We start from the raw sequence: 57,671 nt of genomic DNA, 5'->3' as shown, positions 1-57,671 counted from the left end.
TTCGGACGAACTGGGAATGGAACGCCCGCAGATTCACCTGCTTCGTGATGGTCTGGCGATTCCGCTCGACAGTAGCGTCAGCGGGACCGAATGGACGGTTCAGCTGTCCGGCAGCAAAGAAAACGCAACCAAGATTTTCGACAAGATCCGCAGCGAACTGACGAGCACGCCGGTTTGGCCCTCGTCCAGCAACATCGGGTCGCAGGTCGCCGGCGACATGCAGCAGATGGCGGTCTTCGCCCTGGTGCTGAGCCTAGTTGGCGTGGTCGCCTACATCTGGTTCCGTTTCCAGAACTTAGCGTTTGGTTTGGCGGCGGTTGTGGCCTTGGTTCACGACGTGCTGATCACACTGGGCGCCTTGGCCCTGACGGCCTGGCTGCAGTACGTCTTCGGCTTCCTGCAGATCGACGAAATGAAGATCAGTCTGCCGGTGGTCGCCGCGTTCCTGACGCTGATTGGTTACTCGCTCAACGATACGATCGTCGTCTTCGACCGCATCCGCGAAGTCCGCGGCAAGAGCCACGACCTGACGATCGACATGGTGAACGTTTCGATCAACCAGACGCTGGGACGTACGATCCTGACCTCGTTGACCACCTTTATCGTGGTCGTGATCCTCTTCTTCCTCGGCGGCGAGGGGGTTCACAGTTTCTCGTTTGCGTTGGTGGTCGGCATCTTCGTCGGTACCTACAGCTCGATCTTCGTCGCTTCGCCGGTGTTGGTCTGGTTGATGGATCGCGAAAAGAAGCGTGGCGCCGCCGCCTAGTTCGCGTAAGCGGTAAAGTTTGACAACTCAAAGGGAGATGCCTGGCGCATCTCCCTTTTTTTGTGCGACCTGTGTGGTGGACGCCGCCGTATCAGAGCTTGGCGGAACGCGTCCTTCTGGTTCCGCGGCAAGGCTTCTGCAAGACGAGCGATCGTCACTAGCGGAAGAGTCGCTCGCCGCAAAGTTGACGCAGCCGCTAGGCGACGAACGCCACTCCTGAGAATCTTTGGTTTCCGATTCAGAAAACGTCTTAGCGGTGCTAGCAAGACGCCGATAATTGATTGTTAGACGGAAACATCAGGACTTGTAGCGACGGATTGCGCTCATGACTTCATGTAGGCCCCGAATCAGGGAGTCATCATGCAGGGCAATTCGAAACTGCTTACGATGGCGGCGATCGGTGTGATCGGCGTCGGCGCCGCAATGCCGTATTGGTCGCGTAGCGAACTTTCTTCCCCCTCCTCTGCTGCTGTGCCGCGCGTCGACGCGTTCATTGGCCAAGAGCAGCAGCCAGCGGCTGCGCCTGAATTCGTCCTGCCTGAGATCCGCAAGGCGGTTTCGCTCGATCCTGGTTCCGGCGGCGGGCTCGACATTGCCGTGGCCGCAACGCCAAACCTGGCCGATGAGTACCCGACGGCGATCACGCCGTCGTCCACGCCGCAGCAGCTGGTCGATCTGAGCCCGAGCGGCTATCAGCGGGTCTCCGTCGCTCGCCATGAGCCTCGAGAGAATTCGGTAGAGTCGTTCGCCATTCCGGTCGAAATGCCCGCAGGCGACGTCTACCGAGTTCCAGAGCCGCGTCAGATTGCCGCGCCCCGGTCGCAGGTGGCCCCCGAGGTCGAGGCGCCATCCGTCTCGCCGCCGCAACAGCCAGGATCGCGTTGGCAGCCGCAGACCACCTCAATCGTGGCGAACAAGCCGGTCTTGCCCGCCTCGTCGCCGCAATCGACTCCGGCTCCGGCGCCGCGATCGTTTGTTCCGCAGCCCCAGTCGCGGCCACAGGCTCCGGCTCAGCCCCGTCGCCGACATCGATTGGTTGATGGCGATACGCTTCCGCAGTTGGCCGAGCGTTATCTGGGGAGCGCCGACATGGCGTGGGCGATCTTCGAGGCGAACCGCAACGTGCTGAGCGATCCGCAACTGCTGCCGCTGAAGGTGGAGATCACCATTCCCGGCTCCCACGAGATTGGCGCCGGCCCGCAGGTTCAGCCCAGCGGTCAGCCGGGCAGCGTCAGCGCCGCTTCGTCGACGATGCGGCCGCTTGTGCCGCTGGGGACTCAGCCGCAGCCGCAACTGCGGATGGTGCCGCTGAATCACCGCTAACTGCCTGTTGAAAAATGCCATCGTGGCATTTTCCAACCTCGCCAGGCTCAGAGCGTAGCTCTTCGCGGCTCGCAAAATAACGACATACGTCGCTATTTTGGGATCGCATCCATGCGATCACGCAGTCCGTCGAGAAAATCAACGGACTGCTAACGAAAAAAAGGCCCGCTTTGCGAAAAAGCGGGCCTTTTTGCTGGTTTGATACCGGCGTCGACTATTTGCTCAGCGGGCTCGAGCGATCGGTCCAGGGGAACTCGTCACCCCGAGCGATCACGCGATTGTCGATCAGGTACTTGATATCGCGAAGGACGTTGTAGGCCGGGTTCATTAGCAGCGCCGTTCCTTTGGCGTTGCCATCTTTGCCCGCCAGAAACAGGTCGCGGCCTTCGGCGGTCGGGTTCAGGCGACCGCGGGCCAGCTGCTTTTCGATCTGCTTGGCGTCGCTATAACCTCGCGAGTCTTTGGACGCGACCAACATGATCGAGACCTTGGTCTGCAGCGACGGATGGTTGAAGGCCTGCGTAGCGCTAAAGCCTTTGAAGCTGGTATCGGGCGAAACCAGGACGAGCGCTTTGACGTCTTGCCCCTGCTTCAGGCCGGCCAAAATCGGCCAGCTCCAGTCTTTGGCGGCCCAGTTGGCGGCCAGAACGCTGCTGAAATCGTCGGCGGCGACGATCGTCAGCAACTCGATGTTCAGCTTGCCTTCGTTGTTTTGCTCCATCAGGAAGCGCTTGATCGCTTCCATGTCTTCGTTCATGAACAACGCCATTTGCTGGCGTTTCATGTCGTCTGGTTTGATCGTCTTGCTGACGCGATCGTTCAGCTGGACGGTCCACTCGCTGGCGCCATGCCCGCGCAGATCAGGCACGATCACCGCGTAGCCTTCCTGTTTCTGCAAGACGCCTGCCAGGCCGGCGACATCTTCCTTTTTGCCTTCCCAGCCATGCAGCATGATGACCGGAACCGCTTTTTTCTCCTTGGGGCTGGGAAAGTAGATCGCCCGCAGCGGCACGCCGTCTTTGGTCATCAGCGAGACGTTTTCTGGCGGCGGGATCTTGCCCTTCGCGCCAGCCGGGGCTTGCGCGTGGGAGAGGACGGCGAAACTAAGAACGAGCGCCATTGCGGCGAAAGATTGGGTACGCAACATAAGCCTGGCGATTGCTGAGGGGGGTGATTGATTTTAAGTAGATGGGACGTAGGTACTTAACTCAATCCTAAGGCCCCATCCGGCGAGGGTCAATCTTTCCGCCCAATTACTTGTTGGTAACGAACGTTTCGTCCAGCGCCAGGTAATCGTGAGCGTTGTGGTTGTAGAAATCGTGGGCGATCCAGACCGCGATTGACTGCATAAACTTGCGGCGGAACTTGTCTTCGGTCAAGCTGGCGGTCGAAAACGTGCCGTTAGCCGGAAAATCGAGCGTCTGGTCGGTCGCTTCGTAAGTCGGCTTTCCTTTTTCGTTCATGTCGTACACGGTGACCGAAAAATCGGCTTTACCCTTATACATGGACGGATGTTCCTGAATCTCGAGATGCGCCAGGTCGATCGCGACGACCATGTCGGCGTTCAGGCCCTTGCCAACCTTGCGGGCGTCCAGGCGGTCCCAGTTTGACGTGTCTTGCCAGTCGTCGATCTTCTGCTGGGCGATGATCTTGATGTCCGGCACGTTGGCGCCAAGCAGCTTTTCGACCATCACCGCCAGGTTGCGCGAGGTGTCGGTCTCGGACCGGAACGAAGGGCTGGCGATGCAAACCACCACGACCTTCTGTTCTTCCAGTCCTTTGTAGCGAGCCTGAACTTCATTCGGCGGATAAAGGAGCGTCGCGACCAAGTTCAGACAGCCGGTCGTCGGGACCAGCGTCAATAGGATCAGCAAAGCGAATGAGCGGCGGAAGTGGTTGTTTCGATCCATCGAAATGCTTTCGCACAATATCTACGAGTCAAGCGTCATCCTGACGCCGTTTGTTGGTTACTCTCGTCGCATCAAACCACGCGAAATAGCCACTCGATGGCCATGACTGCGGCGATGCTGCACACGACGACCAAAGCGGCGATCTCGTTGGGATAACCCAGCGGCGGTCGGCCTCGGGCAGCCGTGATTAGTAGCCAAGGAGCGCTAACTAGCGCCGTAAGCCCCAACAGAAAACCGGCGGCGTTCGAGCGAATCGAACCGACGACGTTTCCTTTCGTCAAGTAAGCCCACGAGGTGGTCATTCCGCACGCCGGGCAGCGAACGCCAAACCAAACTCGCGACGAACATGGGGGCAAACCAAGTTGTTGGTGCGTTCCCAGGCCCTGTTTGTTTGGTGTCAGCGTCGCGGCCGTTACCAGCAATCCGGCGACTGTCAGCCCGACCAGTCCTAGCAGCGATCTGCTGAACCAGCCAAGCGTACCGGTTGGGGGCGACGGAGCGCTCATAAAGCTATCACGGGGCGGAGGTTACAGAACTCTGGCGGACGCGACAAGAGCAATCGGGTCAGCCGGACGCATTTTTCGGGTATTCGGCCGCCAGCGCCTTCGCTTCGTCTTCGCGAATCTGAATTCGCCGAATACTGGTCGCTTTGCCGGTCTCTGGATTGACGTCGACGATGCTGCCATTCAGGCGAACGTCATCGCGGGCGACGTCAAATTGGGTAGGACGGAAGGTAGTGGTCGTCTCGGTGACCCGCTCGATATTGCGACCGATGATGCTTTCGTGGGGACCGGTCATGCCAAGATCGCACTGGAAGGCGGTCCCTCCTTTGTAAATCTGCTCGTCGGCGGTCGCCACGTGGGTATGGGTGCCCAAGACGGAAGAGACGCGGCCGTCGAGATAGCGTCCCATCACCTGTTTGTCGCTGGTCGCTTCGGCGTGGAAGTCGACGCAGCGAATCTTGACGCTAGCAGGAATCGTCGCCAGCACGCGGTCGATCGCTTCCCAGGGGCAGTCGACCGGCCGCATGAAGACCCGCCCCATGATGCTGATCACGGCGACCCGAATGCCGCCGGCCGCTTCGACAATGACGAACTCTTTGCCGGGCGCCGACTTGGGGTAGTTCGCCGGTTTGACGATGTTGTTCTGCTGCTGCAGCGTCTGGAACAGCTCTTTGCGGCGGTAGATGTGATCTCCCATGGTGATCGCATCGACGCCGCAGTCGATCAGTTCGCGATAGGCGGCCGGGGTCAGGCCCGAGCCGCCGCAGGCGTTTTCAGCATTGGCGATGATCAGGCTCAGCCCTTCGCGCCGACGCAGGCCATACAGGGCCGTGCGTACGATGTCGCGTCCTGGTTTGCCGACGATGTCGCCAATGTGCAAAATCCGCACTGCTTCTCCTTCGCTAGGGTTATCGTGCGAACTCGGTAAACCGAGACTCGCGGACGACGGTCACTTTGATTTCGCCGGGGTAGGTCAGTTGAGCCTCGAACGCCTTGGCGATGTCGCGGGAAATCTTCGCCGCTTTTTCGTCATCGGTGTCGCGGCTGCTGGCGATCACCCGAAGTTCGCGGCCGGCTTGAATTGCAAACGCCTGTTCGACGCCGCTAAAGCCGCGGGCGATCGCTTCCAACTCTTCCATCCGCTTGATGTAGCGCTCGAGCGTTTCGCGGCGAGCCCCAGGACGGGACGCGCTGGCCGCATCGGCCGTGGCGACCAACATCGTGTAGGGATACTCGGTGATGATCTCGTCGTGGTGACCGAAAGCGGCGTGCACCACTTCCGGCGATTCGCCGTGACGCTTCAGCAAGTCGGCGCCGATTTTGGGGTGTCCCCCTTCCAGTTCATGGTCGGCCGCTTTACCGATGTCATGCAGCAAACCGGCCCGGCGGGCGATGCGCGCGTCGAGCCCGATCATCTCGGCCAGCATGCCGGCGATGAAGCCGACTTCGATCGAGTGCCGCAACACGTTTTGGCTGTAACTGGTGCGGAAGTGGAGCCGGCCCAGCATGTGAATCAACCGCGGGTGCAGGCCGTGCACATCCGCTTCGCTGGCCGCCTCTTCTCCCTTTTTGTTGATGACGCTTTCGATCTCGGCCTGCGTCTCTTTGACGACCTCTTCGATCCGCGTCGGGTGGATGCGGCCATCGGCGATCAGCTTGTTCAGCGCGATCCGGCCGATCTCGCGACGGACTGGGTCAAAGCCGCTGACGATCACCACGCCCGGCGTGTCGTCGATGATCACGTCGACGCCGGTCTCTTTTTCAAACGAACGGATGTTGCGACCTTCGCGGCCGATGATCCGGCCTTTGATGTCGTCGGTCGGAATGTCGATTGTGCTGGTGGTCGACTCGGCGGTGTGGGCGGCGGCAAACCGCTGGATCGCGGTCAGCAGCATGTCCTGCGCTTGTTGCTTACAGGTTTCCTCGATGCGGCGCTGGTGCTTCAAGATCAACGCGCCGGTTTCGCCTTGTAGCTCTTGGTCAAGCAGGCGGAGCAGTTCGGTCTTCGCCTCGTCCTTGTTCAAGCCGCTCATCTTGTGCAGGCGTTCCTGCTGTTCGCGGGTGATCGCCTTCAGCTCTTCGGTCTTGCGAGTGGCGTCGTCGATTTTTTCGGTCAGGCGGCGCTCTTTGTTTTCGACCATGTGCTCTTGCTTGCGGAGGTGGGTCGCTTGCTGTTCGAGCGACTCTTCGCGGCGGTCGAGCGATTTTTCGCGATCGCGGATTTCGTCACGACTGCGATTGAGGTCTTTTTCGGCTTCGGTCTTGTAGTTGATCGCCTCTTCTTTGGCTTCGATCTTGGCTTCTTTGAGCAGGTTCTCGGCGTCGAATTTAGCACGCTGGCGGATCTGTTCCGCTTCGGTATCGGCATCCTTTTTTCGCAGCCAGTCAATCATCTTGACCAGCACGATCGCCGCTGCAAAACCGACGACGGCAAAGACTGCGTTAACTAAGGGGTCTGGCACGTACGGTATCTCCCTCTATGGAAATGGGAGCGACTTCGACGCTCGCTTAGGCGCGTAATGCGCCGCTGCGGCGTCGTCCGACACGCGCGATCAGAAGGAAATTGAGAATCGAGCGGCGCAGCATCCACAAGCTTGCGATCGCTGCGCGATGGCGTCGACCGAGCTAATGCCCGGTGCGCTGGCGATCGGGTTGGGGGCCAGATGCCGACTGTGGCGGGCTGCCACGCTCGATATGGTGAGAACCGCATCGAGTGATAAATTCAGTCGGCAATGTTTCGGCGTCAACTTCTAGCCAACCTAGCAGCGGCAACGCCACCACCAGTTTGGGACGCGAATTTTGATCGAACGAACGACCGCTTCTTTTTGATGCGCGAGCAGGCCCCAGCACGTGACAGCGGCTAGGACAGATTCGCACCATCAGATGCAAAAAGAGCAGAAGCAGTGGTTGCATCGGTTCGTCTCGCTGTTCGCAGGGACTAGATTTCCGGAACCAGAATCCAAGTGCTCGAGGGCAATTTCCGCCTGTCGCGGGGCGGACTATCGGCAAGCGGGGCAGACCGAAAAAGTCGCTGGGTGCGATGGGTAATTGTCATCGTAAAAGGCGCGTCGCAACTGAACGCTGCGAAACTATTTAAGGTATGTTAACAGACAGTTGACTCCCTGGGAAGATTTGCCTGCCCCCCTTTCTCGCCCCACGATCGGAAATCTGGTTTTAATGCGTCCGTTGGAAGCCGCTCTGATCAATAGCTGGTCGCCGGTAGATTGGGCGGACTGCACCGTCTTGGTTGCCGTGAGCGGCGGCGCAGATAGCGTCGCCCTGCTGCGGGCTCTCGTTGCGATCCGCAAATCAGGAACAGGCCGCCTGATCGTCGCTCATATCGACCACAACTTGCGCGACGACTCGGCCGACGACGCCCACTTTGTCCAGCAGTTGGCCGATCAACTGCAGGTTCCGGCGGTACTGGGCAAAGTCGAGATCGACCTCACCGACGAACCAGACGGGGTAGAAGCGGCCGCCCGAGCGGCTCGGTACGATTTTTTACAGGCAATCGCCCAGCAGCAGGGCGCCCGGTATGTGGTGACCGCCCACACCGCCGACGACCAGGTCGAAACCCTCTTGCAGCGGATCTTGCGCGGAACCAGCGTCGCCGGGCTGAGCGGAATTCCCCGGGCTCGCGAGTTTGCCCCAGGGATCAGTCTGCTGCGGCCGATGCTGGCGATCCGCCGCAGCGAGGTCGAAGCGTATCTGGCCGAGCTGGGCCAGGCGTTCCGTCACGACGCGACCAACGATCAGTCCGACTTCTTTCGGAACCGCCTGCGGAACGAACTGCTGCCGCTGTTGCGAGAAAACTACCTACCGCAAGTCGATCAGTCGCTGTTGCGACTGGCGGCCGGCGCTGAAGAGTGCCGGCAGTTTGTTACTGCGCAGGCCGAACAGCTGCTCGACGCCGCATGCGAGCAAGAGTCGGCAAGCCAGGTGACGCTCGACGCGAGGCGGTTAGCGGCGGCCGATCCGTTTCTGGCGACCGAGGCCTGCATCTTGCTGTGGCGGCGCCGCGGCTGGTCGCGACAAGAGATGGGGCGTGAAAAGTGGAAGGCGCTGCTCGCTTTGGTCGGGGCCGACTCCCCTGCCCCAATCGAACTGCCTGGCCAGATTCGGGCCGAAAAAAAAGGGGAGCAGCTGATGCTGACTCCCCCTTCGTAGGTTTCGGTTGTGGACGTTAACGGCTAAGCGTCGGCTGGTCCCTCGACCCCACCGGTGAACTTCTCGTCCTCCGCTCCGTGGCCGACCAGCACTTCCGCCTTGTACCCGCCTTGGCTGGCGAAGTAGACGATCAGCAGCAGGTAGCACGCGAGCATGATGCAGGGGAAGACGGCGACCGCGAATAGCGCGTCTTTCTTCGCCGTTTCGCTGGCCGAAGTGACGATTTCTTGCTCCGCTTCCGGTAGCTTCTTGACCGCATCGGCATTCACCGCATTGTAGGTGCCGAAGACCCACTTCTTTTCTTCTTCGACTTGCTCAAGGATCACCGGGTGATCTTCAAGTGCAGCGACCTGGGCCGAGTCTTGGAAGAAGCCGAGGAACACGGCGCCAACCACGCCGACCCCAAGCATACCGACGCCGCCGGTGGCGTTCAGCGTCAGGGCGCCGCCGCGAGGCGATTGCTCGGCGACCACACCCAGCATCGTCGGCCAGAAGAACGTCTTGCCAAGACCGTAAATGGTCGCGGCGATGAAGATCAGGGCGATGCTTTCAACCTTCGACAGGAAGACCAGGCCAACGATCGCAATCACCGAACTGGCGGCCAACAGGCCAAGCGGCGACAGTTTGTGAACGATCGGACCGGCGAAGAATCGCAAGATCATCATGATCAACGAGGTGTAAACGATGATCCAACCGGCGGCCAGATTGTTCTGGGTCATCACCGGTTCCATCAACGAGGTGATCCAGCTATCGGTACCCAGTTCGGTCGTCGCCAGCGGAACCATGATCAACAGCATGAACAGGAACAGCGGACGGCCGATGGCGAATTTGGTAATCGCTCCCATCCCGATCGTGCCGAGTGCGATACAGATCCAGATGGCGTAGATCATCCAGCCGCTGGCATCGACGCCCGCCTTGCCAAGCAGTTCGGTCGCAACGCGGCCCAGTTCGTTGAACATCAGGAAGCCGACGATAAAGGCGCCACCCATGCCGAATTCGGCCAGCATTTCGCCGTACGAGACGCCCGCGGCGACCCGTTCGTTCACTGGGAAGCGGCAAGGGAGCATCATCAAGCCGTAGATGATCGTCGGAATCAGGATCAGCGCGACCTTGTACTGCCAGGCCATCGATTCGCCGCCTGAGAAAATGTTCGAGATCATGCCGCCCGGCCCCATGCCGATGGTGATGATCCCGCCCAAGACGAGACCGCCCGGCCAACCGGCGTGCAGCGCGTTGAGCCACTTCGTTTTTTCGTTGGGGAAGAGCGTCGCCACGACCGGGTTCACGACCGCTTCGACCGTACCGTTGCCGAGCGCGACGATGAACGTACCGAAGTAGAGACTCCAATACGGGTCGAAGTACATCGGCAGGACGATCGTCATGATTACCGACAGCACGTGACAGGTGAACGCGAAGTACATCGCGGTCTTGTAGCCAATGCGGTCGATCACCAAGCTGAACAAGATGATGCTGATCGCGAACGGCCAGAGACCGACGCCGAAGATTTCCCCCTTTTGGGTTTCGGTCAGATTGAAGACCGTGCCCCATTCGTCAATGATGATCGCCCGGATGATAAACCCAAACGCCGTCGTAATCAGAGAGATGAAACAGGCCCAGAAGAGAAACTTCTTTTCTCCTTCGGTTGGCGCCGACTTTTCGTTCATAGCGGGGAGGCTCCTCTTCGCTTTCAGTGCATAATGGGGAGGATGTGGGAAAGAAGACCGACAAACCGACGTTTTTCTCGAAGGGGCAAGACGTGGCTAGCGTCGGGCAAACTGCGACCGTTGGTCGGGCGAGTGTCTAGCAAAAAAACGAGTATAGCGATTGCTAGCGGGAAGTAAACTATTACTGGGCAAAGATTTCGGGCGGATTTTTTTCCAGGTTCGCAAAATCAAAAACGAATTCGCAAATTCTCTGGTTTTGCTAGTTTAATGCTCGCGATATTCCCCTTGAGAGCTGCCATTTCCCGCTTTTCGCCGTAAGCCTCCTTTTCCACCGAGCCAGTCGTTTGATGTCCAAGCTTTTTGCGAGTCGCTGGTTTTGGGGAATTCTGCTGGTCGCGTTCACTTTGCGGATCGGCGCCGCCGTCTGGTGGCAGAGTCGACTGCCTGAAGGCGATCGGTTTTTCTTTGGCGATAGCGTTTCGTATGAGATGCTGGCGCAGCAAGTCGCCCATGGCGGCGACTATCGCTATGGCGACTCTTGGGTTTTTCGTACGCCGGGCTATCCGGTGCTGCTCGCTCCCTTCTATTGGCTGAGCGACCAGCCCCATCCGCTGGTGCTGCGGACGTTTGGCGCTTTGTTGGGAACGGCGACTGCGGCGCTGTGCGGCATGCTGGCGACCCGGTTTTTCTCGGTCCAAGCTGGCCTGGTCGCGACGTTGTTGGCGGCTCTGTATCCAGGCGGACTAGCGATGAGCGCCTTTGTGCTAAGCGAGGTCGCCTTCTGCCCTTGGATGTTGCTGCAGCTTTGGTGTTGGGATCTCGCCTATCAAACGCCAGCGCGCCGAAGTCGCTTGTTATGGTCATTTGCGGCCGGCGTGGTGATGGCTGCGGCGGTCCTGACTCGGCCGAGTTGGATGTTGTTTCCGTTTTTTGCTGTGCCGATTTGTCTGCTCGTTCTGCCGGCGCGGCTGCGGCAGATTGAGGTGATGCTGGTGCTAGGGCTCAGCTTCATGGCGGCGATGTCGCCCTGGTGGATTCGCAACTATCAGGTCGCCGGCCGGTTTGTGCCGACATCGTTGCAGGTCGGCGCTAGTTTGTACGACGGCATTCGGCCTGGCGCTGATGGGGGCAGCGACATGGCGTTTGTCGAGCCTTTTACCCAAGAGCAACATGACGCCGATGCCGCGGCAGAGCAGCTGCTGCCTGGCACGTTCGAAACCCGGCTCGACGATCGCATGAAAGCGGCGTCGGTCGCTTGGGCGAAAGAGCATCGGGGCGAAGTGGTGCGACTGGCGGGGAAGAAACTGGTCCGCTATTGGAACTTTTGGCCCAACGAGTCGAGTTTTCAGAGCGTGAAGTTTCGCCTCGTGATCGCGGTCGGCTACTTACCTATCTTACTGTTGGGGCTGACGGGGCTGGTGATTTTTCGCCGGCAGACGCTCGGCATCTGGTTGTGTGGTTTACCTATCTTCTACTTTTCGGCGCTCCACATGATCTTCGTCAGTTCGATCCGCTATCGTCAGCCGCCGATGATCCCACTAACCGTGCTGGCAGCTGGCGCCGCCGTTTGGCTCTATTGCCAGTGGCGGGGCGGCAAGCCGTCGGCGAACGAAACGGCGGCGGCTTCGTAAGTACTCTTGCATACGGGCGCCACTGCTGGACAAGCCAGCAGTGGCACACGCATGCTGCCAGGACCCCCCTAGGTTACCGTGTCTCGCAGAGCCGTACCGCGCTTGGTTCTTCCAGACTTCGCTTTACCCTGTGGGGGATTTTTGCCATGATAGCTCGCCTGCAGCGGCGATCAGGGAAAGATCGCCTGCCACACGACTTGCGGCAAATCTGTCGCCTGGGAAAGGATTCCGTACGCCGTTGAAACGGTTGGTGCATACAAGCTGGCTCTTTTGCAAATGGACGATCCTGTCGGCCTTGATGGCCGCCGCAGCGATCGGCTTGTATCTCTATCACAACCTGAACGACGAAATTCGGATCCGCGTCGAGCGTCGCTTCGCCGAACATTATCAGCACCTCGACATCTCGGTCGACTCCGCCCAATTCCATGATGGGCAAGGGATCGAGATCCGCGGGCTCCGTTTCGCCCAGAAAAACGTCGCCGGCAACAGCGGCGAGTTGCTCGATGTGGACGAGATGTTCGTTCACTGCACGACTGATCCTCGTGATCTGGTCGCCGGCAAACTGAATGTCTCAAAAATCGTCGTCAAACGGGTTCGCATCTCGGCGGCGCTTGGCGCCGACGGAAAAGTCAACCTGGCGTCGCTCTTTCCGCTGCCCAAATTTGGCGATAGTGATCCGATCATCGAAGTGCATGATGGCCTGTTCGAGATGTACGATACGGTCAGCGGCGCTCGGCTGCGTCTCGATCCGATCGACCTGACCCTGAAACCGATGCGCGATCCACAGATCGCCTCCGACGGCAAGAAGCGTCTGACGGTCGAAGGGACGATCCGCAGCGAACATTTTGAAGAAGCGAAGATCTCCGGCGTGTTAGAGCCTGACTCGCAGTTTGGCATGCTGCAAGGCAGCGTCGGGCGATTGCGGATTACGCCGGAGCTATTTCGCGATCTGCCGCAATGCGTTCAAGACAAAGCCGCTCGATTGGCGCCGCTTGAGGCCCGCGTTGATTTGAAGTTTCACGTGGCGACCCCCAGCGCCAAGACGCCATGCCGGTTTGAAGTCAGCGGCGAGGTCAGCGAAGGTCGCTGGAACGATCGGTCCCTCCCCTTCCCCGTCTCGGAGATCGCCGGCTCATTCGTCGCCAATGCCGCCGGTATCGATGTCGAGCGGATGTCGGCCAATGTCGGTGACGGTTCGATCGTCGCTTCGCTGATTCGCCAAGGGTGGCAAGACAACTCGCCGGTCCACTTCGAGGCGAATCTGTGCAACTACATCCTGCACGAGGGAATCGTCAGAGCTATACCCGAGAGTCTCCGCGAACACTGGGACCACTATCAGCCCGGCGGCGCGGTCGACGCCCAGGTGATCGCCGATTTTGACGGCGTCGCCTGGAAGCCGGAACTGCATGTTACCTGCTTGGACTCGCGGTTCGTCTATCACCGCTTTCCCTATCCGGTGCATGCCGCCCAGGGACGGATCGACTACAAGAACGGCGTTCTCGACTTGAACCTGGCGGCCAAAGCCGGCAAAGCGCCGATCAAGATCGTCGCCAGCTTGCGTGACCTGGGGCCCGAGGCGAAAGGGTTTGCCCGGTTTACGTCGGTCGAACCGATGATGTGCGACGAGACGCTGCTTGAGGCGCTGGCCCACGCCAGTCCCAAGGCGAGCGAATTCGCCGACAAACTGCAACCGCGGGGAACGACGCACTTTGACTTTCTGATCAAGTGCCACAAGGGAGATGAAGACCAGGAGAAACGACTGACGCTCGACATCGTCGACGCGCAGGTCATCTACGACGAGTTTCCGTACCCGATTGAAAAGATCCATGGCCGCGTCGTCTGGACCGACGGCAAGACGACGATCGAGCGGCTGGAAGGGATGAATGACTCAGGCTATTACGTCTGCGGCGGCTCGTGGACCAAGACCGCCGACCCACGCGGTAAGTTGCTGCTCAACTTCACCTGTACCGACATTCCGCTGGAAGACGAACTGCGGGCGGCGCTTCCCTCGACGTCGATGCGGATCTGGGACGAACTGCGACCGCGCGGCACGATCGACCACATGGACCTGACGCTCGCTTTTCCGGATGAGAACGGCAATCTGGATGTCGACATTCGCGCCCAGAAATGGCCCCGCGACGAATTGCTGCAAAGCGAACGCAAGTACAGCACCTCCGCCCGTACGATTTCGATCGAGCCGCGGAGCTTTCCGTGGCTGATGGACGAAGTGGTCGGCTCGGTTCAATACCGCCGCGGCATCGTCCAGTTTTTGGGCCTGACGGCGCGGCATGGCAACGTGCAGATCGCGACCGGCGGCGATGGGCAAGAACTGCCTGACGGTCGCTGGCAGCTTCGTTTTCAGGATGTCCAGGTCGATCGACTTTACCCCGAGCGTGATTTGCTGACCGCGCTGCCGGCGTCGTTGTCGGCATCGGTGCGCAGGTTGAAGCCATCGACGCCCGTAAACATGCGGGGCGCGTTTACGTTGATCGGCGGCGCCAATGAGAACGCACCGCCCGACGCCTATTGGGATTTGGACTTCTTCCTGGCCGGATGCGATGTGACCGCCGGGGTGCAACTGAACCGAGTCTACGGGGCGGTACGGCTGACCGGCGAAGCGACCTCCCAAGATGCGTTCACCTTTGGCGAGTTGTCAATCGATTCGCTGCTATACAACGACATTCCGTTGACCAAGATCACCGGGCCGCTCTTCATCAGTTCGCAGCATGCGGTGGTTGGCTCGCAAGTGCCGCGGCGCGAAGGCAAGACGACGCGCAGCATCGTGGCGACCACCTTTGGTGGACAGATGGCGATCGACAGCAGCGTGCTGTTGCGTGAGAACCAGCCGTTTTCCTTTTCGGCGAAGTTGACCGACGGCAGGCTCGAGCAGGCGCTGCTTGATCTGGGCCAGGCGAATCCCGGGAAGAACACCGGCCGCGTGTTTGCCGAGATGCGACTGACCGGCAACTCGCTGGGAACGCACACCTATCAAGGAAATGGGCGGGCCCAACTACGCGACGCCAACCTGTATCAACTGCCGCTGGCGGTATCGCTGCTAAAGGTGCTGGCCGCCCGGACTCCCGACAACACCGCGTTCCATACCAGCGACGTCGATTTTCAGATCAATGGCGAATACGTCTATTTAAACCGGATGACGGTCAGCGGCGATGCGATCTCGCTGACCGGCGCCGGCGAAGCGAACATGGACGGCCGGATTTCGATGCGGTTTTATAGCGAACTGGGGAACAATCGTTACCAGATCCCGGTCATTCGGCCCCTGCTGGGCGAGGCGGGCCGCAACCTGATGGTGATTCACGTCAACGGCACGCTCGATCATCCCGAGACGCAGCAAGAGATTTTCCCGGTCGTCAACGAGACGCTGGAACAGTTATTTCCCGAGCAACCGCTGGGCTTTGGCGGCGGCGCGTCCGGCAGCGGCTCGGCCGCCCGGCAAGGGCAAACCTATGGCGGCGGGATCCCTCGCTAGCGGCGAAATAGGGCGCCTGTTTGATTCGATTTCGACCAACGACGCTGCGAAGGCGGCATACGGTTTGTCGATAGAAAGAACAATCGGACAACCAAGCGATCGTTAAAATTGGACTTTCGCTTCCCATAACCTAGGCTTCAAGTGGCGATTCTCTCTCCGATTCGCCAATCGGAATAAACGCATTTTCAGGGACGGATTTGTCCCTCACTCCTTCTGTCTAAGGAGATTGCGATGAGTATCGGACCTACTGGCGCTTCGATCGTAAGTTCATTGGCCGCATCTCCGCTGGCGCAAAATGCGTCGAGCGAAGTCGATCGGAACCGGCAAGAGTCGGCCAATCAGGCTCGCCGCGCCGACGCCGACATGAAGGCCGAAAAAGCGTCGGGAGTCGGCGACCCCGAAGAAAGCCAGGAAGCGGGCGATCGCGACGCCGACGGCCGCCGTCTGTGGGAAGTCCAGGACGAGGCGAACGAACAACTGGCCGAAACCGAGCATCACGACGAAGAGCCGCAGCAGCCCAAAAATCACAAAGGGCTCGACCCAACCGGACAGACCGGCGGGATCTTGGACCTCAGCGGTTAGTCGGCTGACGCCGATCGGCTCCTGCAACAACTTGTGGTTGCGGGAGCCTATCATTTTCTAAACCGGTCGCTTAGTCGCGATGCGGCGCGCGGGCCAAAATATGATTGGCCAACCGCGAGAACGGCAGGCTCTGCATCATGACGGTGCCGTGACCGCTCATCTTGGCCAGGAAGAGCCCTTCTCCGCCGAACAGCATCGACGTCATGTTGCCGGCGCGTTGGATGTCGTAGTCGACGCCTTCGGTAAACGCGACCAAGCTGCCTGCTTCAACGAGCAGCGTTTCCCCTTCCAACTTGCGGGTGATGATCGTACCGCAGGCATGCAGAAACGCGCGGCCGTCTCCTTGCAGGTGCTGCAAGATAAAACCTTCACCGCCAAAGAAGCCGGCGCCCAGGCGCTTTTGGAAAGCGACGTCGAGCCGGGTCCCCATCGCAGCGCAGAGGAACGCATCTTTCTGGCAGGTGATCGTGCCGCCCACCTCCGACAACTCGATCGGAACGATCTTGCCCGGATAGGGCGCGCCAAACGAGACGCTCCGCTTGCTCGACGATTCGTTGGTGAAGTGGCCCAGGAAGATTGTATTGCCGCTGACCATCCGCTTGCCGGCACTGAACAGCTTGCCCATCAGGCCTTGATCGGGATCGCTGCCGTCTCCCATGCGGGTCGAAAAGCTGATGCCGTCGTCCATGTAGATCATGGCGCCCGCTTCGGCGACGACCGTTTCGCAGGGATCGAGTTCTATCTCGACCAGTTGCATGTCATGGCCGATGACTTGATAGTCGACTTCGTGAGAGGTTTGCATCGTCGTCCTCGTCGGGTTGGGTGGGGAACGGACTGGTAAATTCGCCCAGTCGCTTGATGGGATTTACCTTGCAAACCGGGGGGCGTCGAACAGGTTCTCGGGGGATTTCGCCTCTTAGCAGTCCGTTGATTTTCTCGACGGACCGCGTGATCGCACGGATGCGATCCCAAAATAACGACGTAAGTCGTTATTTTGCGAGCCGCGAAGAGCTATGCTCTGAGCCTGGCGAGGTTGAAAAATGCCACGATGGCATTTTTCAACAGGCAGCTAGGTGCGATTTTACGGAGTGTAGCGGATACATGCTCGGCTAGCGTTGGGGCGTCCGGTGGCCTCTCTGCCGCGGATCGATGCTTCCTGCCGACTTCGTCGGCCCAGAAAGTGGAGCTTTCTGGGCTAACCCGATTTCGGGCGCGGGTGAACCCACCGTACCCTGTTTGGCGTCTAACCGATAAAATAGGCCCCGAGTGTCCCTGGAATCCCCCTGCTGGAAAGAGCGCATGCGTTTCACCAAGATGCACGGCATCGGTAACGACTACGTCTACGTCAACTGCTTTGCCGAAGAGCTGCCGGCCCCGCCTGAGAAGATCGCGCCGCTGGTCTCGGATCGCCATTTTGGCATTGGCGGCGACGGGCTGATCTTGATCACGCCGTCGGAAGTGGCTGATGCCCGGATGCGGATGTTTAACGCGGACGGCAGCGAGTCGGAGATGTGCGGCAATGGGCTACGGTGCGTCGCCAAGTACGTCTACGATCATGGGATCGCCAAGAAGGAGACGCTGAAGCTGGAAACTGGCGCCGGCGTGCTGACCGTCCAGATTACCGCCTCAGGGGACCTGGCTCAGCAAGTTCAGGTCAACATGGGCGAGCCGATCTTAGAAGGGAAGAAGATTCCGACCACCTTCGACGCCAATCCGGTCGTCAATCAAACGATCGAAGTTGGGGGCAAGACGTTTGATGTGACCTGCGTCTCGATGGGCAATCCGCACTGCGTCATCTTTGTCGAGGAAGCGACCGACGAACTGGTCCTCAAGTTCGGCCCCCAGATCGAACGATCTTCTTACTTCCCCGCCCGGGTGAATGTGGAGTTTGTCGAGGTGATCTCGCCGACCGAAGTTCGCCAGCGGACCTGGGAACGAGGTTCCGGCGAAACGCTAGCATGCGGTACCGGCGCCTCGGCGGTGTGCGTCGCCGGCGTGTTGACTGGGCGAACCGAGCGGAAGATTTTGAATCATCTGCTCGGGGGCGACCTGCAATTGGAGTGGAACGAGTCCGACAATTGCGTGTATAAGACCGGAGGCGCGACGGAAGTCTTTACCGGCGAGTGGACGATGCCGGCGTCGTAAGCCAAAACGGAATCACGATTGAGGTCCGCGAGATAGGAAGCTCGCATGACGCTACAACATGGATGGCTAACCCGGCTGGGCGGTTTCGCGCTGCACGAAACGATCCGGCATTGGCTCGATACGCTTGATCTGCGCGTCGCTTATCATGATGCGCGGCTCGATCCGGCGCATCCCGAGAACGACCAGGCCGGCATCTATATCTTCTGGCACGAATACATCAGCTTCCCCCTTTATTTGCGTCCCTACTGCAACATCGCAATGCTGCTCAGCAAGCATCGCGACGCCGAGTGGCTGGCCAATACCGCGCAAATGATGGGCTTTGATACGGTCCGCGGCTCTTCGCAGCGCGGCGGCGCTACGGCGCTGATGGAACTGCTCGAAAAGTCGAAGAGCATGCACCTGGCGATCACGCCGGATGGCCCCCGTGGACCGCGCCGGCGTCTGGCGCCGGGGGCGATCTACCTGGCGTCGCGATTGGGCCTGCCGCTGATTCCGATGGGATTCGGCTTTGATCGCCCCCTCCGAGCCAACACCTGGGACATGTTCGCGATTCCGCGGCTCTTTTCCCGCGGCCGCGGCCTGATGGGAGCGGCGCTGACGATACCGCCCAAGTTGAGCAAAGAAGAAATCGAGCATCACCGCCAGCGGGTTGAGAGGTACCTAAACCAGATCACCACCGCCGCCGAACAATGGGCCGCCTCCGGCCAGCGCCTGGAAGTAGAAATCGCCGCCCGGCCCCGCAGCGCTCCAGTGGTCGGACATCGCGATTCGGCGAAGCGCGATCCGTTTTGGATCTCGGCGGAACGGTCGTTGGGTTTGAGTGAGGGAACGCTCATTTGCAAGTCGATGCCAGTCCTCGAAACGCAGAAGAAGGCGGCGTGATTAGGTAGCGTCGCCGAAAAAATAGCCGCGAAGCGAGATCGCGTCGCGGCTGGCGTTTTCGATCGAAGTTCAATTGGCGTTAGACTTCTAGCTCCGCCAATTCGGCATCGACGAGAAACTCCCAGGGCTCTTCCTGATCACCCAACTCATGGAACCAATCGCTGCGATTGGCATCCGCGGGCAGACGTGATCGGAGCGATTCGGTCGGCAACTGCCAAGCTGGCTCGAACGACTCGTCTAGCGACTCAAACGCCGCGTCGATTTCGTCTTTGAGGATCGGCGCGGGCGAAATGCCCGTCGAAGAAGCGGCAAGCAGGAGGTTGGACGCCGCTGCGGTTGACGAGCCGCCGCCTCCCGAAGACGCCATCATCATCGAACTGGTTAAGTTAAAGTAAGCGTTCGTGTAGTAATAGCTGACCTCATAGCCCAGATCTTCCATGACGGCGATCGTTACGGCGCTAATGGGAACGATGGAACCGGTGTTCAGCGTCGGCGTCATGATTTCCGTGGTGAAGACCGACTCGCGAAAGTGGCTGCCGACGGAATCAAGGGGAACGTTCCCCGTGCCTCCCAAGGCTTGGTAGGCGGCGACGGCGTTAGCGCCGGTAAAGCGAATGTCGCTGGGGTTGCTGTCGTCAAGCAGTCCCAGGTTGTCGAAGACCGTGGGCACAAATCCAAGGGCATGCCCCAGTTCGTGAAAAATGGTCGCCGACAATTGCGCCGTTCCGCTGGCAAAATAGGTGTCGTAGTAATCGAAGATCATAAACGACTCGTAGGGAAGGTGACCTGTCGTTCGTATCGAGTCAACGTTTGCGGCCGCCAGGACTCCGCCGGGGCCATCACCGTTTCCGACGTAGACGGTCAACTCCAGGTCGTCGATGCTTCCTTCTGCAGGGATGTCGCCAACGATGATTCCTTCCCAAACGCTTGCCATCTGTTCGACGTAGTCGGTCAGTTCCTTGCCGTAGGTGGTTTCAAACAAGGAGACCGAAGCGTCATAGACGATATCGATGTCAAAACCATCGACCACGTTGATCGTAATCGCCGCCGTGTCGGTCGCCCCAACAACATCGGTCACCTGTACCGTCAAGCTGTACGAACTGGTGGCCGTGTGATCCAGCGTTCCGGCGACGGTGATTTCGCCGGTGTACTCGTCGATGGCGAACGCTCCGCCGGTGTTTCCGCTCGTAATGGCGAATGTAAGCACTTCGGCGTCGGGGTCTGAGAATGCCGGCGTTCCCACCACGGATGTGGCGAGCAGATTCTCGCTGATGGTGTAGGTGTCGGCGCTGATTTCTGGCGCAGAGTTCAAGTCTTCCGGCGTGGTCGTCGCGTAGCTTGAAAACGCTTCCGACGTGTTGCCATTTGGGTCGGTCGCCGTCAGCACATAGGTGGCGGACGGCAAACCATCGATAAGGCCGATTGTAAAGTCAAATTCCGCGTAGCCGTATTGGTCGGTCGTAATCTGTTGGTAACCGTTGGAAACGGCGCCGACGGCGATCAGGTCCAGGTCAAACGTCGTATTGGGCGTCGATTGGAGGTAGCCTTCCACATAGAGATGCCGGGAATCGCTGGGGCCAGCAATGACCTGCTGATGCGTTACATGTGGCCGATTTTGCATTTTGTTGGCGCCAGCATCTTGATCGAGGGAATCGTCGTACGAGAGCCCGTCATCGCCAAGATCAATTAACTGTAGCGGCGAGGAAACAAACCAAGCTTGCGAGTAAAAACTGTTTCTGTGAAACGAATTCTCGTAGGAATCAGATCCCGTCACGGTGATTGCAACTGCACCAACGGCATAAACATTCGAATCCTCGATCGTATTACCCTGAGCGCCGTTGGTTAGCAGGATGCCGTCCGTGTCGCCATAGACCGTGATTTCGTTCAGCAGGTTTCCGTCGCCACCGTCGATGAGCACCTGCTGAGTGCCATTGTCTTGAATCAAGGAAAGATCGACGAGGTTATCCGAGCCGTTAATTGCGATGCCCGCGTTACCGAAGTTCTCGATCTGCATTTTCTCAATCGCAGAGTTTGAGCCGCTAATCGTCAGGCCACTGCTGCTGCCGGCGCTCGAGCCATCCAGAATGATGTCGTATTCATAGATGTATTCGTAGAGTGTGACCCAAACCTTCGTGCTGATCCCTTCGATGGTCAGGTCACTCCCCATCGCCGGCAGTTGCGAGCTAGGCGATATCGTAAAAGCTCCGGAGGAATAGCCCGGGTCAGAGGTCGGAATATTGAAGATGATCGTATCGGCTCCGGCGTTGGCGTTGGCCTGCTGGATTGCCGCCCGCAGCGTCACTTCGTTCGCTCCGGCTGAGTTGAGTTGGCCCGTGTAGGCGGTTCCGTCCAAGAGGTTGGAATCGCCCAGATCGCCTGTCGAGTTGACCGTGATTGTCGCCAAAACGCGGCGGTCCTCCAGCATTTCGAAGACGCCGTTGATCGGCGTCTGGCCGATGCGATTGCCTGAACGAAGTCGCGGGGAAGTGGCTCTTTTTCGCATGATCCATATCGTCCTTGGGAGAGAGTTGCTGAAACCGGTCGGGGTGAGCGGCGTGCACTATGTGGGTGGGATTATACGGGGTGGGCCATTGTAGTCAAATGCGGGGGTGTTGATCGGTTGTCGCGAGAAAGCGGCGCTCAAGATGCTCGCTGGAAGCTGCGGTAGGGAAGCGACTTACGAGTGGTCGCTGGGGCTAGAAATAGCTCAATTACAAAAAAGCCCGCGATCGCACAGTTTGCGATCGCGGGCTTCTCGACTCTGGAATCGAATGGAGCTATTTCGACTTCAACTCAAAGTCGATCACGTTCGTTTGATCCGTAACGTTTGCCGTTAGCTCCGTCCGGCGGTTGTAACGGGCTGGCAGTAGTTCGAGATCGGATTCGCTCATTCGGCTAAACTCGCCCCGTTTGCTAGTCAGCGGTTTCTCTTTGGTGATGAAAACCTTGTTCTCGCCCATTTTTGCGCCGGGACGGCGAGCGGCGTAGTATAGGCGGTAGACGCCGTCCTGGTCGGTGAAACCAGCGCCGGAGCTTCCCGCTTCGAAAGGGACGAACGAAACTTGAGCGTTTGCCAGCGGCTGGCCATCCAAAGTCACCGTTCCCGTGACCGGCTTGTACTCAGGATCGATCGAATCTCCGCTGCAGCCGAAGCTGAAAGCCAGTAGGCCTACGATCAGCCAGTATCCGATCGGATGCGATGTTGTCGCTTGCATGAAAGGAGCTCCCGTGATTGACTACGGCAACTCAACGGCTTGGCCGTCGGCGCGATGCAGGAGATAGTCGAAGGTGCACTGGCCTTCCGTCGCGGGCCAGGTTTGCACGGTATGTTCGATCGTCTCCGGTACGAAACGGACCGAGCCGTCTCCCAGGGCGAAGTTGGCTCCGCCGGGATGTTGGCTGCTGAAGGAGCGACGCGAGTAGTCGTAGCTGCCGCCGGGAGCTTCGTTGATGCGAGCGCGAGCGCTCGATAGTGATCCGGTATGAACCTGGTTGGCGGTGGCGTCGGCGGCTTGCTCGTACAACGATCGCGCCCCGGCCCAGGTCGCTGCGCCGGCAATCACCTGCGAACCGTCGTTGGCCCGCAGCGCCCACGCCCGCTCGCCAAAAAAGAAGGTGTTGGAAAGTCCGTCAACAACATCGGCGAAGCGAAGCGGCTTGCGCGGCGTGTAGGAATATTCGCCCACCGGAACCATCGTCCCGGTTCCATAAGTGCGATCCCACCGCGGCAAGTTGCGGTGTCCCGAGTTGCCGACATACGAACTGGATGCGGCGGGAACGTCCGATCCGCCGGTCGACGCCAGCAAGGCGCGAATGTTGGCGCCATCCTCGTCGCAGCCTTCGTTGAGGATTGGCATCGTCGAACTGGGACAGCGATAGCCGTCGATCGGCGTTTGAATCACGGCGAGTTTCGTCGCGTCGCCGATGGCCGAGCGGAGATGATTGGTCGGGTCTTGCAGGTTGTTCAGATCGAGCTGATCGTACATCGCCGATTGCTCAATGAAGGGAAGCAGAAACGCTCCCCATCCCCAGTGCGCCGCCAGGTCGGGCGTGCCAGTACCGTCGCCGCGCTGCGTACCAGGGACGATATGCCCGTAGGTACTCTCAAAGTTGTGGGTCGCCAACATGACTTGCTTCAAGTTGTTGGTGCATTGCATCCGGCGAGCTGCCTCGCGGGCTTGTTGCACGGCTGGCAATAACAAGGCGATCAAAACGCCGATGATCGCAATGACGACCAGTAGTTCGACTAGCGTGAAACCTTTGCGAGGCATGACGAGGCTTCCCTTAGACGTTTGCGGGGCGGAAAATAGCGAAAGCTTGACTATAGGGGGGCTGATGCCCTCTAAGAATGTTACCAAATAATCGGATATTTGCGATGACTTTTGCGTCAAAAGGTGGCGAAGCGGGCCGTCACCTGACATGTCGCCGGCTGAACAGTTGGACAAAATCTGCTAACTTGGCGTCTGAATTCTGAACCATTTCCCTCTCGACTCCCCTTTACGCCGCATGGATGTAGACCTTCCCCCTTGGGAAGCCGCCGCTTCTGGAGAACAGCCGCCTGTCTTGAGCGTGGCGCAGTTGACGGCGCTGATTAAAGGGACGCTCGAAACCGCGTTTCCGTCAGTCTGGGTCAGCGGCGAGATCTCGAATCTGGCTCAGCCCCGCTCCGGTCACGTTTATCTGACGCTAAAGGATGATGCGGCGCAGATTCGGGCAGTGATGTGGAAGACGACTGCCGCCAAGTTGCCGTTTGATCTGGAAGATGGGCAGCAGGTGATTTGCCGAGGCGATCTCGACGTCTACGCTCCCCGCGGCAGTTATCAGTTGGTGATCCGCCAGATCGAGCCGCAAGGAGTCGGCGCCCTGCAACTGGCCCTGCAAAAGCTGCAGCAGAAATTGGCGGCGGAAGGGGTGTTTGAGCCGGACCTGAAGCGCCCCCTGCCCCGCTTTCCGCGGCGGATTGTGGTGGTGACCAGTCCGACTGGCGCCGCGATTCGCGACTTTCTGGAAGTGATGCGCCGCCGTTGGCGTGGCGCCGATGTGCTGGTGATCCCGACCCGCGTGCAAGGCGCCGGAGCGGCGGCCGAAATCGCCGCCGCCATCAAGAAAGCGGCCAAACTACAACCGCGACCCGATGTGCTGGTCGCCACCCGCGGCGGCGGCAGCATCGAAGATCTTTGGTGCTTCAACGAAGAGCCGGTCGTCCGGGCGATCGCCGAGTGTCAGATTCCGGTCATCTCGGCCGTTGGGCACGAGATTGACGTCACCCTCAGCGATCTGGCGGCCGACGTTCGAGCGCTCACCCCCAGCGAGGCGGCCGAGTTGTGCGTGCCGTCGCAGGCCGAGGTGAACGAGGCGCTCGACGGCTACAAGGTCCGCCTGACGCAAGCCTTGCGGCAACGGGCGCAGCTGGCGCGGCGGCGGCTGGACGCCCTGTCCGAGCGGCGGGCCTTCGTCAAACCGTTTGCGCTGATTCAGGATGCTCAGCGGGCGCTTGACGGTTGGGACGAGCGGCTGTTGGCGGCAATGCGGCGGCAACTGCAAGTCAGCCAGCAGCGGGTGCGAGAAGCGACGGCGCGGCTCGAGTCGTTATCGCCGCTGGCGGTTCTGGCTCGGGGATATAGCGTGACCCGCAGCGTCAGCGGAGCGGTGCTTCGCGCGGCCGAAGAGGCTGCCGCCGGCGAGCAGATCGAAACCATTTTGCCCTCCGGGCGGCTAATCAGCCGGGTCGAAGAGGTGCAGACCGAATCCACGAAGAAACCTGCGAAGAAGAAGGCATAATCATGGCCAAGAAAAAAGCTGCCGGCGAAGCGACCGACGCCCCGGCGTTTGAGGAAGAGCTGGCGACGCTCGAAACGCTGGTCCGCCGGCTCGAGTCGGGCGAAGCGGGGCTGGAAGAGTCGCTGAAGCTGTACGAGGACGGCGTCGGCAAGCTGAAGTCGTGCTACAGCCTCTTGCAGCGAGCCGAGCGCAAGATTGAGGTTCTTTCCGGTTTTAACGCCGCTGGCGAGTCGGTGACCGAGAATTTTGATGAGGGCGAGACGACGTTGGCCGAAAAGGCGGAGTCGCGGACCAAGCGTCGCGGCGGCAAGTCTCGCACCGATGAGGGGGACGAGATAGACGACAAGCGTCGACTTTTTTAAGATAGCGTTATCGCTTGGAACTGAATGGTTTGGGGCGAAACGACGTCCGCCCTGCGACTTTCCCTTACCGTCTACATCCGCCTGACATGATGTCCGCTCCGCTTGCTTCGCTGCATGATTTCTCGGCCACCTTGCGAGACGAGGTCGACCAGGCGCTGGACGCTTACAGTCGCTTTGGCCACGGCTGTCCGGAACGGCTGGAGCAGGCGATCCGTCATAGTCTGATGGCCCCCGGCAAGCGACTTCGTCCGCTGCTAACGTTAATGGCGGCCGAGGCTTGCGGTTCTGAGAGAAGTCAGGCGATGCCGGCCGCATGTGCGGTCGAGATGATCCACTGCTACTCGCTGATCCACGATGATCTGCCGGCGATGGATGATGACGACCTCCGTCGCGGCCTGCCGACCTGTCACAAGGCGTTTGACGAAGCGACCGCGATTTTGGCAGGCGACGCCCTGCTGGCCCGGGCGCTGGAAATCGTGGCTGACGGCTACGAAAACCCCACCATTGCGGCTCGCAGCTGCCGGGAATTGGCGAAAGCGGCCGGCGCCACGGCTCTGGTGGGTGGTCAAGCCGACGATTTAAACGAACAATTTGGAGCTGGCGACGTTGATATGTTGAAGGCGATCCACCGCCGCAAGACGGGAGCGATGATTTGCGTCTCGCTACGTCTGGGGGCGATCGCCGCCGGCGCCGACGACCAGCAAGTCGCCGCATTGGACGCCTACGGAGAGCAAATCGGCCTGGCGTTTCAGATTGTGGACGACCTGCTTGATCATGCTGGCGACGAAGCCTCCATGGGAAAACGGGTCGGCAAAGACGCCGATCGCGGCAAATTAACCTATCCAGGCCTGATTGGCGTCGAAGAAAGTCGCCAGCAGGCCGAAACGCTGATTGCCGGGGCGAAACAGTCGCTGTCGCAATTTGGCGAGCGTGCCAGTCATTTGGAAGCGTTGGCGCAATACATCTTGGAAAGGAACCACTAAGAGCGATGCACAAGATCCTTTCGCAAATCGAATCGCCCGCCGATCTCAATGGACTCTCCAGCGACCAGTTGGAGCAGCTCGCCGATGAGATTCGCGACGTACTGTGCAGCTTGGTGGCGACCCGCACGGCCCACTTTGCGTCGAACCTGGGCGTGGTCGAGCTGTCGATCGCGCTCCACCGGACGTTCGACTTCAGTCGTGATCGCCTGATCTGGGACACCGGCCACCAAATCTATCCGCACAAACTGTTGACCGGCCGCTACGACGAGTTCGGCACGATCCGTACCGCCGGCGGCTTGATGGGGTATCCCAATCCGGCCGAAAGCGAATACGACCTGTTCGTCACCGGGCACGCCGGCTCGAGCGTCTCGACGATGCTGGGCATGCGCAGTGGCGACGACCTGCAGGCCGAAAAAGATCGCCACGCGGTCGCGGTGATCGGCGACGGGGCGTTTCCCTCGGGCATCGTCTACGAAGCGCTCAACAACGCCGGCGGGATGAACGCCAACTTGCTGGTGATTTTGAACGACAACAAAATGTCGATCTGCCCGCGGGTCGGCGGCGTGGCCGATTACTTCGATCGGCTGCGGATGAACCCGTTCTACACCGGCGTGAAGAGCGAAGTCCTCAAGATCCTGAATCATGTGCCGCTGTTGGGCGATCCGACCGAACGATTACTGGCCCAGTGCAAGGAGGCGGTCAAAGCCGGACTGCATGGCGGGATGCTGTTCGAGGAGCTTGGCTTCAGCTACATCGGCCCGATCGACGGCCACAACATCGCCCTGCTCCGCAAATACCTGGAGATGGTCAAGACCTTGCCCGGCCCGGTGCTGCTGCACGTGGTGACCGAAAAGGGACATGGTTATCAGCCCGCTGCGGCCGATCCGGTCTTCTTCCACACCCCGCCGGCCTTCATCGACGACAACGGCACGGTGGTGCCCAAAAAGTCAGGCGGCGCGAAAGCGTTTACCAACTACGCCCGGGATGCGATCGCCGCCGAAATGCGGAAGTCGGACAAGGTGACCGTCCTGACCGCCGCGATGTGCCAAGGGACCAAGATGGAGCCGGTACGGGACGAGTTCCCGCATCGCTTCTTTGACGTCGGCATCTGCGAGTCGCACGCAGTGGCGTTCGCCGCCGGCCAGGCCAAGACCGGGCTTCGTCCGATCGTCAACATCTACAGCACCTTCCTGCAGCGCAGCTTCGACCAGATCTTCCAAGAGGTCGCCCTGCAAGACTTGCCGGTTGTCTTCACGATGGATCGCGCCGGGCTGACCGCGGCCGATGGCCCGACCCATCACGGGGCGTACGACATCGGCTACATGCGACTGTTCCCCAATATGATCGTCATGGCGCCCGGCGACGCCGAAGAAGTGGGCGAGATGCTCGCTTTCTCGCTGGAGCAAGATCACCCGGCCGCGATTCGCTATCCGAAGACGAACGCGGAAACGGTCGAGCGCCAGCGAACCCCGATCCAACTCGGCAAAGCCGAAACCCTGGCCACCGGCGGCGATGGCACGATCGTTTGCTATGGCGCTCAATTGGCCGACGCCCAGCGTGCGGTTGAGCAATTGAAGAGCGAAGGATTGCATGTCGGGCTGATCAACGCCCGGTTCTGCAAACCGATCGACCGCGAGACGATCGTCGGCGCCGTCAAAAATTCGCCGTTCGTCGTGACGGTCGAAGAAGGCGCTCTGATGACCGGCTTTGGCAGTGCGGTGCTGGAAGCGTGTGCCGAAGAAGGCGTCGACGCCAGCCGCGTCAAACGCCTGGGTATCCCCGACACGTTTATCGACCATGGCGATCGCGAGGAACGCCTGGCCGAGATCAGCTTGACGACCGAGGGAATCGCCCAGACTTGCCGCGATATGGCCGCCAAGACGAGCGCCATCCATGGTGGCGATGACTCGATGACGGCTGGGCTGTAGGCGAGCATGGGCAAGCCAGGCTCGAATCGGCCTAGCAAATGGCGACTGCCAAGCAGAGAATCAGCGAGAATTTCATCGCCGTCGTTCCTTGAAAAGGCAATTTTGAAGATGGGTGACTCCAGGCTGGTGAAATCGATCGTTTCGTTCCGGCCCAATCCGCGCTCGTCCTGTTGATACTTCGGTGGTGCGGGACGCGTCAATCTTGGTTCCCTCATGCCGCCGAGGCCCCGTTGCGGGCCCGCACAATTGGTTTTTGCGGAAGAGACGCTCACCGCCGCCGCCAGAGAAACCCACGACTTGGCCGAAACCGCTTGTTTCTAGTTTTCTGGCAGCGGAAGATAGCTGTATGCCAAATCTGAAACCCCCGACGCCGCGACAGCCGAATTGGCTTCCCAACGCCCGGAAGCCGCAGGTCATGCTGGTCGGCGCCGGCGATCGTGAACACGTGCGCGAAGAGGCGGTTCGGCTGCAGAAGTTCATTCCGCAGTATGCCGACTTGGTCCATGTTGACCTCGACTGGAAGTCGGACCTCTCGCAAGTCGACACCGACTTTGCGATCGTGCTAGGGGGCGACGGCTCGCTGTTGGCGGCGGCGCGCAGCATGGGAACGCGACAAGTTCCCGTTGTTGGCGTCAATATGGGCAAGCTTGGGTTCTTGGCGGAGTTTTCTCAGGAAGATCTGTTCGCCGAATTGGCCAACATTTGTCACGGCCAATGCTCGGTGATCGAGCATATGATGTTCCGCTGCCAGGTTTTCGAGGGAGAAGACCTGATTTGCCATCAACTGGGCTTGAACGAGGCGGCGATTCTGGGTGGACCGCCGTTTCAGATCCAGACCATCGATCTTTACGTTGACTCAGAATTAGCTACCACCTATAACTGCGACGGTTTGATCGTCAGCACTCCGGTGGGATCAACGGCCCATAACCTGTCCGCTGGCGGACCGATCTTGCGAGCCGACTTGCACGCCTTCGTCGTCTCGCCGATCAGTCCCCATACGCTCACCGTTCGCCCGGTGGTCGATACGGCGGAAAGGACCTACGAGATCCGCGTGACCGGCGCCGAAGCGAACCTGTCAGTCGTCGTCGACGGCCGCGTCTTGGCGCGTCTCACCCCGGAACTGCGAGTGGTGGTCGATCGGGCGGAACAGCGTTTCAAACGAATCGCCGTCGCCAGCCATAGCTACTATCGAACTCTCCGCGAAAAACTGGGATGGGGAGGGAGAATCGATCACGGCCGTTAGCCGGTCGTTCCCGCACAGCAGATTCAACGCAAGGATGCACAGAATGACGCGAAATGTATTTTTCGGTCTGGTTCTTACGGCGACCACGTTCGCCTCGGCCACCTTCGCCGCCGATACATACGAGTTGAAGTACAAGCTTGCCGAAGGGGACGTCCTTCGCAGCAAGGTGACCCATCTGGTCAACGTCACGACCAAGATCCAGGGGAACTCGCAAACCGCTCAGTCGCGGACCGTCTCGACCAAGAACTGGAAGGTCGAAAAGATCGACGACGAAGGGAACATCACCCTGGTCCACTCGATCGAAGACCTGCAGCTGTGGAACAAGGTGACCGATCGTCCCGAGCAGGTTTACGATAGCACCTCGCCGGAACCCCCTTCCCCGATCTTCCAGCGGGCCGCCCAATCGGTCGGCGTGCCGTTGTCGCGGTTCACGATTAGCAAGAATGGTTTTCTGGTCGAGCGCGAAGAGCTGCAGGAAAGCGCCCACGCTCCCTTCAACCAGGTAACCGTCGTCTTGCCGGCCGAACCGGTCGAGATCGGCGCCAAGTGGGACTCGCCGACCGACGTGCAGATCCGCACCTCGAAGCAACAGCTGAAGAAAGTGAAAACTCGCCAGCTGTTCACGCTGGAGTCGGTCGTCAACGGCGTCGCCACCATCGACATGAAGACGCAGATCCTGACCCCGATCGAAAACCCGGAAATCAAGGTCGAACTGATCCAGCAGTTGGCCAACGGCAAAGTCAAGTTCGACATCGACGCCGGCCGTGTGATGCGACAAGACCTCGACATGGACGAAACGGTCATCGGCTTCCAAGGCGAAGCGAGCATGATGAAGTTTCGCGGTCGCATGCAGGAAGAACTGCTGACCGAACCGCTGCAGGCCGCCGTCGCGCCGACCCCGCCCAAGCCGGAATTCGAAAGGACGGCCGAAGCGCCGACCCCGGCCAAGCGTCCGGAAGAAGCGACCGAAGTCGAGTAGGCGCATGTCGCAGCAAGAATCAGAGAGGGACGCCTTGGCGTCCCTTTTTTATGCGCTAGTCGGGATCGGCGTCGTTGACTTCACCACGATCGTGCCGGCGATGAAGTCATGCAGGCAACGCTTTTCGGAGTGAAGATCATCAGCACATTGACCAGGCCGACGATGGGACCGACGAGCGGGATCTGAGTCACAAACGTGATTGGCAAGACCCGCATTCGCATGATATGCCCCAGCGATTTGATCCGATGATCGTTGTAGTCAACGATTTTGATGCCGCAGGCCATCTTGCCGACGGTCTGACCATGCTTAGCAAGCAGGTAATTGTTGACCGCCATAAAGATTCCGAATCCGACTAGCAGCCCGACGACGTTCCCCAGTAGTTCTAATGCCACGGGGCTCATTTCCGAGCCGGCCGAAGCCAATATGGCGATCAGTACGAGCCCAACCGGAATGCTAACCAGCCCAACGACTAGTGAATCGATGAGCGACGCGCCCAGGCGCAGCCAACGCGAGGGGAGGTCTTCGATCGACGAGACGGGGCCCGTTACCTGAGCGACCGTCACCGGCTCGGTCGTTTGCGGAGACGCGAACGGATTCTCGGATTCAGGAAAGTCGTTCAAGGCAGATCGGATCATCCAACAGGTAAGCAGGACAATAGATTGGGAGGTTGCAAGTATAGCTACGCGCCAACCCGCTGGCAAAGAATCGCACGATTGCCGCTGGGGGTCGGCGTCAGGATGAGCGTCGCCGACGTGTCGCCAGAAAGTCGGAGCTTTTTCAAAAACGCTTCAGGGCGAATGTCGAGCCCGCGAACCTTGATCTCGACCCGACCGATCCCCTGCTCTTTCAAGCGTTTGGAAAGCGACTTGCGATCAATCGGCAGTTGATCGTGTACCTGGAACGCAGCGACCAGCGGCGAGTCGACCGGCGCGTCTCCCGTTAGATAAACGCTGCGCGGTAAGATGCGGCCCAAGTGGTGTTCGACGGCGAAAGCGTCGACCAGATCGGCCGCCAACAGCGCCGGGTTCGGTTCCAGCAGGTACTCACCCATTTCGCCCGCAACTTGCAGGTCTGCATCATCGGCGGCGACAAAGGTGCTGGCCGCTCCCTCTTTATCGACATGGGTCGCACGACGCGCCCGCGGCATCGTCGCCAAGTCACCGATCCAAGCGACCAATTGGCGGCACTCGCGACGGCTGCTGATCCACTCCAGCTCTCCCTGCTGTCGCCACTCGACCGGAACTTGCGTTGCCGGGGCCAGTTTGATCGCGGCGTTGTTGTTCTGTGCGAGCAATTCGTCCAGTTGATCCGCCGATGGCGAGAACGAGTCAAGCTGCGTCGTCCGGCGCTTCTCCGCACGACGATCAGGATCACAGTGCCAAGCGTCAAACGAGCCGACATCCGCCGACGCCGCATCGATCGATTGGCTGGTGACTTTGTTGCCATAGGCGGCGCAGTTCGCCGCGGCCAGGATCGCCAGTTGCGGCGAAAGATCAACGCCAACGGCGGTTCGACCGTCGGCAATCGCCAAAAGATCGCCCCCGACGCCGCAGCAGAGATCGACCACCTTGGTTGTCGCGCCGAACCGCGTCGCTTTATAGGCGGCGATCGCCTCGTCGGTCGCTTGCTCAAGGCCCACACGGGTAAAAAACATCTGCTCGGCCCGCGAAAACTTCGCTTTGCCCCGCTGCCGCAGTTCGAGTTGCTCGGAGATCAGCGACGCCCGCGGCGGTCCAATCTCGCGGTTGAGCTGCGCGAGCTGGGCGACCGAGAGTTGCGGACTTGACTGCTGCGCAAAGATTTCGGCCGCTTCTTCGCTAACAAGCCAGTGGAGATCAGAGAGGTCGGCAGATTCGGCGGACATAACGCGATGGCGGGCTAACGAACAAAACGGGCGTGGCGAACATTCTAACCTGCGAAACTTCTCCGGGAATGACGGTCGCGCCTAGCCGCCGTATTCGGGTGAGGATCTCCGCTAGCAGTGGTCGATACCGATCAGGGAAGACCTCTAGTGGAGGAAAGAAGACAATGATCCGCCGCAATTTGACATACGCCGCGATTATGGCCGCGAGCATCGGCGGCCCCTACACCTTCTTCAATCCCGAAGCGCGCCAACAGGCCGAATCGATCTGGAGCCAGGCGAGCGCCCTGATCCCCTCTGGCGAAAAATCGGACGCCACCGAGAAGCCGACCGCCTCGATCGAATCGCCGCAAGTTCAGCCCGAGCTGCCGCCCGAAGAGCAGCCGAATATGTTTGTCCCGCCGACGCTGTCCGATGCCGGAGCGAACATGCCGATCGCTGGTCCGCCGGTCCAGGACTTTCTGGAGGTCTTCAACTTCAACGCCGACTTCCGCTGGGTGGCGATGCGGTGGCCGCGGGTATCGACGACGCTGGCCGACTTGAACTTGGAAGGCCTACGAGCGCCGCTGGTTACGGGATCGCAGTATGACGACCTGGCTGGTTCGATCACGTACTACTTTGATCGCGATGGTCACGTGCAGCGGATCACGTTTCATGGCACGACCGGCGACGAACGCCGTTTGGTCCAAATGCTAACGACCCACTTCGGCTTCAAGCACGAGCCGACCCTCGACGCCGGGCTCTACCTGGTGAAATGGAACGGCGATCCGACCAGCGTGTTGAGGCTACGCAACTCGCCGGTTCTGAATGCGGCGCAGCCCCACACCCGGTTAAATGTGGCGCTGGAGATCAATCGCCCGTCGCGCTACTACGGACTGAGCCCGCAAATGGCCGAAACGGTCGAAGAGGCGAAGTCGGCCCAGCGTTGGGGGAAGTAGCGGCGACTAATTCTGGCCGCCGTTCTCGGCTCGCAACTGATTGACCAGCGTCTGCAAGCGAGTCACTTCCGCTTCGAGTTCGGCGACGCGACTGCGAAGCTGAGCGTTCTCGTTTTGCTCTTCGATCGACGGAACCGGATTGGCGCCTAGTTCGGATAGGGCCCGATTCAGCATTCGCATCGCTGGGCGATCGGCGAAGCGGCCGTCCGACGGCAAAGCGTTCGGCGTATCGTTGACCAGCGACGGCGGTTGGCCATCGAGACGGACGTTCGATTGCAATAAACGATTGCCGACATAGTAGCCGATCGGCACGTCCCGATTTTGCGGCATCGTCGCCAAGATGTTGAGCAAGTCTTGCGGATCGTTGACGCGGCGGTTGTTGAGCGCGACGATCACCGAACCGACCGGAATGCCGGCGAACGCGGCGGCGCTACCCGGCGTCACGCTTTCGACCACCGCGCCCCGGCGAACTGACGTGCCGGTCGTTTCCCGATATTGATCGGTGACTGGAACGACCCGCACTCCCAACTTGCCGCGCGGAATCGCCGGCGGATTGTTGGGTGGATTGACCAGAACCGACGGCGGCGAATCTTCCAGGCCGAGCGGATCAAGCGGGTTACTGCTGTTGCCGGTCGCCGGCGGATTGTTGTTCATGTTGGTTGGCGGCGGCAGCGCTTCGTTCGCTGGGGGCGCAGCGGGGCGATTGCCGAGCGTGACCAGAATCGACTCCGGCTCTCCTTTGCGCTCGACGGTCATCTTGATGCGCGAACCGGGAACCTGGTTCCGCATCAGCCGCGCGAACTGATCGAGGTTCGACACGGCGACCGTTTCGAGCGAGACGACGCGATCGCCTGCTTCGAGACCTGCTTTCTCGGCCGGGCCGCCTGGATTGACCTTCAGCACGACCACCCCCGCATCCGGCGTCTCTTTGTCCAGGTTATCGAGCGTCGCGCCCAGATAGCCCGGGTTGGCCGGGGCTGGTGTCGGCGCGGGATCTCCCGGCGGGCGAATTAGATTTTGCAGTTGCTCGAAGGCCGATTGAGCATGTCCTACGGCGGGCGCAGCCAGCAGAACTGCCAGAGTCAAGGTTATGTATCGCATGGGGGCTCCCACCGCTAAAGTTGGTCAATTGGAGTCATCTTCGCTGTTTGCCTCCCTCCATTGTTAACCGGAACCCCCAGTCGCGGCAAAGCATTTCCTCGCATCTTCCGGCAAAACCGATAATGACTCACCTGCGCGATTTGAGGTATCCTGGCCCCATGCAAAACATCTCCACCGAAATGCTGACCGTCGAACGAGCCGATCCCTCCTGCTACGGCGCCGCCGTCTGGATGGTCTTTGGCGGCAAGGTGCGTCGCGCGATGGCGGGACGTTTGGCCGCGATTCTGCAGGCTGAACGCCAAGGCCGCGTCAGCTTTGAGGGGCTGTTTGTCGCCCGCCGCGGCGAACGCATTGTCGGCGCCGCTTGGGGAACCGAGCAGCCGGGGCGATTTGGGACGATGTGGCCCGCCCGGGTGATCCCCAGCGAATCGCCGGCCGTGGCCCGGTTGTTGATGCAGTCGGCGGCGAAATTTGTCGCCGGGCTCGACATTTCGATCGCCCAAAGCCTGATCGCGCTCGACGCGAGCGGCGATCAGCGACTGCTGGAGGCGTCAGGTTTTCAGGCGATCACCAATCTCGAATATCTGTTTGTGCAATCGGCGCAAATGCGGGACGACTTTGTGCAGCCCAAATTGAAGGGGGTTCCCTTTCATCAGACTACGGATGCCGCGGCCGAATTGATCGCCACCTATCCTGGGACGCTCGATTGTCCCGAGTTTGAAGGTTTGCGTCCGATTGACGATGTGATCGCCGGATATTGCGACACCGGCGCGTTTGAGTTGTCACTTTGGCAACGGCTGGAACTGGACGGCGAACCAGCGGGGGTGATGATCTTGGCCCCCACTCCTGACTACCAAGCGATGGAGATCGTCTACTTGGGGCTGCGACCGGAAATGCGCAATCGCGGATTGGGCAAGGCGGCGGTCCAAATGGCAATGGCCGAGGCGAAGCGGCGCGGAATCGAACGGCTACTGTTGGCGGTCGATCAGCGCAACGAGCCGGCGATTCGCAGCTATTCGGCCTGCGGTTTTCTCGGGTATGAGTCGCGTAAGTTGATGGTTTTACGTGCGGAAAACCCCGCCTCGAAACGAAGCGAAACCGAAGCGACGCCGTAAGTCGCGTTTCTCTCAGACGTTGCGGCCAGGGCAAAAGTGGGGATCCATTTTCTGCGGTCGGCCGCGGCGTGATCTTTAACAAGTTTTCCACGCAGCCGCCAAAAAAAGATCTGGAGTTCCGGCGGCGCCAGGATCGTCAAAACTGCGGAAATAAACGACCGCACGAATCGCCCGTTCGACGTTCCCAACATTTTTAGCGAGAAGCGGTCGTCCTGTGGTTTGACACCGGTGCTAGCAACTTTAAAATCGTGCTCCAGTCAATGTTAAGAGTTTCCGCCAAACGGCGTGGAATGCCCGTCGGGCAAGCTGCTTGAGTTTGCCATATTCGCCTGCTGAAAGAGTCAGCCTGTGGTCAAGGAAGACATCGATCTCGATACCCTATCCGCTTTGCGCATCTCGCTAGTCGAGCGCATCGGACAGGAACGGTTCGACCTCTGGTTCAATTCGAGCGCTCAGCTCCGATTGGATCGCAACCAACTGGTCATTGAAGCGGCCAGCCAGTTTACGATTGATTTTCTACGTCGTAATTTTCGCGATCAAATTGATGCCGCCGTCGCCGAAACGCTGACCGGCTCCACCGTCATTCAATATCGCATCGCCGCGGACACGTCTGGTCCCGTCGCGAGCAAGAAAAATGTCGCTTCCAGCCGACCGACCACGCGGGAAAGCAAAGCCGAAGCTCGGCAGGATCTGGCCCGTCGCCGTAAGTTCTCTTCGCTCGAAGATCTGATCGTCGGCGAGTGCAACAAGTTTGCGTCGACCGCCGCGTCGATGATCATGAACCGCCCTGGCGAGATCAATCCGCTGTTCATCTGTGGACCGCAAGGCTCAGGCAAGACGCACCTGCTCGAGGGCATCTACGGCGAAGCCCGCCGTACGCGGAAGTTTGAGCGGGTCGTCTATCTCTCGGCCGAACAGTTTACGACCTACTTCCTGGACGCTCTCAACGGCGCCGGCGTCGCCAATTTCCGCCGCAAATACCGTGACGCCGATCTGCTGATCATTGACGACGTGCAGTTCTTTGCTGGCAAACGAGCCACGCGGACCGAACTGCTGCACACGCTCGATTCGATCACCCGCCGTGGTGGACAGGTCGTCTTGGCTGCCGACAAGCGTCCGACCGAACTGTCGGCTCTTGGCCCTGAATTGATCGCTCGCTTCTCGGGCGGCTTGGTCTGCGAAGTGCATGAAATCGATCGGGATACTCGCCGGCAAATGGCCGAAAGGCTGTGTGCCGCCCGCGACATGAACGCATCGCGGGGCTTGCTCGATTGGCTGGCCGATCATCTGCCGGGGGACGCCCGGTTGATGTCTGGGGCGCTCAATCGACTGTGGGCGACCGCGATGTCGATGGGACGAGAAGCCGACGTCGCGATGGCCGAAAACGCCTTGTCGGACATGGTGCGGGCCTGCACGCCGATCGTTCGTTTGGCCGATATTGAAGAAGCGGTTTGCAAGTCGTTTGGCGTCGACGCTAAAATGCTGCGTAGCCCCAGTAAGTCTCGTAAGGCGAGTCATCCTCGGATGTTGGCGATGTGGTTGGCCCGCAAATACACCAAGGCCGCCCTGTCTGACATCTGTCAGTTCTTCAATCGGAAGAGTCACAGCACGGTGATTTCGGCCGAGAAGAAGGTGAACGAGTGGGTCAAGCTGTCGAAAAGCTTGCAGCTTTCCGACACCGCGATTCATGTCAGCGATGCGATCCGCCGCTGCGAGACGGAGTTAAAGCTGGGCTAATCACATTCTAAGCATGCGGAGGTGGAGTCATGGCCCTGGACGACATTCTCAACCTTGTCCCGCCCCCGGCCGAGCCGGTCGATATCTCGGGCGACTGGACGATTGCCGAGCAAGATTTCGGCTTGCAGTTTCCGACCGACTACAAGCGGTTTATTGAGACCTACGGCTCGGGCGAATTCCAACGCGGTCTGGTTGTCCGCAATCTGTTGAAGCAAGAGGGACGCGACCTGGTGCGCGCCGATCTGGCTCGCTACGAAGAGCTGAAAGAAGCCTGCGAGCACGAGTATATTCTCTATCCCGAATGCCCCGGCCTGTTCCCTTGGGGAACCGACAACAATGGCCATCTCTATTGTTGGTGGACCGAGGGAGAGCCGGACGACTGGGGTGTGGTGCAGTTGTATCACGGATATGAGTACGATCCGCTCGAAATTGTTCCAGGCCCAATCACCTCATTTTTCGCTCGCTTTATGAACAACGCCTACGCCAGCATGTTGGGTGGCATCGAGTTCGAGCGGGGCGATCTCCACTTTACCCGCGGTCAACAGCCGGTCTAATCGCAAACGATCTTCCCTAGACTACCATTAATTTCTGTCTAGGCCCCGAGAAATAGAAGCCCGCGGCTGTTATCTTGGTCACTGACGTTGCAATGTGACACCGAGATTTGGCGAGTTTCCGCTCGCCTAGAAAGCAATTGGCGTATGAGCAGCAGTGGTCGACTCCCGATTATCGGGGTGATGGGATCAGGGAAAAAAGTGCATGGCGAACTGGCTGACGAGCTGGGCGCCTGGATCGCCAATGCAGGCTACAACTTGTTGACCGGCGGCGGCGCTGGCGAAATGAAGTCCGTCAGCGAGTCGTTTTTTAACGTCGAAGATCGCGCTGGCCGCGTCATCGGCATCATCCCCGGCGACGCCTCCGGCGGCTCATACTCGCGCCGTCAGTACTACCCGAACGACTACGTCGAGATCCCGATCTACACCCACCTGCCGCAGACTGGCTATGCCGGCATGCAGGTCGGCAGCCGCAACCACATCAACGTGCTCAGCTCCGACATCGTCATCGCGCTGCCTGGCACCAAGGGAACCAGCGCCGAAGTTTGCTTGGCCCTGCGTTACGGCCGCCCGGTGATCGCGCTGTTGGGCGAGCGTTTCAAAATCCCTGGCCTACCGCCGGAAGTGCAAGTCGCCAAAACGGTGGAAGAAGTCGCCGCCTGGATTGAAGATCTGGAACCGAAGCCGCTACCGACCAGTTGCCGACTGAAAAAGGTGACGCCACCCTCGGAGATCTTGGGGCCTGATTTTTAGTCGACGCAAGTGAGTTCTTATGTACGTGTGCCACTGCTGGCTTGTCCAGCAGTGGGCAGTTGGCACACGGGTAGACGCCTGGGGCTAATAATTCCGCTCTTCAAACTCCAGCACATTCTCCCCATCCTCCAGAGTCTCAAGCTCCTGGAAGCTTAAGAAGCGGATGTCGCACCTCGGGGGCGGGTCGACTTTGAAGTGGCCGCCGGGGCGCACCTTTTTCCAGAGGCGGACTTTGCTGACGCCGTTTTTGCGGGCGACCTGGTAACAGTCTTCTCGCACTCGCTCGACGACGATCGTCACCTTGTGTTTGATTTGCGTCATGTGAGAGTTCCCCCCTTCTCTTTCTGTTCTGCGTTTATCTGTAGGTAAGCATAGATTGCCGCGGATGAAGATATGCGGACGCGTATTCTCAAGATTAGGGATATATCGCGGATTTCGACAGCAATTCGCGGGGAGTGCGCAAAAAAAGCGGACCCGGGGGGGCCGCTTTTTTTTGCGTTTTATTTTCTGGAAAGACTATTAGACGAACTTCGTCTTGCCCGGCATGGCGACGGTCGGGATTTCGACATCGCCCCATTCGTAAGTCTTCGGGGTCATGTCTTCTTGCGAGTTGATCGCCATGTCCCACGTGATCTTCTTGCCGGTGTAGGCCGCCATGCGTCCCATGATCGCCATCATCGTGCTGCGGGTCATGTAGATGCCGTTGTTGATGACGTTGCCCGAGCGAATGCCGGCGTACAGAGCTTTGTGCTCTTCGTCGTACATGTTGGCGTTGGGGCCATCGTACTTCCAGGCGTCGCCCTTCTTCGGCGTGACCGTGCCGCCCAGGATGCTGGCGGTACCGTTGGAGCCGAGGATGTAGTCGTTGACGTCGTTGTAGCAGCCAGCCATCTGACGGCAGAAGGCGAACGTCTTGACGTCGTTGGGGAACTCGAACGTCATGCCGAAGTGATCGTAGACGTTGCCCCACTTGGCGTCGGTCCGAACCAAACGACCGCCGACCGCTTCGCAGCTGAGCGGCGCCGCGTCGTCGTTGATCCACAGAGCTTTGTCGAGGCTGTGGATGTGCTGTTCGGCGGTATGATCGCCCGAGAGCCAAGTGTAGTAGAGCCAGTTGCGGACCTGGTGTTCCATTTCGGTCCAATCAGGCTGCGGCTGACGATACCACAACGTGCCGGTCAGGTAGGTTTCGTGAACCGCGACGATGTCGCCGATCGAACCATCTTTGATCTTCTCGACGGTCGCTTTGACCTTCGGATCATAGCGCCAGCAGAGACCGCTGACGATGCTCAGATTTTTCTCCTTCGCCATCTCGACCGTCTCAAAGACGTGGCGGCAACCGGGGGCGTCGACCGCGACCGGCTTTTCGCAGAAGACGTGCTTGCCGGCTTCGATGGCGGCCCGCAGGTGAGCCGGACGGAAGTGCGGCGGCGTCGCCAGCAGCACGACGTCGACGTCGGTTTCCATCACTTGCTTGTAGCCGTCGAAACCGGAGAAGCAGGTTTCGTCGGTCACTTCCAGGCGATCTCCCAGGGCGCGGCCAAGACGTTTGCGAGCTTGGGCCAGCACGTCCGGGAAGATATCGCACAGCGCGGTGACCTTCAGATTGTCGTCACCCATCGTGGCGTTCTTGGCGGCGCCGCTACCACGACCGCCGCAACCGATCAGGGCGACCTTTAGCATGTCGGAGCCGGCCGCGTGAACGTTGCAGGCCATGCTCAGGCCGCCAACCGCGGCAGCGCTGCTGATGGCGGCCGATTTTTTGATGAAATCACGACGCGAGTCGGATTGGGGAGTGCTGTTTTCGTTCGGCATTAGAAAGAAGCTCCTTAGGCAGGCGAACGCGTCGTTCGATGTCAGTGACGACGCGGTATTCTCGGGCGAGACATGGGGGAAAATCAGTCTCGATTTTAAATTCGAGCCCACCAGATCGCTATTCGGTTTGCCGTCAGAGCCTGGATTTTTTGGCGTTTATTTTTACCTTGCGCACAGATGAAGGTTGGCGGCGCAAAAGAGCGACAAGTTTTTCGTTGCCTGCCCAAGTGGGAAACAGAATAGCGGACCGAGTGCCCCGCTATTCTTGGCGTTTTCCGAGTTGTTGGCGTCGGCTAGACGAACTTCGTCTTGCCGGGCATCGCGACTGACGGGATGGCGACGTCGCCCCATTCATACTTCTTGGGGGTCATATCTTCCTGCGAGTTGAGCGCCATCTCCCAGGTGATTTTCTGACCGGTGTAGGCCGCCATGCGTCCCATGATCGCCATCAACGTGCTGCGGGTCATGTAGACGCCGTTGTTGATGACGTTGCCCGAGCGGATCCCTTCGTATAGCGCTTTGTGTTCCAGGTCGTACATGTTGCCGCCGGGGCCGTCGTACTTCCAGGCTTCGCCTTCATTCGGCGTGACCGTGCCGCTGAGGATCGCAGCCTTGCCTTTGGCGCCGAGCACGTAGTCGTTGACGTCGTTGTAGCAGCCGGCCATCTGGCGGCAGTAGGAGAAGACCTTCACGTCATTGGGGAACGCGTAGGCGACGCCGAAGTTGTCGTAGATGTTGCCCCACTTCGCTTCGGTCCGAACCTGGCGTCCGCCAATCGCTTCGCAAACCAGCGGCGGCGCGTCGTCGTTCAGCCAGAGCGCCTTGTCGAGGCTATGAATGTGCTGTTCGGCGATGATGTCGCCGGCCAGCCAGGTGTAGTAGGTCCAGTTGCGAACCTGGTTTTCCATCTCGGTCCAGTCAGGCTGCGGTTGGCGATACCAAAGCGTGCCGGTCAGGTAGGTCTCGTGAATGGCGACGATATCGCCGATGGCGCCTGACTTGATCTTGGCGACTGTCTCTTTGACCATCGGAGCGTATCGCCAGCACAGCCCGCTGACGATGCTCAAGTTTTTCTCTTTCGCCATCTCGACCGTCTCCAGCACGTGGCGGCAACCAGGGCCATCGACGGCGACCGGCTTTTCGCAGAAGACATGCTTGCCGGCTTCGATCGCGGCCCGCAGGTGAGCCGGACGGAAATGGGGCGGCGTCGCCAAGAGCACGACGTCGACATCGCACTCCATCACCTGCTTGTAACCGTCGAAGCCCGAGAAGCAGCTGTCGTCGGTCACATCCATTCGCTCGCCCAGGGCGCGCCCCAGTCGCTCGCGGGCTTGGGCCAGCACGTCGGGGAAGATATCGCAGAGAACGGTGACCTTCAGGTTCTCGTCACCCATCGTGGCGTTCTTAGCGGCGCCGCTGCCACGACCGCCGCAACCGATCAGGGCGACCTTCAACATGTCAGAACCAGCGGCATGGGCGCTTTGAGCGACGCTCAAACTGCCGACCGCGGCGGCGCCGCTGATGGCGGCCGATTTTTTCAGGAAGTCGCGACGCGAGTCGGAGGGAGCAGTGCTGTTTTCGTTCGGCATCAGAAAGAAACTCCTAGGGAGGCGAAACGCGATACGGCAAGGAGAACGCGCGGGTTGGGTGGTGGGAAATGGCAGGAATCGAGAGGGTGATTTGATTGTAGATACCCTCGCGGCAAATCTCCATTTGATTTTATAAAATTTCTGCAGGGAGTTTGCGCGAGATGGGCGGAGCGTTGCGGCCGGGGATTCGTTTAACGCAAGCCAGCGATGAACTTGCGGAAATCGGCCTCAAACGCATCGAGATCTTCTGCGACGAATTGCTGGAACTCGGCCAGCCGCTCTTCGCGGGGCGGATCGTGCAGCGGGCGACGCTCGGCGAGATGTTTCAGATAGTTGGCGTAGTTGTCGGGATATCGCTTCAGCAAGTAATAGTTGAGCGCCCAGGCCAACGCGTAGGCGTCGAGCGCCGTTTCCGCTTTCCGGAATTGATCGTCGTCGATCAACAGTTGCGGAATCAGCTTTCTGCCGGGCTGCTGGACCAGGCGTTTCGCTTGCGGCAGACGAATGCGATTCACTTCGCCAATGCCGCGCCAGCCGCGTGAGCTCGACAGGTCGGGCGTTTCAAAATAGATCGCCAGGCCTTCGCTCACCCAGACCGGATTATCGGCCAGGCGAATCTGCAGTCCGCAGTTGTAGGCGATCTGATGGGTCGCCTCATGCACGATGGTCGCCACCAGGAAGGTCGCTTCGGGGCGGGCCAGGATATTGTTGATCCGGGCGATGTCCCGTTTGCTGGAGCCTTGGGCGCGAGCTGCGTCGACGCCAGTCAGGTCGTACATCGCGACTCGATTGGTATGCATGCTGTAATAGCCGACGATCGAGCCGGCCGCGTCGCCCAATTCTTCCTGACCATACGCGGCGTAGTTTTGTCGGTTGTCGAAGATGACCGCGACCATCGGCTGCGTCGGTTCGGTCAGGTTGACGCCCCGCTGCTTCCAATAATTGACGAAGCCGCGATAAAGCCGTTCGTACAGCGAACCGCACCAGTAGGCGTAAGCCTTCGAGGTGTTGTAGAAAATCAGGTAATGCGCCGTCTCGTGCACTTCAAAGCCGGCCGGCAGTTCGCTTAGCACCTGTTCGGTCAGCTGCTGTTTGTTGAGTGGGACGAACTCGCCAGGCGTTTGTTTCTTCGCAAGCAAGTCGTCCGCCAGGATGGGCCACTGCATGCTGTCGGGCGTCTCAAGAATCACGCCGCTTTCGGCCTGGGCGATGATTCGGCCTGACTTGGTAACTTCCGCATCGTTGTAACGAAAGGTGAGCGTATCTTCGGCCGCCGCTGAGGCGCAGATGGCGAGCGTGAACAGCACGGGCGATAAGGTGCGGGCAACATTCATGCTGTCAGTATACGCAAGATCGCGGTGAAAGACCCGATTTGCGAAGCTTTAGCGCCGCCGAATCAGGACTGAGCCGCACGAAACGCTGGCCTGAGCAGAATAATCGTTATCACCGCCAGCGTTGCCGAAAGGGCCAGATTGATCAGGCAGAGGGCGGCGACGTTGTCCTCGGCGCCGTAGTGCAGCATCTCAAAAATGGTGCGGGAGAGGGTGTCGACGCCGGGTGGGGTCACCAAGTACGACGCGGTCACGTCGCTGGTCGCCAACGCGAACGCCAGCAGAAAAACGGCCGCCAACACCGCCGGACGCCGCATCACGCCAACCCGCCACAGTCGACGCCAAGGCCCTAGGCCTTCCAGCTGCGCAGCTTCGTCCAGGTCGCCGACATCGGCGCGAAAGATGTGCCACAGCAGCAGTAAACAGATCGGCAAGCTGACGATCACCAGCGCAATCGTGGGCGCCAAAATCGTGCGGTCGTAAAAGTAGATGAGTAGCGGCGAACCACGGCGATTGAACAACCAGATCAGCGACAGTGCGATGATCGGTCCCGGGATGCCGAACAGCACGCCGGCGACTGTCGCGATGATCCCTTGACCATACCACCGCCGGGAAGCGAGCCAGGCAATGCTGCTACTGATCACCAGCGTGACCGCAGCGCTGGCGGCGCCCAAGGCGATCGTCCATTGAAAGAGGCCGGCGTATTTCTGGGCCGACTCAATCAGTAACTCTCCCATCTTCGCCGCCGACCAATAGCGATCGACTTGGCCATCGGCGACGTTCACGACCAGTCCCGCCTTGTAAACGAACGCCCCAATCGGCAGACCGACCAGCAACGCGACCAACAGCCAAACGATCGTTGTCGTCAGCCAGCGCGTGAGGGGGCGCAACGGAAAGGTCGGCGGGCGGACCGGCAAACTGGCGGCGCTGGCCGGGGCAAGTTGCACGGCCAGCGTTGTCGCGATGATGGTCATCACCAGCGTGACAAGGACCGCCGGCCAGACCGGCAGCGACGTTTGATCGACCGCTTCTCCCAGGGTGATGCCAGTGAAGAGGACCTCGGCGTAGGTTCGCACGTTGCAAATGCTGGTGACCGTCATTTCGCTGAACGCAACGACCCCGATCCAGAGGGCCGAGATAAATAGCCCCGGCGCCGCGCGGCGGAGCGTCACATTGGCTAGCGTCGATGCGGTCGAACCATCGAGCAGCGCGTCTTCTTCCAGCTCTGCCGCTCCGGTCGCCAACTGCAAACGGACAAAGAAGAATGTCCACGGAATCGCGGCGACGCCGTGCAGCACGATCGCGCCGAGCCAACCGTCGAGCAGAAACGCGTTGGCGGCCGGGCCAATTTGATCCTGCAGCCAGCCATGCGGACCAAACGCGGCCCGCCACGCGCCGCAGGTCAGATAGAGCGGCTCAAACAACAGCAGCGTCAGCAGACCTTGGGCCAACCAGCGGGCCGAAATCGGCAATCGCCCCAGTGCGATCGCCAAGAAGGCGCCCAGCGGCAATGCGATCGCCGCGGCGCCCAAAGCCAACAGCGCCGACGCGCCAATCAGACGTAACGTCAAGGAGTCGCCGCCGACCGCAAGCAAGCCGGCGGCAACCAAGATCAGTACAGCGGCGACGAGACGAAACTTCACGCCAGGGCCAACAGCGAAGGGCGAAGTTGGTTAGTTGTCGTCCGTGCCTAGCAGCTTTTCCTCAACCTTATCGGCCTGCCAGGCGATCGCGGTGACGATGCGGGTCAGGCCCAGCACGTCAGCCGTGTCGGCATGTTCGTTGGCCTGGACGGCGATCATCTCGCCGGCCGGCGTGGTGGCGAAGGCGAACGAGCCATGGATCATCTTCGTGTTGTAGCGGAGCAGCGCCACCGCGTTGCGCTCGGTCGCCGGACCGCAGTACGACTGGAACGTGATCAGGCTTTGGCCGTCGTCATCTTTGCGATCGAACGAAATGTGAACGTTCTGCTTTCGCAAACTGCCGATCGGCACGGTGACGATGAACCCTTCGCCATCGGCCGCGATGCTCCAAGAATTCGTCTGGGCGACCGTCTGCACAATTTGCTTCGGATCGGTTTGATGCGTGGCCGGCGCCAGGTCGTCAAACGATAGCGAGCCCCCGGCCGCGGCGGCGGCAGGTGCGGCGCCCATCATCGGGGCGCCTTGTTGCGGCTGCTGCGGCAGCGGTTGGCCCGCTTGCGGAGCGGGCTGGCCGTGCATCGCCTGTTGGATCATGCCGGGCATCATCATGCCGAATCCGGCGCCCATGCCCATACCCATGGCGTTGTTGCCGGTTCCGCCCCCCTGCTCCGCCATCTTCGACATGCTATTGGCGGCCTGGTACATGGTGAAAGCGCGGAGATCGCCGATGGCGCCCATGCTGCTGCGGGCGTCGATCGCCTTCTGCACCTCTTCGGGCGGGGTGATCGCGTTGATAAAGAAGTCGGCCAGTTCCAGACCATACTTGGCGAAGTCCTCGGCCACCTTAATGCGCGTGCCGGCGGCGACTTCGTCAAACTTGGCCGGCAGGTCGAGCATGCTGACCTGCATCGTGCCGAGCAAGTCGGTCAGCCGCGAGACGATGACGTCCTTCAGGAACATCGTCACTTCGTCGGTGGTGTATTTGCCTTGGGTGCCGACCAGCGTGTTGAGCAGCAGCGCGGCGTCTTTGATGCGATACGAGAACTTGCCGAAGCTCCGCAGCCGGACCATGCCAAAGTCGGCGTCGCGAACGGTGATCGGTTGCCGCGTTCCCCATTTTTGGTCGAGGAACGTCTGCTTGCCAAAGAAGTAGACTTGGCACTGAAACGGCGACTTTTCCCATGGAATCGTGAGAATGCTGGTGATCAGCGGCAGGTTCTGCGTGGTCAGCGTGTAACGTCCGGCGTCAAAGCTGTCCATCGCTTTGCCGTCGCGGAAGAAGATCGCTTCCTGATTTTGCTGGACGATCAACTGCGCGCCGTACTTGATGTCGGCCGAACCGCTTTGCGGTTCGCGATGTACGAGCGAGCGATTGGTTTCGTCGAAATATTGAATGACTTCTAGTCGGATGCCCATTGGCGTATTCCCCTCGTGTTGCTTGTTCCGTCGATCAGCAGCGTGCGGCCATAGTTCGCTTAGCTGGCCGGCGGTTCCGATCCGATTCCCTTCAGCATGTTTTCGCGTTCGTCCAGCTTCGCTAGCATCGCGTCGAGCGTCGAAATTAGCGGCGGAATCGTGACTGCCGGCGGATCGCTGGCGGTTGGCAGTTTTTCCATTCGCGCGGCGACCGCATCGGCGTCGGTGATCATCGCAGCGTCGTAGTCGTAGATGTCGTCCAATTGATCTTCGCCGATTTGTACAAAGTCGAAGAAGCCGCTGTAGCCCGGCATCGCCCCCCGCAACCGACCGATTGTCATGTCGAGTTTCGCGCGGAGGCGGTCAATCATGGGAAGCTGGTCAATCTGGCCTAAGTCGACCAGCATTCTTCCATAGGTATCGAGTGGCGATTTTCCCCGATCCAAGCGATCCGCCAACCATTTACGGGTGAGGGCGTCGGCATCGCGCCGATACTCCTTTTCTAGGTAACCGCTAAAACCGGGAATGTAGCGCAGGATCGTTTCTATCGCGCCACGGTTGCTGGCATGTTGTTTGGGATCGACCAAGGGAATTTTCCCCCCTGTAGATGAGCGAATCAGGCGGTAACGTCGATAGGTATTCGTCCCCCAGGCGGAAATATTGGCCCACTGGACATGTTGCTAGCCCTAAGTGGAAAGCCTACCACGTTTTGGCGGGAGATGCGAAGCGGCGGACCGAACAAATTTCGCCCTCCAAAGCAGGTTTCGATTTGCTGGGGATTCGTCTAGGCGGCCCCCAACCGATTTGCTATCGTCTCGCGTCCTCGCGACCCAAAATTGCTTGATAGAAAAACGTTCAAAGGGCAACGATGAAGTCGGCCAGTTTTGCCATCTGTCTCTTGTTACTGGTGCTCGGTTGCACCAAAAACGGCGCCATCAGCAACCCTTTCGGTTGGGGAATGATCGATGACCCGGCTGATCTGGCGAAATATGGGCCCAGTCCCACGCAACGGCGCGACGACATTCGTCGCTTGGCTCGCTACACCGAAGAGATGAGCGACTCTGAGCGGCAACTCAACGCCAGCAAACTGACGCAGCAATTGAAGGATGAACAAGATCCGCTGCTGCGAATGGAGATTCTCAAAGCGCTTGCCGCGCTGCAAACCCCCTCCGCTCAGGAAGGCCTACGCATGGGCCTCTACGACAGCGAACCGCGCGTCCGTGTGTTGGCGGTCGAAACGCTGGTCGTCGGTCGCGACCCCAAAGCGGTTGAAGAGCTGGGAGACCTGATCGTCCGCGATCGCGAGTTGGACGTCCGGATCGCAGCCGCCAAGGCGCTCGAGCAATTCGATTCGGCCGAGGCCCGCAAGGCGCTGGCTCCGGCGATTCAAGACCGCGATCCTGCTCTCCGCTACGTGGCGATTCAGTCGCTCAAAGAAAATAGCCAGGTCGACTACGGCGGCGATGCCGAAAAATGGGAGGCTTACGCGATGGGTGAAAATCCTGCCCCACCCGAGAACGTGAGCCTGACTAGTTGGCTCGTTCCTTCCTTTATGCGGTAGACCGAGATCGGGACATGCCGGATTCCGGGGGATGCGGACTTCGGCGACTCAGGCAACGAGGTAGGATTTGCGGTTTCTGCCGACGAGTCTCCCCCGCATGTGAAAAAGCGACGTCGCGACGCGAATCGCCCTGATTTCGTCCCGCCGTTGCGTCCGAAAACTGCGTATGCCAAGCTGGCGATAAGGCGATTGCAGCAAAGCGGGGTTTGCCTAACCGGCAAACTTGCGACAGAAAATCAAGGCATGGATGATGCGACGACGTTCGACGTTATTGACTCTCTTGGCAATTTCCGGTTTTTGCGCACCCGCTCTGGCGGATGGGCTGCAACTGCAATCGCCATCCAATAGCCAGGAGTCGGTCGATGCCAGCGGGCTGACGCTGGAGGCTCCTGTTCTACGCATCGCGCTGAAGTTTGGCGCCGAAAAAGAGCCGCAAAAAACGACGCTGCCGCAAAATGACCTTCCCGCCCCGGTTGCGCCGCTGACCGCAGAAGAAAAGGAAGCCGCCGCCAACGCCGCCGAAGAGCCGCTGCTGAAGCTGCTGCCGATGAAAGAGCCGCCGGCCGAGATTGGCTCTGGCGTTGCGCCGCAAGAGGAGATGAAGAGCGAGCCGAAATCGCCCGCTTCTCCCGTCGAACCAGCCCAGTTGCCGCTGGAGATGCCCGCCGAAGAGATGCAGCCGGCCGAACAGACCCCGGCCAAGCAAGAGCCGGTCGTGATGAAATCGATCGAGCCCGCCCCGGCCCCAGAGAAAAAGCCTGCCGAAGAGCCTGAGCCGGTCGAATTGATTCCGGAAGCGCCGCCTCAAAAAGAGCTGACGCCCGAGCAGATCCGGCTCCGCGGCAAAATTCACCGCGTCTTGGACGCCTATTACACCATGCCGGTCGACGTCGCCAAAGAAAACGCCTGGGCGACGATGCACACCATGTTGCCGTATGGGGTCGACGCCAATGTCCAGGTCAACGGCACGCCGGTCAACGCGATCGGTTGGCTCTGCTGGAACGGCAAGTGCAAAGGCTACAACCTGTTCTACGTCGAACGGGGACGCCTGGGGGCTCGCCAGGGAGTCGGCGTCCAGGGGCATCATGGCCAGTTTCTGGCGATGCTCGCCCAAAGCTACGTCACCCCGTCGTACGAAATCCGGGTCAACAACCAAGCCTATCGCATCTCAGATCTGATCGAGTTCGAGAAGGAAACCTGCCGTCCCGCGACCGAGTTGACCTTCAAACTGATCTCGCTGGCCTACTATCTGCCGGTCGACGCCCAGTGGAGGAGCGACGACGGCCAGGCCTGGACGATCGAGCGGCTGATCAGCGAAGAGCTGAAACAACCGGTGATCGGCGCCGCTTGCGGCGGCACGCATCGCCTGATGGGGCTGTCTTACGCGGTCAAAAAGCGGGAGTTGTCCGGTTTGCCGATGGATGGCCACTGGGGCCGGGCTCAGGCCTTCCTGGACGACTACTACCGCTACACCTTCCGACTACAAAATCCGGATGGCAGCTTCAGCACCGATTGGTTTGAAGGCCGGGCCGCCAAGCCCGATCTGCAGCGTCGGTTGCAGACCAGCGGCCACATCGCCGAATGGCTCGCTTACTCGCTGACCGAGGAAGAGCTGACTTCGCCGCAGATGGTCAAAGCGATCGATTACCTGGCGACGATCCTAGAGCGGAACCCGCGGATGGACTGGAGCATTGGGCCTCTGGGACACGGGTTGCACGCCCTGTCGATCTACGATCAGCGGGTTTTCGGTACGCCGCCGGGGCACCGCAGCGCCGAAGTCGCGTCGAAATTGCCCTAATTGCAGCGCAGAACACGATTTCGGTCGGTCGGCGTAGTTGCCTCGGTCTGCGATCTTTTCTACGATGCGTTCACGATCGCACTTGCTCCTGGGCCCGCACTCTTGACGCGGCATTTTGCCGAACTGACCGCTACGGATGAAGCAACAGAAATTCACCAAGCAATTCGCAGAGTTTCTCAGAATCGGCGCTGCCCTTGTGAAGCAGGCCGAAGCTGACGCCTTGTTGATTTTTGTCGAAGGCGTTTGCGAGTGGGAGCAGATCAAAGCGGGCGCCGGCAACGCCAAGACGATCGTCGCCGCCGATGACGAGGAGGCCCTGGAAGGCGCCAAAGAGACGGGCCTGATGCCGATCGTCGTCGAGCTGGACGAAAGCCCGATTCTAGAAAAGCTGACCCACGCCCTGGTCGAATCGGTGGCGGACGATATTATCGCCACCGGCGCCTCGGTGGTCGCCCTCTACAGCGGGTTTGACGAATCGCGGATCGACACGATCAGCCTGGTTCGCTTGTCCGAGCATCTTGGCCGCTTGACCTCGCGCGATTTGCGCCGCTTGGAGACGAGCGTTCCGCTGGAGACCCTCAAGCACGTAATCGACCTGGCGGTCGACATCGGCCGCGAAGGGCGCGAAGGAAAGCCGGTCGGTACGATGTTTGTCGTCGGCGATCATCGCAAAGTGTTGCACCACAGCGTCGCTAGCGGCTTCGATCCGATCAAGGGCTACAACCGCAAAGAGCGCAGCATCTTCGACAACCGCGTCCGAGAAGGTCTGAAGGAAATCGCCCAGCTGGACGGCGCCTTCATCATCAATGCCGACGGCGTGGTCGAAGCGGCTTGCCGTCTGGTCGACGTCTCTTCGGCCAGCGTGACGTTGTCCAAAGGGCTGGGAGCCCGCCACTGGGCCGGCGCCGCGATCAGCAAGAAGACGAAGTCGATTGCGATCGTAGTGAGCGAGTCGAACGGCACGGTTCGCGTCTTTCAGAACGGCGAAGTGATGCTCCGCATCGAACCGTTCCGCCGGGCGATGAAGTGGAAGGATCTCGATTTCGACAACGCGGGAGAGTAACTGATGCTCGCTTCTTCAGGGCCGGCGCCATTTGCCGGTGAGGTCGTCCATGTCGACCTGCATAATGACGAACACGCCGCCCAGCTGATGCGGCTACTGGGAACTTACGCCCTCGATCCCATGGGAGGCGGCAAGCCGCTGCTTCCGGTCGTGCACGAGCACCTGATCGAGCGGCTGAAGAACTTTCCCACGTTCGTCGGACTGCTGGCGGTGGAAGATGGCGAATACGTTGGATTGGCCAACGGTTTCTACAATTTCTCGACCTTCTCGGCTCAGCCGGTGATCAACGTCCACGACCTGGCGGTCGACCCGAACAATCGCGGCCGCGGCGTCGGCAAGGCGCTATTGGACGAGATGGCTCGCTATGCGACTGAACAGGGATGTTCGTATCTGACGCTCGAGGTTCGCTTCGACAATCCGGCTCGGCGGCTCTATCAGCGGTGCGGGTTCGTCGGGGGACACCCTGACAGTGACGAGATGTCGTTCTGGAAAAAGCGGCTAGCTGCCTGTTGAAAAATGCCATCGTGGCATTTTTCAACAGGCAGCTAAAGCCATCATCCATCCTTTGCAATGGGAAGCGCTTGCCGGAGAATAGCGGGGAGGTGGGAGTTTTTCAACGGGCTGTTAAGTTCTTCCATTCAATGCGTGACTTCAGATGCCAATGCACGCAGTCCAATTGTCACCTCATCCGATGGATCCATCTGGTCTAACTCGGAAACTGCATTACTCAAAACCTTTGCCGCTTCTTCTGGACGCTGATCCCGTCTTAGGCAATCGGCCAGGAATAGCTGAGCCTGGATAACATACGCTTGGCGATTGTCGTGCCGCTTCCAAATCTGTATCGATTCTTGAAGGTACTCTTGCGCTTTCTTATAGTTTTTCAGGTCGATGGATTTAAGCGCGCAGTTATTCAATATCTCAGCTATGAATACGTCGTCATTCGTGAAAGACTGACGAATATGTCGCAAGAGAAGCTCTTGAAAGAGAAGCTGACCTTCAAGCTCGTTAATCGAAGCTTGATCAGCCCCAAGCCGACCAGGAAGATCTTCCATCTCGAGGCTGTCTCCAAATCGCCCCTCTTGATGCAATTCGCCGGTAGTCTGGTTGTTCTCCAAATTGGATTCTAGTACTTCATATCTTCGGAACGTTCTGGTTACCCACTCCCAATTCCCCTTGAGCACCAACCTTTCGTCAGGTTCAACAAGAATGTTGGACTCGATTGGATAGGGAGTGGCATCTGGATCTTCCACGCGGACCTGAAAATAATGTTGCAAATAATCCGCAGCCGCAAGTTCACTAATCCACAGTAGACGGCTGGTTCTAGACAAGGCTTTTGAATCACGTAACGCCACTTCTGCAAGGTCACGCTGTTCGACGAGTTCCTTCTGCGCCTTCAGCGTCTGTTCCAACCGCCGCTTCGCATCGCGCTCCGCACGAATGGCCCTCAATGCAAAGCAAGTCGAGATAGTCGCGGCCACGACAATTGTTAGCAAAGCAAAAGCAGAAATTGCCGATAAGCCCCGGTTTCGCTTAACGAATTTCCCCGCGCGATACATTAGCGTTGGTTTCGCCGCCATGATCGGCTTATTGGCAAGAAAGTACTCGATGTCTCGTTGAAAATCAGCAACACTCTGATAGCGTGTTTCGCGGTCTTTGGACAATGCTTTGCGAATAATCCAGCCTGGCTCTCCATGCAAGTCTTGGCTCAGCGATTGGACAGTTGTCGATCTTTGTTTGGCAACCTCTTCGGAAAGATCGTCGGAGAGTCTTGGAAAGTCCGATTCCCAATAGTTTTCCGCCGTCCAGGAATGGCTAGAGTTCGTTGATCTTATCGGAGGAGAACCGCAAAACAACTCATGCAAAATTGCGCCCAGTGAATAAACATCCGCACGAACGTCGATTCCATCGACGCCTCCCAACGCTTGCTCTGGCGCCATGTAGGCAGGCGTGCCAAATCTCTCTCCAGCGATTGTCGCGTCTTTGTGATGACCCTGCGTGCCCGACAACATTTTTGCAATTCCGAAGTCAATCACCTTAGGCGCTGGCCGGTCATCCATCATCGTGATTAGGATGTTGGACGGCTTTAGGTCGCGATGAATAACTCCACGCTGATGGGCATGTTGAACTATTTGAGCAACCTCAGTCATTAGCCTCATGCGGTCTTGCAAGCTCAACTTTTGCGAGTTGCAGTATTGCGTGATGGACTGGGCGTCTTCGACTAACTCCATGGCAAAATAGGGACGCCCGTTCTCTTGAACCCCTGCATCAAGAACGCCTGTAATTCCCGGATGTCGCATTTGCTCAAGCACTTGGCGCTCAATCTCGAAGCGCGCTAGTAAACGATGGGAATCCATGCCTGGCTTGAGCAACTTCAGTGCGACTTTTCGATGGATTGGGGTCACCTGTTCGGCGGCATAGACAACTCCCATGCCTCCCTCACCAAGTTTGCCGAGTACGCGAAATGGGCCAATCTCAGATCCGACGGCAAGATCGCCAACCTGCAATAGCGACTCGAAAGCGTCATGCGGGTTGTCCAGTATGAAACCGCTTCCGTTGTCCGCATCCAAATCGCGATGCGCATTGAGCAGCTTAAGTATTCGCTGACAGCGAACTGGATTTCCTTCGCAGATCGTTCTGACGAAGCTCTCTTGCCCTTGAAGGGTTGGCTGTTCAAGAGCCCCCGAAAATATCGCATCATCTGATAGGCTCATTCTGGAGACCTTGTGTATGCCGCTCGCGGTAGACTGCCCCAATTTAATCGTGGCTGCGAGCAATGTAGTGATACAGCCAAGCGCGAGAGTATGCCCAATAGCGCTCGACAGTCGCTGCTGACAAATCGGTCACTTCGGCAATTTCCTTGATCGACATACCGGCAAAAAACTTGAGCTTGACGACTTGGGCTTTCATTGGCTCCACCTTCTCGAATGCTTCGAGCGCCTCATTTAGGTCAAGAATACTACCAGAAAGCCCTGAGGCTTCTGGATCGACGCCAGTCAGGGAAACCCGCTCCCCGCGCCCCCCGCCCCTTTTGTCTCGCAGCTTCGCTCTTGCTCGATCAACGAGCGTCCGTCGCATCGCCTCAGCGAACGCACCAAAAAAGTGCCTGCGATTCTCCCAGGGAGTGGCGATGTCGCCCCCCAATCGAATCCAGGCTTCATGCACGAGTTCGGTGGGATGCAGGGTCGGAAACTGTTCATGAGACAATCGAGTCTGAGCAACTCTGCGCAGGGCATCATATACGGCAGCGTACAATAAGTCCCCAGCTCCCTGCTTACCTTCCCGGACCGCCTCAAGATACTCGCTGATTTGCATAAAATGAGCAAAAACTCGCAGCTCAAGAGCCGCCTGCTAAGTGGCCTGAAACAACTGTTGCTGTCAAGGAAAACTCTACACGCAATTCGTCGTAATCATATACCGAAGAAACCCGGAATTCAATTCACTGCCACTGCTGGCTAGGTTGGCCCGGCCCGTTCGGATGGAATCTGACGCCCGTTCGGATAAAAAACGGAAAGATATTCAAGAATGCCTAGCTTTGTTGCAGTCAGACGGGCAAGGCATGGGTACCTGTTGGCAGCTGACCATGTTCGACTTCATTTTTTCGTGAAAATTTTGAGGCACTTTTGCTGCGAATGTCGCATGTATAATTTAGCAACCGCTGCTGCAATCAAGCGATTTGTCGGCAGCTAGCTCATCGCCTCCCCCCCATTCTGCAAAGTAAAAGGCTTCTGGATTGCCCCCCCCGAAGCCCATCAAATCCTCTTCTTACTTTCAGTGGCCTCATCCTAAGGAGGAATTACGCCATGGTCTGTCATAAATCGCCCAAGCACGGCTTCACGCTCGTGGAATTGTTGGTCGTAATCGCAATTATTGGGGTTCTAATCGCACTTCTGTTGCCAGCAGTTCAGCAAGCTCGTGAAGCAGCAAGACGGATGAGTTGCTCCAACAATCTAAAGCAACTTGGTTTGGCCGCTCACAACTACCACGATACCTACCAACACCTGCCGCCTGGCAACGTGGCCGCCATAAATTGGAAGGTTTGTGTTCTACCGTTCCTTGAGCAGCGGACGATTACGGATCAGCTCACCTACGACCTCAACGACGACTTCCACTCGGACTCAGGCAGTAACAACGTAGACGTGCTGTCTGGCGTCTTAGTGGATGCTCTTAACTGCCCCTCAAGCGTCGTTGATCCGTTCGTTGATCAAAACGGCGCGAATCCCGGTCGACTGCAATACCACACTTACCTTGGTGTGAACGGGGCTGCTGACCCAAGCGTCACGGGAAATCTTGCGACCAGCGGAAAGTGTCAAAAAACTTATTTCGGTGGTTACGCATGCAATAACGGGCCGATGCTCGGTCTTGTTGGCGTTGCTTTTCGCGATATTACCGACGGTCTCTCAAACACTGTGATTATAGGCGAACAAGCGGGGCGAGACCCCGGTCGGATGGCGTATGCTGCATCTTCCGGCGCTGAACCAGCTTACCGCCAAGGCGCTTCTGGGGGCTGGAATGGCGATAGTTCATCAGCCGGTCTCTACGAGAACCCGCCTATCCCGGCCTGGGGCTTCGATCCCGTTGATAGTCCAGGCGCTAACGGATTTGCGACATACGATGGAATAGCGCCAATCCTATATCCCCTCAACTCGGCTTGCTCTGGTGATTCAGCATGCTTGCTCTCCAGGGGCACTGGTGCGACTTTTAACTCCGAGCACCCTGGGGGCGTTCAATTCTTGCTTGCCGATGGTTCGGCGAGGTTCATTCCGGAGACGATCTCATTGCTCACGCTAAAGCAGTTAGCCATGAAGAGCGATGGACAGGTGATCGGCGATTTTTAGTGCATGTCTTTGCGGTTGCAGAAAGAGCTTTACGCCCTTAGCAGTCCGTTGATTTTGTCGACGGACTGCGTGATCGCAGGGATCGCGAAGAGCTACGCTCTGAGCTTGGCGAGGTCGAAAAATGCCACGATGGCATTTTTCAACAGGCAGTTAAACGGGACCCTCATTTCTTGTTTGAACTCGCGTTGTCAACCTCCCCAAGCTCATTGCATCCCTGCTATCCGGCAGCCCGTCGAGAAAGTCAGCACGCTGCTAGAGTTTAATCATTTTTGTGTCGCGCTTTAGGGCCCTAGAGGGTCTTGCTCTATCCCCCGAAGACTTCGGTCTATAATCCTGGTTGTTATGAGATACTGCAACAGGCCAAGGTTTCGGGCGTTCTGGCCGTCCTCGGTTCTTCCATCAAATCCACGGCTAAGCAATCTCTACTAGGGCCCGGGCCCGAATGTTTTGGAGTTCCCCAGAGTAGAAATGAACACATCGACAGAAACTATCCGATCAAATAGTACCTATCTCCTGATAACCGTTGCATTTGCTTCCTTAGTGCTCTTGGGTGCGGGTTGCTCTACTAGCGAAGGGCCATCTAAGGTGATGTTCAGCGGCAAGGTCACATTTAAAGGCGAGCCATTTTCTAATGCAGCAGTACAGTTTTATCACCCTGACCTTGGTGGAGGGATTTACGAACTTGACGGCGAAGGCCGTTTTAGGTCGCCTTTCCCTCTGACGGTAGGAAACTATTTAGTTCGCATTACCAGTCCTCCACCCAAAATGCGCAGGCCTGGAGAAGAAGCCCCTGGAGCTAACACACGGCGATTGCCAAATGGAGTTAAGGTTCCTTCAATGCCGGCGCCGGTCGCAGGGAAGGATCGCTCAAAGGAACTCCAGAAGAAGTATCTGGATCTTAGCGGCAGCGGGCTCTCTGCGACGCTGGCTGTCAATCAATCAAATGACTTTTTGTTCGAAGTGAATTGACGGGCTATCTGCCTGTTGGAAAATGCACTCGTGGCATTTTCCAACCTCGCCAGACTCAGAGCATAGCTCTTCGTGGGTCGCAAAATAACGACTTACGTCGCTATTTTGGGATCGCATCCTCGCGATCCAGCAGCCCGTTGAGAAAATCAACGGACTGCTATCGCAAGTGTTCTTGATAATCGTATCTATTTCAACGAAACCTTCGCGAAACTTGTCTGGTATACATGGCAAGTGGGCTGTTGGTCGTGTTTAGATGTTAATTGCAATCAAGTGTTGGATAGAAAAGCATTAAGAATGAAACTATTAAAATGCAGGGCGACGACGATTCCGTCACTCTGTCTATGTGCATCGATATTTCTTGGATCGGCGAATTTTGCGGTAGGCGTCGCAAGTGCGGATGAAGGTCCTGACCAAAAGGTTGCTGAGGCCGAGGCATTCGAGCCTAGTGAAGCTGCAGCAGGCGCAGAGAAGCCGACGCTAGTCATTGGTAGCCAAGCGCCGAAGCTGCAAGTAAGCGATTGGTTTAAGGGGGAACCGGTTGAAGCGTTCTCTGATTCTAACGTTTATGTTGTCGAGGTCTGGGCAACTTGGTGTGGTCCATGCATCGCCGCGATGCCCCACCTTAATGAGTTGTCGGAGCAGTACAAAAAGGATGGGCTTGTGGTGGTTGCCTTAACAAGCGCCGATCCGGCCAACACCAAGGAAGCTGTTGAAAAGTTTGTTGCTGGTCGCGGTGCAGAATTTGATTTCCGATTTGCTTTCTGCGACGACCAAGAAACCCATAAGTCCTACATGGATGCTTCCGGGCGACAATCGATTCCCACCAGCTTTGTGGTGGACCGCAAAGGTAAGATCGCCTTTGTTGGGCACCCGAATGATCTGGATTATGTCTTGCGGCGCGTGATGGAAGGCAGTTGGCGCGGACAAGCCGATGCCGATGAACTCGCCAGTTTCGATGTGATGCTGCGAAAAGCGATGGCTGGTATCGAGCAATCGCCAGAAGAGTCACTTCAGATTGTGACGATGATCGAAAGCCGTGCGCCCCATTACTCGAGTCGTCCCGATTTTTTACAAGTCAAGATGACTGCGCTGGTTGCGGGTGGCAAGCCCGATGAAGCGAAAACCCTTCTGGAGAGTGTGAAAGATTCACTCATAGAGCACAAGAGTGGCGGCATATTAGCGATGCTCGGCGCCACATTGGCATCTAAGCAACTCAATCCCAAGGGAGTCCACCGAGAGTTCGGGCTTGAAGTATTGGG

General features: G+C 58.9%; 48 protein-coding genes (2 of these 48 only partly in view). 26 read left to right on the top strand and 22 right to left on the bottom strand.

Going from position 1 to position 57,671, the window contains the following annotated elements; genetic code table 11:
* Together secD and Enr8_RS17335 are read left to right on the top strand one after the other, a co-directional pair.
* Nucleotides 1-766 carry the 3' end of a protein translocase subunit SecD gene (secD, locus tag Enr8_RS25855; RefSeq protein WP_146433860.1) on the top strand. Its footprint begins 3,032 nt before the window's first position, so 766 of the gene's 3,798 nt are visible here — the last part of the coding sequence; the start codon falls outside the window, past its left edge; its stop codon occupies nt 764-766.
* A 360-nt stretch (nt 767-1,126) separates the two neighbouring features.
* Nucleotides 1,127-2,089 carry a LysM peptidoglycan-binding domain-containing protein gene (locus Enr8_RS17335; RefSeq protein ID WP_146433858.1) on the top strand — a complete coding sequence of 321 codons (963 nt, stop codon included), beginning with the start codon at nt 1,127-1,129 and terminating at the stop codon, nt 2,087-2,089.
* 214 nt (nt 2,090-2,303) lie between these two features.
* Here the strand turns inward: Enr8_RS17335 and Enr8_RS17330 are convergent, their stop codons facing one another.
* The 5 genes from Enr8_RS17330 to rny all read right to left on the bottom strand — a co-directional run bounded on the left by Enr8_RS17330 (nt 2,304) and on the right by rny (nt 6,964).
* Entirely contained in the window at nt 2,304-3,209 is a 906-nt protein-coding gene (locus tag Enr8_RS17330; protein WP_146433856.1) for an alpha/beta hydrolase, read from the bottom strand.
* A 133-nt stretch (nt 3,210-3,342) separates the two neighbouring features.
* Nucleotides 3,343-3,999, bottom strand: a complete 657-nt coding sequence (locus Enr8_RS17325) for a hypothetical protein (RefSeq protein ID WP_146433854.1) — start codon at nt 3,997-3,999, stop codon at nt 3,343-3,345.
* 71 nt (nt 4,000-4,070) lie between these two features.
* Nucleotides 4,071-4,505 (bottom strand): DUF2752 domain-containing protein, encoded by a 435-nt coding sequence (locus Enr8_RS17320; RefSeq protein ID WP_146433852.1) that lies wholly within the window; start codon nt 4,503-4,505, stop codon nt 4,071-4,073.
* 58 nt (nt 4,506-4,563) lie between these two features.
* Complete coding sequence (locus tag Enr8_RS17315) at nt 4,564-5,391, bottom strand: TIGR00282 family metallophosphoesterase (protein WP_146433849.1); 828 nt, start codon at nt 5,389-5,391, stop codon at nt 4,564-4,566.
* Between the two features lie 19 nt (nt 5,392-5,410).
* Nucleotides 5,411-6,964, bottom strand: coding sequence for a ribonuclease Y (gene rny, locus Enr8_RS17310; protein ID WP_146433847.1), 1,554 nt, complete (start codon nt 6,962-6,964; stop codon nt 5,411-5,413).
* 715 nt (nt 6,965-7,679) lie between these two features.
* Here rny and tilS point away from each other — a divergent pair.
* Complete coding sequence (gene tilS / locus Enr8_RS17305; protein WP_146433845.1) at nt 7,680-8,669, top strand: tRNA lysidine(34) synthetase TilS; 990 nt, start codon at nt 7,680-7,682, stop codon at nt 8,667-8,669.
* Between the two features lie 23 nt (nt 8,670-8,692).
* Here the strand turns inward: tilS and Enr8_RS17300 are convergent, their stop codons facing one another.
* Entirely contained in the window at nt 8,693-10,333 is a 1,641-nt protein-coding gene (locus tag Enr8_RS17300; RefSeq protein ID WP_146433842.1) for an MFS transporter, read from the bottom strand.
* A 347-nt stretch (nt 10,334-10,680) separates the two neighbouring features.
* Here Enr8_RS17300 and Enr8_RS17295 point away from each other — a divergent pair, with 347 nt between their 5' ends.
* From Enr8_RS17295 to Enr8_RS17285, 3 genes are all read left to right on the top strand, one after another.
* Nucleotides 10,681-11,964: an ArnT family glycosyltransferase gene (locus Enr8_RS17295; RefSeq protein ID WP_146433840.1), complete on the top strand. Its 1,284-nt coding sequence runs from the start codon at nt 10,681-10,683 to the stop codon at nt 11,962-11,964.
* 250 nt (nt 11,965-12,214) lie between these two features.
* A complete protein-coding gene (locus tag Enr8_RS17290) occupies nt 12,215-15,451 on the top strand; it encodes an AsmA-like C-terminal domain-containing protein (RefSeq protein ID WP_146433838.1) in 3,237 nt (1,078 codons plus the stop codon).
* A gap of 231 nt (nt 15,452-15,682) precedes the next feature.
* A complete protein-coding gene (locus tag Enr8_RS17285; protein ID WP_146433836.1) occupies nt 15,683-16,033 on the top strand; it encodes a hypothetical protein in 351 nt (116 codons plus the stop codon).
* 70 nt (nt 16,034-16,103) lie between these two features.
* Here the strand turns inward: Enr8_RS17285 and Enr8_RS17280 are convergent, their stop codons facing one another.
* Nucleotides 16,104-16,835: a TIGR00266 family protein gene (locus tag Enr8_RS17280; RefSeq protein ID WP_146433834.1), complete on the bottom strand. Its 732-nt coding sequence runs from the start codon at nt 16,833-16,835 to the stop codon at nt 16,104-16,106.
* Nucleotides 16,836-17,332: 497 nt separating this feature from the next.
* On the opposite strand from Enr8_RS17280, the gene dapF reads away from it, so the two are divergent.
* Nucleotides 17,333-18,178 (top strand): diaminopimelate epimerase, encoded by an 846-nt coding sequence (dapF, locus tag Enr8_RS17275; RefSeq protein ID WP_146433832.1) that lies wholly within the window; start codon nt 17,333-17,335, stop codon nt 18,176-18,178.
* Between the two features lie 45 nt (nt 18,179-18,223).
* On the top strand, nt 18,224-19,060 hold the full coding sequence (locus tag Enr8_RS17270) for a lysophospholipid acyltransferase family protein (RefSeq protein WP_146433830.1): 837 nt from the start codon (nt 18,224-18,226) through the stop codon (nt 19,058-19,060).
* Between the two features lie 79 nt (nt 19,061-19,139).
* On the opposite strand, the gene Enr8_RS17265 is transcribed toward Enr8_RS17270, so the two are convergent.
* From Enr8_RS17265 to Enr8_RS17255, 3 genes are all read right to left on the bottom strand, one after another.
* Nucleotides 19,140-21,563 carry a cadherin domain-containing protein gene (locus Enr8_RS17265; RefSeq protein ID WP_146433828.1) on the bottom strand — a complete coding sequence of 808 codons (2,424 nt, stop codon included), beginning with the start codon at nt 21,561-21,563 and terminating at the stop codon, nt 19,140-19,142.
* Nucleotides 21,564-21,837: 274 nt separating this feature from the next.
* Nucleotides 21,838-22,275 (bottom strand): carboxypeptidase-like regulatory domain-containing protein, encoded by a 438-nt coding sequence (locus Enr8_RS17260; protein WP_146433826.1) that lies wholly within the window; start codon nt 22,273-22,275, stop codon nt 21,838-21,840.
* A 21-nt stretch (nt 22,276-22,296) separates the two neighbouring features.
* The gene (locus Enr8_RS17255; RefSeq protein ID WP_186767719.1) at nt 22,297-23,331 is read right to left on the bottom strand and encodes a DUF1559 domain-containing protein; all 1,035 of its coding nucleotides are present in this window, start codon (nt 23,329-23,331) and stop codon (nt 22,297-22,299) included.
* A gap of 235 nt (nt 23,332-23,566) precedes the next feature.
* Between Enr8_RS17255 and xseA the strand changes: the two genes are divergently transcribed.
* The 6 genes from xseA (at nt 23,567) to Enr8_RS17225 (ending at nt 30,336) form a co-directional block, all read left to right on the top strand.
* Nucleotides 23,567-24,841 carry an exodeoxyribonuclease VII large subunit gene (gene xseA, locus Enr8_RS17250; protein WP_146433821.1) on the top strand — a complete coding sequence of 425 codons (1,275 nt, stop codon included), beginning with the start codon at nt 23,567-23,569 and terminating at the stop codon, nt 24,839-24,841.
* Between the two features lie 2 nt (nt 24,842-24,843).
* A complete protein-coding gene (xseB, locus tag Enr8_RS17245; protein WP_146433819.1) occupies nt 24,844-25,203 on the top strand; it encodes an exodeoxyribonuclease VII small subunit in 360 nt (119 codons plus the stop codon).
* Nucleotides 25,204-25,289: 86 nt separating this feature from the next.
* A complete protein-coding gene (locus Enr8_RS17240; RefSeq protein WP_146434962.1) occupies nt 25,290-26,186 on the top strand; it encodes a polyprenyl synthetase family protein in 897 nt (298 codons plus the stop codon).
* 5 nt (nt 26,187-26,191) lie between these two features.
* Nucleotides 26,192-28,114, top strand: coding sequence for a 1-deoxy-D-xylulose-5-phosphate synthase (dxs, locus tag Enr8_RS17235; protein WP_146433816.1), 1,923 nt, complete (start codon nt 26,192-26,194; stop codon nt 28,112-28,114).
* A gap of 346 nt (nt 28,115-28,460) precedes the next feature.
* Entirely contained in the window at nt 28,461-29,357 is an 897-nt protein-coding gene (locus tag Enr8_RS17230; RefSeq protein WP_246120135.1) for an NAD(+)/NADH kinase, read from the top strand.
* Nucleotides 29,358-29,400: 43 nt separating this feature from the next.
* Nucleotides 29,401-30,336, top strand: coding sequence for a DUF6263 family protein (locus tag Enr8_RS17225; protein ID WP_146433814.1), 936 nt, complete (start codon nt 29,401-29,403; stop codon nt 30,334-30,336).
* Nucleotides 30,337-30,416: 80 nt separating this feature from the next.
* Here the strand turns inward: Enr8_RS17225 and Enr8_RS17220 are convergent, their stop codons facing one another.
* Complete coding sequence (locus tag Enr8_RS17220) at nt 30,417-30,956, bottom strand: RDD family protein (protein WP_222434892.1); 540 nt, start codon at nt 30,954-30,956, stop codon at nt 30,417-30,419.
* A gap of 59 nt (nt 30,957-31,015) precedes the next feature.
* Nucleotides 31,016-32,200, bottom strand: a complete 1,185-nt coding sequence (locus Enr8_RS17215; RefSeq protein ID WP_146433810.1) for a class I SAM-dependent methyltransferase — start codon at nt 32,198-32,200, stop codon at nt 31,016-31,018.
* A 164-nt stretch (nt 32,201-32,364) separates the two neighbouring features.
* On the opposite strand from Enr8_RS17215, the gene Enr8_RS17210 reads away from it, so the two are divergent.
* Complete coding sequence (locus Enr8_RS17210) at nt 32,365-33,135, top strand: DUF6690 family protein (RefSeq protein ID WP_146433808.1); 771 nt, start codon at nt 32,365-32,367, stop codon at nt 33,133-33,135.
* A 6-nt stretch (nt 33,136-33,141) separates the two neighbouring features.
* Here the strand turns inward: Enr8_RS17210 and Enr8_RS17205 are convergent, their stop codons facing one another.
* Entirely contained in the window at nt 33,142-34,236 is a 1,095-nt protein-coding gene (locus tag Enr8_RS17205) for a PDZ domain-containing protein (RefSeq protein WP_146433806.1), read from the bottom strand.
* A gap of 158 nt (nt 34,237-34,394) precedes the next feature.
* On the opposite strand from Enr8_RS17205, the gene Enr8_RS17200 reads away from it, so the two are divergent.
* The 4 genes from Enr8_RS17200 to Enr8_RS17185 all read left to right on the top strand — a co-directional run bounded on the left by Enr8_RS17200 (nt 34,395) and on the right by Enr8_RS17185 (nt 38,392).
* On the top strand, nt 34,395-35,351 hold the full coding sequence (locus Enr8_RS17200; protein ID WP_186767718.1) for a GNAT family N-acetyltransferase: 957 nt from the start codon (nt 34,395-34,397) through the stop codon (nt 35,349-35,351).
* A 348-nt stretch (nt 35,352-35,699) separates the two neighbouring features.
* Nucleotides 35,700-37,088: a DnaA/Hda family protein gene (locus Enr8_RS17195; RefSeq protein ID WP_146433802.1), complete on the top strand. Its 1,389-nt coding sequence runs from the start codon at nt 35,700-35,702 to the stop codon at nt 37,086-37,088.
* A gap of 29 nt (nt 37,089-37,117) precedes the next feature.
* Nucleotides 37,118-37,642: an SMI1/KNR4 family protein gene (locus Enr8_RS17190; protein ID WP_146433800.1), complete on the top strand. Its 525-nt coding sequence runs from the start codon at nt 37,118-37,120 to the stop codon at nt 37,640-37,642.
* A 144-nt stretch (nt 37,643-37,786) separates the two neighbouring features.
* Nucleotides 37,787-38,392 (top strand): SLOG cluster 4 domain-containing protein, encoded by a 606-nt coding sequence (locus Enr8_RS17185; RefSeq protein WP_146433798.1) that lies wholly within the window; start codon nt 37,787-37,789, stop codon nt 38,390-38,392.
* An 84-nt stretch (nt 38,393-38,476) separates the two neighbouring features.
* Here Enr8_RS17185 and Enr8_RS17180 read toward each other — a convergent pair whose 3' ends face one another.
* From Enr8_RS17180 to Enr8_RS17150, 7 genes are all read right to left on the bottom strand, one after another.
* The gene (locus Enr8_RS17180; RefSeq protein ID WP_146433796.1) at nt 38,477-38,713 is read right to left on the bottom strand and encodes a hypothetical protein; all 237 of its coding nucleotides are present in this window, start codon (nt 38,711-38,713) and stop codon (nt 38,477-38,479) included.
* A 198-nt stretch (nt 38,714-38,911) separates the two neighbouring features.
* Entirely contained in the window at nt 38,912-40,207 is a 1,296-nt protein-coding gene (locus Enr8_RS17175; RefSeq protein ID WP_146433794.1) for a Gfo/Idh/MocA family protein, read from the bottom strand.
* Nucleotides 40,208-40,500: 293 nt separating this feature from the next.
* Nucleotides 40,501-41,796, bottom strand: a complete 1,296-nt coding sequence (locus Enr8_RS17170) for a Gfo/Idh/MocA family oxidoreductase (protein ID WP_146433792.1) — start codon at nt 41,794-41,796, stop codon at nt 40,501-40,503.
* 191 nt (nt 41,797-41,987) lie between these two features.
* The gene (locus Enr8_RS17165) at nt 41,988-43,130 is read right to left on the bottom strand and encodes a DUF1570 domain-containing protein (protein ID WP_146433790.1); all 1,143 of its coding nucleotides are present in this window, start codon (nt 43,128-43,130) and stop codon (nt 41,988-41,990) included.
* A 62-nt stretch (nt 43,131-43,192) separates the two neighbouring features.
* The gene (locus Enr8_RS17160; RefSeq protein ID WP_146433788.1) at nt 43,193-44,770 is read right to left on the bottom strand and encodes an ABC transporter permease; all 1,578 of its coding nucleotides are present in this window, start codon (nt 44,768-44,770) and stop codon (nt 43,193-43,195) included.
* A gap of 30 nt (nt 44,771-44,800) precedes the next feature.
* Entirely contained in the window at nt 44,801-46,186 is a 1,386-nt protein-coding gene (locus tag Enr8_RS17155) for an SPFH domain-containing protein (protein WP_146433786.1), read from the bottom strand.
* Nucleotides 46,187-46,245: 59 nt separating this feature from the next.
* The gene (locus tag Enr8_RS17150; protein WP_146433784.1) at nt 46,246-46,773 is read right to left on the bottom strand and encodes a hypothetical protein; all 528 of its coding nucleotides are present in this window, start codon (nt 46,771-46,773) and stop codon (nt 46,246-46,248) included.
* A 281-nt stretch (nt 46,774-47,054) separates the two neighbouring features.
* On the opposite strand from Enr8_RS17150, the gene Enr8_RS17145 reads away from it, so the two are divergent.
* The 4 genes from Enr8_RS17145 (at nt 47,055) to Enr8_RS17130 (ending at nt 51,121) form a co-directional block, all read left to right on the top strand.
* Nucleotides 47,055-47,747 (top strand): HEAT repeat domain-containing protein, encoded by a 693-nt coding sequence (locus tag Enr8_RS17145; RefSeq protein ID WP_146433782.1) that lies wholly within the window; start codon nt 47,055-47,057, stop codon nt 47,745-47,747.
* Between the two features lie 250 nt (nt 47,748-47,997).
* Nucleotides 47,998-49,545 carry a hypothetical protein gene (locus Enr8_RS17140; RefSeq protein ID WP_146433780.1) on the top strand — a complete coding sequence of 516 codons (1,548 nt, stop codon included), beginning with the start codon at nt 47,998-48,000 and terminating at the stop codon, nt 49,543-49,545.
* Nucleotides 49,546-49,681: 136 nt separating this feature from the next.
* Nucleotides 49,682-50,608 (top strand): DNA integrity scanning protein DisA nucleotide-binding domain protein, encoded by a 927-nt coding sequence (locus Enr8_RS17135; RefSeq protein ID WP_146433779.1) that lies wholly within the window; start codon nt 49,682-49,684, stop codon nt 50,606-50,608.
* 3 nt (nt 50,609-50,611) lie between these two features.
* Nucleotides 50,612-51,121, top strand: coding sequence for a GNAT family N-acetyltransferase (locus tag Enr8_RS17130; protein ID WP_146433777.1), 510 nt, complete (start codon nt 50,612-50,614; stop codon nt 51,119-51,121).
* 125 nt (nt 51,122-51,246) lie between these two features.
* Here the strand turns inward: Enr8_RS17130 and Enr8_RS17125 are convergent, their stop codons facing one another.
* Together Enr8_RS17125 and Enr8_RS17120 are read right to left on the bottom strand one after the other, a co-directional pair.
* Nucleotides 51,247-53,319 (bottom strand): serine/threonine-protein kinase, encoded by a 2,073-nt coding sequence (locus Enr8_RS17125; protein WP_146433774.1) that lies wholly within the window; start codon nt 53,317-53,319, stop codon nt 51,247-51,249.
* 43 nt (nt 53,320-53,362) lie between these two features.
* Entirely contained in the window at nt 53,363-53,920 is a 558-nt protein-coding gene (locus tag Enr8_RS17120; protein WP_146433773.1) for an ECF-type sigma factor, read from the bottom strand.
* Between the two features lie 488 nt (nt 53,921-54,408).
* Here Enr8_RS17120 and Enr8_RS17115 point away from each other — a divergent pair, with 488 nt between their 5' ends.
* The 3 genes from Enr8_RS17115 to Enr8_RS17105 form a co-directional block, all read left to right on the top strand.
* Nucleotides 54,409-55,443 carry a DUF1559 domain-containing protein gene (locus tag Enr8_RS17115; RefSeq protein ID WP_146433771.1) on the top strand — a complete coding sequence of 345 codons (1,035 nt, stop codon included), beginning with the start codon at nt 54,409-54,411 and terminating at the stop codon, nt 55,441-55,443.
* 468 nt (nt 55,444-55,911) lie between these two features.
* Nucleotides 55,912-56,412, top strand: coding sequence for a hypothetical protein (locus Enr8_RS17110; RefSeq protein ID WP_146433769.1), 501 nt, complete (start codon nt 55,912-55,914; stop codon nt 56,410-56,412).
* 294 nt (nt 56,413-56,706) lie between these two features.
* On the top strand, nt 56,707-57,671 hold the 5' portion of the coding sequence (locus Enr8_RS17105; RefSeq protein WP_146433767.1) for a TlpA disulfide reductase family protein. Its footprint extends 208 nt past the window's final position; 965 of the gene's 1,173 nt are visible here — the first part of the coding sequence; it begins with the start codon at nt 56,707-56,709; the stop codon falls past the right edge of the window.

Source organism: Blastopirellula retiformator (assembly GCF_007859755.1).
Lineage (GTDB): Bacteria > Planctomycetota > Planctomycetia > Pirellulales > Pirellulaceae > Blastopirellula > Blastopirellula retiformator.
This window is presented reverse-complemented; position numbering and strand designations above follow the sequence as displayed.

What these genes read in the sequence shown, in the direction of transcription:
- Enr8_RS17335 (WP_146433858.1), top strand. Translation starts at nt 1,127, where the DNA reads ATGCAGGGCAATTCGAAACTGCTTACGATGGCGGCGATCGGTGTGATC.
- Enr8_RS17330 (WP_146433856.1), bottom strand. Translation starts at nt 3,209, where the DNA reads ATGGCGCTCGTTCTTAGTTTCGCCGTCCTCTCCCACGCGCAAGCCCCG.
- Enr8_RS17325 (WP_146433854.1), bottom strand. Translation starts at nt 3,999, where the DNA reads ATGGATCGAAACAACCACTTCCGCCGCTCATTCGCTTTGCTGATCCTA.
- Enr8_RS17320 (WP_146433852.1), bottom strand. Translation starts at nt 4,505, where the DNA reads ATGAGCGCTCCGTCGCCCCCAACCGGTACGCTTGGCTGGTTCAGCAGA.
- tilS (WP_146433845.1), top strand. Translation starts at nt 7,680, where the DNA reads ATGCGTCCGTTGGAAGCCGCTCTGATCAATAGCTGGTCGCCGGTAGAT.
- Enr8_RS17300 (WP_146433842.1), bottom strand. Translation starts at nt 10,333, where the DNA reads ATGAACGAAAAGTCGGCGCCAACCGAAGGAGAAAAGAAGTTTCTCTTC.
- Enr8_RS17295 (WP_146433840.1), top strand. Translation starts at nt 10,681, where the DNA reads ATGTCCAAGCTTTTTGCGAGTCGCTGGTTTTGGGGAATTCTGCTGGTC.
- Enr8_RS17285 (WP_146433836.1), top strand. Translation starts at nt 15,683, where the DNA reads ATGAGTATCGGACCTACTGGCGCTTCGATCGTAAGTTCATTGGCCGCA.
- Enr8_RS17280 (WP_146433834.1), bottom strand. Translation starts at nt 16,835, where the DNA reads ATGCAAACCTCTCACGAAGTCGACTATCAAGTCATCGGCCATGACATG.
- dapF (WP_146433832.1), top strand. Translation starts at nt 17,333, where the DNA reads ATGCGTTTCACCAAGATGCACGGCATCGGTAACGACTACGTCTACGTC.
- Enr8_RS17270 (WP_146433830.1), top strand. Translation starts at nt 18,224, where the DNA reads ATGACGCTACAACATGGATGGCTAACCCGGCTGGGCGGTTTCGCGCTG.
- Enr8_RS17265 (WP_146433828.1), bottom strand. Translation starts at nt 21,563, where the DNA reads ATGCGAAAAAGAGCCACTTCCCCGCGACTTCGTTCAGGCAATCGCATC.
- Enr8_RS17260 (WP_146433826.1), bottom strand. Translation starts at nt 22,275, where the DNA reads ATGCAAGCGACAACATCGCATCCGATCGGATACTGGCTGATCGTAGGC.
- Enr8_RS17255 (WP_186767719.1), bottom strand. Translation starts at nt 23,331, where the DNA reads ATGCCTCGCAAAGGTTTCACGCTAGTCGAACTACTGGTCGTCATTGCG.
- xseA (WP_146433821.1), top strand. Translation starts at nt 23,567, where the DNA reads ATGGATGTAGACCTTCCCCCTTGGGAAGCCGCCGCTTCTGGAGAACAG.
- xseB (WP_146433819.1), top strand. Translation starts at nt 24,844, where the DNA reads ATGGCCAAGAAAAAAGCTGCCGGCGAAGCGACCGACGCCCCGGCGTTT.
- Enr8_RS17240 (WP_146434962.1), top strand. Translation starts at nt 25,290, where the DNA reads ATGATGTCCGCTCCGCTTGCTTCGCTGCATGATTTCTCGGCCACCTTG.
- dxs (WP_146433816.1), top strand. Translation starts at nt 26,192, where the DNA reads ATGCACAAGATCCTTTCGCAAATCGAATCGCCCGCCGATCTCAATGGA.
- Enr8_RS17230 (WP_246120135.1), top strand. Translation starts at nt 28,461, where the DNA reads ATGCCAAATCTGAAACCCCCGACGCCGCGACAGCCGAATTGGCTTCCC.
- Enr8_RS17225 (WP_146433814.1), top strand. Translation starts at nt 29,401, where the DNA reads ATGACGCGAAATGTATTTTTCGGTCTGGTTCTTACGGCGACCACGTTC.
- Enr8_RS17215 (WP_146433810.1), bottom strand. Translation starts at nt 32,200, where the DNA reads ATGTCCGCCGAATCTGCCGACCTCTCTGATCTCCACTGGCTTGTTAGC.
- Enr8_RS17210 (WP_146433808.1), top strand. Translation starts at nt 32,365, where the DNA reads ATGATCCGCCGCAATTTGACATACGCCGCGATTATGGCCGCGAGCATC.
- Enr8_RS17205 (WP_146433806.1), bottom strand. Translation starts at nt 34,236, where the DNA reads ATGCGATACATAACCTTGACTCTGGCAGTTCTGCTGGCTGCGCCCGCC.
- Enr8_RS17200 (WP_186767718.1), top strand. Translation starts at nt 34,395, where the DNA reads ATGCAAAACATCTCCACCGAAATGCTGACCGTCGAACGAGCCGATCCC.
- Enr8_RS17190 (WP_146433800.1), top strand. Translation starts at nt 37,118, where the DNA reads ATGGCCCTGGACGACATTCTCAACCTTGTCCCGCCCCCGGCCGAGCCG.
- Enr8_RS17185 (WP_146433798.1), top strand. Translation starts at nt 37,787, where the DNA reads ATGAGCAGCAGTGGTCGACTCCCGATTATCGGGGTGATGGGATCAGGG.
- Enr8_RS17180 (WP_146433796.1), bottom strand. Translation starts at nt 38,713, where the DNA reads ATGACGCAAATCAAACACAAGGTGACGATCGTCGTCGAGCGAGTGCGA.
- Enr8_RS17175 (WP_146433794.1), bottom strand. Translation starts at nt 40,207, where the DNA reads ATGCCGAACGAAAACAGCACTCCCCAATCCGACTCGCGTCGTGATTTC.
- Enr8_RS17170 (WP_146433792.1), bottom strand. Translation starts at nt 41,796, where the DNA reads ATGCCGAACGAAAACAGCACTGCTCCCTCCGACTCGCGTCGCGACTTC.
- Enr8_RS17165 (WP_146433790.1), bottom strand. Translation starts at nt 43,130, where the DNA reads ATGAATGTTGCCCGCACCTTATCGCCCGTGCTGTTCACGCTCGCCATC.
- Enr8_RS17155 (WP_146433786.1), bottom strand. Translation starts at nt 46,186, where the DNA reads ATGGGCATCCGACTAGAAGTCATTCAATATTTCGACGAAACCAATCGC.
- Enr8_RS17145 (WP_146433782.1), top strand. Translation starts at nt 47,055, where the DNA reads ATGAAGTCGGCCAGTTTTGCCATCTGTCTCTTGTTACTGGTGCTCGGT.
- Enr8_RS17140 (WP_146433780.1), top strand. Translation starts at nt 47,998, where the DNA reads ATGCGACGACGTTCGACGTTATTGACTCTCTTGGCAATTTCCGGTTTT.
- Enr8_RS17135 (WP_146433779.1), top strand. Translation starts at nt 49,682, where the DNA reads ATGAAGCAACAGAAATTCACCAAGCAATTCGCAGAGTTTCTCAGAATC.
- Enr8_RS17130 (WP_146433777.1), top strand. Translation starts at nt 50,612, where the DNA reads ATGCTCGCTTCTTCAGGGCCGGCGCCATTTGCCGGTGAGGTCGTCCAT.
- Enr8_RS17125 (WP_146433774.1), bottom strand. Translation starts at nt 53,319, where the DNA reads ATGAGCCTATCAGATGATGCGATATTTTCGGGGGCTCTTGAACAGCCA.
- Enr8_RS17120 (WP_146433773.1), bottom strand. Translation starts at nt 53,920, where the DNA reads ATGCAAATCAGCGAGTATCTTGAGGCGGTCCGGGAAGGTAAGCAGGGA.
- Enr8_RS17115 (WP_146433771.1), top strand. Translation starts at nt 54,409, where the DNA reads ATGGTCTGTCATAAATCGCCCAAGCACGGCTTCACGCTCGTGGAATTG.
- Enr8_RS17110 (WP_146433769.1), top strand. Translation starts at nt 55,912, where the DNA reads ATGAACACATCGACAGAAACTATCCGATCAAATAGTACCTATCTCCTG.